This window comes from Amycolatopsis sp. cmx-4-83 (genome assembly GCF_046548815.1).
Taxonomy (GTDB): Bacteria; Actinomycetota; Actinomycetes; order Mycobacteriales; family Pseudonocardiaceae; genus Amycolatopsis; species Amycolatopsis pretoriensis_A.
Map to the genome: position 1 here is coordinate 392,168 of NZ_JAEBEF010000011.1, position 44,932 is coordinate 437,099.

General features: G+C 71.4%; 43 protein-coding genes (2 of these 43 cut by a window edge). 28 read left to right on the forward strand and 15 right to left on the reverse strand.

Annotated elements, in window-relative coordinates:
• A protein-coding gene (locus tag ACLJQM_RS33990; protein WP_410634434.1) for an anti-sigma factor family protein crosses the window boundary here: on the forward strand, positions 1 to 3 show its 3' end. The gene continues 717 nt to the left of window position 1, outside the view; only the last 3 of its 720 coding nucleotides appear in the window; its start codon lies beyond the left edge, outside the window; its stop codon occupies positions 1 to 3.
• Positions 1 to 452, forward strand: the 3' portion of a protein-coding gene (locus tag ACLJQM_RS33995) for an SRPBCC family protein (protein ID WP_360770274.1). Its footprint begins 1 nt before the window's first position; the window shows 452 of its 453 coding nt (coding positions 2–453); the start codon is cut by the window's left edge — 2 of its three bases fall inside, at positions 1 to 2; its stop codon occupies positions 450 to 452. Before ACLJQM_RS33990 ends, ACLJQM_RS33995 begins: the two co-directional genes overlap by 4 nt.
• 6 nt (positions 453 to 458) lie before the next feature.
• Here the strand turns inward: ACLJQM_RS33995 and ACLJQM_RS34000 are convergent, their stop codons facing one another.
• Positions 459 to 1,883, reverse strand: a complete 1,425-nt coding sequence (locus tag ACLJQM_RS34000; protein ID WP_410634436.1) for an MFS transporter — start codon at positions 1,881 to 1,883, stop codon at positions 459 to 461.
• Positions 1,884 to 1,988: 105 nt separating this feature from the next.
• On the opposite strand from ACLJQM_RS34000, the gene ACLJQM_RS34005 reads away from it, so the two are divergent.
• The gene (locus ACLJQM_RS34005; RefSeq protein WP_360770279.1) at positions 1,989 to 2,381 is read left to right on the forward strand and encodes a winged helix-turn-helix transcriptional regulator; all 393 of its coding nucleotides are present in this window, start codon (positions 1,989 to 1,991) and stop codon (positions 2,379 to 2,381) included.
• A 99-nt stretch (positions 2,382 to 2,480) separates the two neighbouring features.
• Here ACLJQM_RS34005 and ACLJQM_RS34010 read toward each other — a convergent pair whose 3' ends face one another.
• Positions 2,481 to 3,827: a cation:dicarboxylate symporter family transporter gene (locus ACLJQM_RS34010; protein WP_360770282.1), complete on the reverse strand. Its 1,347-nt coding sequence runs from the start codon at positions 3,825 to 3,827 to the stop codon at positions 2,481 to 2,483.
• A 150-nt stretch (positions 3,828 to 3,977) separates the two neighbouring features.
• Here ACLJQM_RS34010 and ACLJQM_RS34015 point away from each other — a divergent pair, with 150 nt between their 5' ends.
• From ACLJQM_RS34015 to ACLJQM_RS34025, 3 genes are all read left to right on the forward strand, one after another.
• Complete coding sequence (locus tag ACLJQM_RS34015) at positions 3,978 to 5,552, forward strand: ATP-binding protein (RefSeq protein ID WP_410634437.1); 1,575 nt, start codon at positions 3,978 to 3,980, stop codon at positions 5,550 to 5,552.
• On the forward strand, positions 5,549 to 6,217 hold the full coding sequence (locus ACLJQM_RS34020) for a response regulator (RefSeq protein ID WP_125312370.1): 669 nt from the start codon (positions 5,549 to 5,551) through the stop codon (positions 6,215 to 6,217). The genes ACLJQM_RS34015 and ACLJQM_RS34020 overlap by 4 nt, the downstream gene beginning before the upstream one ends.
• Before the next feature lie 502 nt (positions 6,218 to 6,719).
• On the forward strand, positions 6,720 to 8,468 hold the full coding sequence (locus ACLJQM_RS34025) for a M64 family metallopeptidase (RefSeq protein WP_410634438.1): 1,749 nt from the start codon (positions 6,720 to 6,722) through the stop codon (positions 8,466 to 8,468).
• On the opposite strand, the gene ACLJQM_RS34030 is transcribed toward ACLJQM_RS34025, so the two are convergent.
• From ACLJQM_RS34030 to ACLJQM_RS34065, 8 genes are read right to left on the reverse strand one after another with little or no spacing between them, the layout of a single operon-like run.
• Positions 8,469 to 9,842 (reverse strand): beta-N-acetylhexosaminidase, encoded by a 1,374-nt coding sequence (locus ACLJQM_RS34030; protein WP_410634440.1) that lies wholly within the window; start codon positions 9,840 to 9,842, stop codon positions 8,469 to 8,471. It lies immediately after the preceding gene.
• A gap of 1 nt (position 9,843) precedes the next feature.
• Positions 9,844 to 10,698, reverse strand: a complete 855-nt coding sequence (locus ACLJQM_RS34035) for a carbohydrate ABC transporter permease (RefSeq protein WP_410634441.1) — start codon at positions 10,696 to 10,698, stop codon at positions 9,844 to 9,846.
• A complete protein-coding gene (locus ACLJQM_RS34040; RefSeq protein WP_410634442.1) occupies positions 10,689 to 11,636 on the reverse strand; it encodes a carbohydrate ABC transporter permease in 948 nt (315 codons plus the stop codon). The genes ACLJQM_RS34035 and ACLJQM_RS34040 overlap by 10 nt, the downstream gene beginning before the upstream one ends.
• Positions 11,636 to 12,919 (reverse strand): extracellular solute-binding protein, encoded by a 1,284-nt coding sequence (locus ACLJQM_RS34045; protein WP_410634444.1) that lies wholly within the window; start codon positions 12,917 to 12,919, stop codon positions 11,636 to 11,638. Before ACLJQM_RS34045 ends, ACLJQM_RS34040 begins: the two co-directional genes overlap by 1 nt.
• 28 nt (positions 12,920 to 12,947) lie before the next feature.
• Positions 12,948 to 14,075, reverse strand: a complete 1,128-nt coding sequence (locus tag ACLJQM_RS34050; protein ID WP_410634446.1) for a lactonase family protein — start codon at positions 14,073 to 14,075, stop codon at positions 12,948 to 12,950.
• Between the two features lie 48 nt (positions 14,076 to 14,123).
• Positions 14,124 to 15,512, reverse strand: coding sequence for a GntP family permease (locus ACLJQM_RS34055; RefSeq protein ID WP_360770300.1), 1,389 nt, complete (start codon positions 15,510 to 15,512; stop codon positions 14,124 to 14,126).
• Positions 15,509 to 17,104, reverse strand: a complete 1,596-nt coding sequence (locus ACLJQM_RS34060) for an N-acyl-D-amino-acid deacylase family protein (RefSeq protein ID WP_410634448.1) — start codon at positions 17,102 to 17,104, stop codon at positions 15,509 to 15,511. Before ACLJQM_RS34060 ends, ACLJQM_RS34055 begins: the two co-directional genes overlap by 4 nt.
• Positions 17,104 to 18,411, reverse strand: coding sequence for an amino acid deaminase (locus ACLJQM_RS34065; protein ID WP_410634450.1), 1,308 nt, complete (start codon positions 18,409 to 18,411; stop codon positions 17,104 to 17,106). The genes ACLJQM_RS34060 and ACLJQM_RS34065 overlap by 1 nt, the downstream gene beginning before the upstream one ends.
• A gap of 151 nt (positions 18,412 to 18,562) precedes the next feature.
• Here ACLJQM_RS34065 and ACLJQM_RS34070 point away from each other — a divergent pair, with 151 nt between their 5' ends.
• Genes ACLJQM_RS34070 through ACLJQM_RS34080 form a run of 3 tightly spaced genes read left to right on the forward strand, consistent with a single transcriptional unit; the run spans position 18,563 to position 20,636 of the window.
• Positions 18,563 to 19,498: a sugar kinase gene (locus ACLJQM_RS34070; RefSeq protein WP_410634499.1), complete on the forward strand. Its 936-nt coding sequence runs from the start codon at positions 18,563 to 18,565 to the stop codon at positions 19,496 to 19,498.
• Positions 19,495 to 20,253 (forward strand): IclR family transcriptional regulator, encoded by a 759-nt coding sequence (locus ACLJQM_RS34075; RefSeq protein ID WP_410634452.1) that lies wholly within the window; start codon positions 19,495 to 19,497, stop codon positions 20,251 to 20,253. Before ACLJQM_RS34070 ends, ACLJQM_RS34075 begins: the two co-directional genes overlap by 4 nt.
• The gene (locus ACLJQM_RS34080; RefSeq protein WP_354819661.1) at positions 20,253 to 20,636 is read left to right on the forward strand and encodes a RidA family protein; all 384 of its coding nucleotides are present in this window, start codon (positions 20,253 to 20,255) and stop codon (positions 20,634 to 20,636) included. Before ACLJQM_RS34075 ends, ACLJQM_RS34080 begins: the two co-directional genes overlap by 1 nt.
• Before the next feature lie 37 nt (positions 20,637 to 20,673).
• Here ACLJQM_RS34080 and ACLJQM_RS34085 read toward each other — a convergent pair whose 3' ends face one another.
• The 3 genes from ACLJQM_RS34085 to ACLJQM_RS34095 form a co-directional block, all read right to left on the reverse strand.
• Positions 20,674 to 21,672 carry a 1-aminocyclopropane-1-carboxylate deaminase gene (locus ACLJQM_RS34085; protein WP_410634455.1) on the reverse strand — a complete coding sequence of 333 codons (999 nt, stop codon included), beginning with the start codon at positions 21,670 to 21,672 and terminating at the stop codon, positions 20,674 to 20,676.
• The gene (locus ACLJQM_RS34090; RefSeq protein ID WP_410634457.1) at positions 21,669 to 22,304 is read right to left on the reverse strand and encodes a GntR family transcriptional regulator; all 636 of its coding nucleotides are present in this window, start codon (positions 22,302 to 22,304) and stop codon (positions 21,669 to 21,671) included. Before ACLJQM_RS34090 ends, ACLJQM_RS34085 begins: the two co-directional genes overlap by 4 nt.
• Positions 22,305 to 22,934: 630 nt before the next feature.
• Positions 22,935 to 23,288 (reverse strand): DUF1844 domain-containing protein, encoded by a 354-nt coding sequence (locus ACLJQM_RS34095; RefSeq protein WP_247021495.1) that lies wholly within the window; start codon positions 23,286 to 23,288, stop codon positions 22,935 to 22,937.
• Between the two features lie 200 nt (positions 23,289 to 23,488).
• Here ACLJQM_RS34095 and infC point away from each other — a divergent pair, with 200 nt between their 5' ends.
• From infC to pheT, 7 genes are all read left to right on the forward strand, one after another.
• Positions 23,489 to 24,106 (forward strand): translation initiation factor IF-3, encoded by a 618-nt coding sequence (gene infC, locus ACLJQM_RS34100; RefSeq protein WP_247021497.1) that lies wholly within the window; start codon positions 23,489 to 23,491, stop codon positions 24,104 to 24,106.
• Positions 24,107 to 24,174: 68 nt separating this feature from the next.
• Positions 24,175 to 24,369, forward strand: a complete 195-nt coding sequence (rpmI, locus tag ACLJQM_RS34105; protein ID WP_086672342.1) for a 50S ribosomal protein L35 — start codon at positions 24,175 to 24,177, stop codon at positions 24,367 to 24,369.
• A gap of 68 nt (positions 24,370 to 24,437) precedes the next feature.
• Entirely contained in the window at positions 24,438 to 24,812 is a 375-nt protein-coding gene (rplT, locus tag ACLJQM_RS34110) for a 50S ribosomal protein L20 (protein ID WP_247021499.1), read from the forward strand.
• The gene (locus ACLJQM_RS34115; RefSeq protein ID WP_410634501.1) at positions 24,809 to 25,624 is read left to right on the forward strand and encodes a TrmH family RNA methyltransferase; all 816 of its coding nucleotides are present in this window, start codon (positions 24,809 to 24,811) and stop codon (positions 25,622 to 25,624) included. Before rplT ends, ACLJQM_RS34115 begins: the two co-directional genes overlap by 4 nt.
• 44 nt (positions 25,625 to 25,668) lie before the next feature.
• The gene (locus ACLJQM_RS34120; protein ID WP_410634460.1) at positions 25,669 to 26,556 is read left to right on the forward strand and encodes a DUF6159 family protein; all 888 of its coding nucleotides are present in this window, start codon (positions 25,669 to 25,671) and stop codon (positions 26,554 to 26,556) included.
• An 81-nt stretch (positions 26,557 to 26,637) separates the two neighbouring features.
• Positions 26,638 to 27,699 (forward strand): phenylalanine--tRNA ligase subunit alpha, encoded by a 1,062-nt coding sequence (gene pheS, locus ACLJQM_RS34125; RefSeq protein WP_086856942.1) that lies wholly within the window; start codon positions 26,638 to 26,640, stop codon positions 27,697 to 27,699.
• Positions 27,699 to 30,263 carry a phenylalanine--tRNA ligase subunit beta gene (pheT, locus tag ACLJQM_RS34130; protein WP_410634463.1) on the forward strand — a complete coding sequence of 855 codons (2,565 nt, stop codon included), beginning with the start codon at positions 27,699 to 27,701 and terminating at the stop codon, positions 30,261 to 30,263. The genes pheS and pheT overlap by 1 nt, the downstream gene beginning before the upstream one ends.
• Before the next feature lie 484 nt (positions 30,264 to 30,747).
• Here pheT and ACLJQM_RS34135 read toward each other — a convergent pair whose 3' ends face one another.
• The gene (locus ACLJQM_RS34135) at positions 30,748 to 31,437 is read right to left on the reverse strand and encodes a DNA alkylation repair protein (protein WP_410634465.1); all 690 of its coding nucleotides are present in this window, start codon (positions 31,435 to 31,437) and stop codon (positions 30,748 to 30,750) included.
• A gap of 193 nt (positions 31,438 to 31,630) precedes the next feature.
• Here ACLJQM_RS34135 and ACLJQM_RS34140 point away from each other — a divergent pair, with 193 nt between their 5' ends.
• Both ACLJQM_RS34140 and ACLJQM_RS34145 read left to right on the forward strand, forming a co-directional pair.
• Entirely contained in the window at positions 31,631 to 33,214 is a 1,584-nt protein-coding gene (locus tag ACLJQM_RS34140; protein ID WP_410634467.1) for an alpha/beta hydrolase, read from the forward strand.
• Positions 33,215 to 33,414: 200 nt separating this feature from the next.
• Positions 33,415 to 33,912, forward strand: a complete 498-nt coding sequence (locus ACLJQM_RS34145; protein WP_360770333.1) for a helix-turn-helix domain containing protein — start codon at positions 33,415 to 33,417, stop codon at positions 33,910 to 33,912.
• A gap of 159 nt (positions 33,913 to 34,071) precedes the next feature.
• Here ACLJQM_RS34145 and ACLJQM_RS34150 read toward each other — a convergent pair whose 3' ends face one another.
• Positions 34,072 to 35,040 carry a helix-turn-helix transcriptional regulator gene (locus ACLJQM_RS34150; protein WP_410634469.1) on the reverse strand — a complete coding sequence of 323 codons (969 nt, stop codon included), beginning with the start codon at positions 35,038 to 35,040 and terminating at the stop codon, positions 34,072 to 34,074.
• Positions 35,041 to 35,123: 83 nt separating this feature from the next.
• Between ACLJQM_RS34150 and argC the strand changes: the two genes are divergently transcribed.
• From argC to tyrS, 10 genes are read left to right on the forward strand one after another with little or no spacing between them, the layout of a single operon-like run.
• Entirely contained in the window at positions 35,124 to 36,152 is a 1,029-nt protein-coding gene (gene argC / locus ACLJQM_RS34155; protein WP_247021516.1) for an N-acetyl-gamma-glutamyl-phosphate reductase, read from the forward strand.
• Positions 36,149 to 37,309: a bifunctional glutamate N-acetyltransferase/amino-acid acetyltransferase ArgJ gene (gene argJ, locus ACLJQM_RS34160; RefSeq protein ID WP_410634472.1), complete on the forward strand. Its 1,161-nt coding sequence runs from the start codon at positions 36,149 to 36,151 to the stop codon at positions 37,307 to 37,309. The genes argC and argJ overlap by 4 nt, the downstream gene beginning before the upstream one ends.
• Positions 37,306 to 38,223 (forward strand): acetylglutamate kinase, encoded by a 918-nt coding sequence (argB, locus tag ACLJQM_RS34165; RefSeq protein WP_247021520.1) that lies wholly within the window; start codon positions 37,306 to 37,308, stop codon positions 38,221 to 38,223. The genes argJ and argB overlap by 4 nt, the downstream gene beginning before the upstream one ends.
• Positions 38,220 to 39,422, forward strand: coding sequence for an acetylornithine transaminase (locus ACLJQM_RS34170; RefSeq protein WP_410634474.1), 1,203 nt, complete (start codon positions 38,220 to 38,222; stop codon positions 39,420 to 39,422). Before argB ends, ACLJQM_RS34170 begins: the two co-directional genes overlap by 4 nt.
• On the forward strand, positions 39,422 to 40,348 hold the full coding sequence (gene argF / locus ACLJQM_RS34175) for an ornithine carbamoyltransferase (protein WP_410634476.1): 927 nt from the start codon (positions 39,422 to 39,424) through the stop codon (positions 40,346 to 40,348). Before ACLJQM_RS34170 ends, argF begins: the two co-directional genes overlap by 1 nt.
• On the forward strand, positions 40,345 to 40,857 hold the full coding sequence (locus ACLJQM_RS34180) for an arginine repressor (protein WP_247021526.1): 513 nt from the start codon (positions 40,345 to 40,347) through the stop codon (positions 40,855 to 40,857). Before argF ends, ACLJQM_RS34180 begins: the two co-directional genes overlap by 4 nt.
• The gene (locus tag ACLJQM_RS34185; protein ID WP_247021529.1) at positions 40,854 to 41,141 is read left to right on the forward strand and encodes an argininosuccinate synthase; all 288 of its coding nucleotides are present in this window, start codon (positions 40,854 to 40,856) and stop codon (positions 41,139 to 41,141) included. The genes ACLJQM_RS34180 and ACLJQM_RS34185 overlap by 4 nt, the downstream gene beginning before the upstream one ends.
• 34 nt (positions 41,142 to 41,175) lie before the next feature.
• The gene (argH, locus tag ACLJQM_RS34190) at positions 41,176 to 42,591 is read left to right on the forward strand and encodes an argininosuccinate lyase (RefSeq protein ID WP_360770349.1); all 1,416 of its coding nucleotides are present in this window, start codon (positions 41,176 to 41,178) and stop codon (positions 42,589 to 42,591) included.
• A gap of 46 nt (positions 42,592 to 42,637) precedes the next feature.
• Positions 42,638 to 43,267, forward strand: coding sequence for a DNA-3-methyladenine glycosylase (locus ACLJQM_RS34195; RefSeq protein ID WP_247021533.1), 630 nt, complete (start codon positions 42,638 to 42,640; stop codon positions 43,265 to 43,267).
• A 32-nt stretch (positions 43,268 to 43,299) separates the two neighbouring features.
• Positions 43,300 to 44,574, forward strand: a complete 1,275-nt coding sequence (tyrS, locus tag ACLJQM_RS34200) for a tyrosine--tRNA ligase (protein WP_247021535.1) — start codon at positions 43,300 to 43,302, stop codon at positions 44,572 to 44,574.
• The last annotated feature ends 358 nt before the right edge of the window (positions 44,575 to 44,932 follow it).

Here is a 44,932-nt window from a genome sequence, read left to right on the forward strand (position 1 = left end):
TGACGGCTTCGGCGGGCGCGAGCTACCGGTTCCGCAGCACGTGGCTGCTGCCGGGAAGCGGGCCCGAGCGGGTGTTCGGCGTGGTCACCGACCTCGCCGGCTACCCGCGGTGGTGGTCGGACGTCCGCGCGGTGCGCCGCGTGGACGACGACACCGCCGAACTGGTCTGCCGGTCCCGGCTGCCGTTCCGGCTCGTCGTCCGGATGCACCGCGACCACCAGGACGAGCGCACGGGCCTGATGCGGGTCAGGCTCAGCGGCGACCTCGACGGGGTACTGACCGGTGCGGTCCGCGCGGCGGGCGCGGGCACACTGCTGGAGATCACCCAGGACGTCCAGGCCCGCAAGGAGTTGCTGCGGCGCCTCGACGTGGTGGCCCGGCCGCTGTTCCGCGCGAACCACGCGCTGATGATGCGGCGGGGCCACCGCGGCCTTTCGTCCTACTTGGCCTGAGGCGGGTCAGGCGTGACCGGCGGTGCAGACCGCGGGCTCCGCGGCGGAAGCCGGCGGAGCGGGAACCGTGCGGCGGGCCAGCACCAGCGCTCCCAGCGCCACCGCGGCCACCAGGAAGCCCGCGCTCACCCCGTACGCCAGCCGGAACCCGGCCGCCAGGGCCTCGCGGTCGTCGGCGCCGCCGAGAGACGCCGTGCGGGACGCCGCCACCGAAGCCAGCACCGCCGTGCCGATCGCCGCGCCCACCTGCTGGGTCGTCGTGATCAGGCCGGACGCCACTCCCGCGTCCGACGCTGGGACGTCCGACATCGCCAGTCCCATCAGCGCCGGGATCGCCGCGCCCGCGCCGAGGCCCATCACCAGCAGCGGCGGCAGCACGCCGGTGAAGTAGTTGTTGCCGACCTGCGTCAGCAGCAGCAGGCCCGCGATCACCAGGCCCAGGCCGGACAGCAGCACCGTCCGCGGCCCGAACCGCGCCGACAGCTTGTCCGCGAAGCCCAGCGACGCCACCGCGATCACCAGCGGCACCGGCAGGAACGCGACGCCGGTGCGCAGCGCGTCGAGGCCCAGCACCTGCTGCAGGTACAACGCCGTCACGAACTGGAAGCCGAGCATGCCGGCGACCATCAGCACCATCACCAGGTTCGCGCCGGTCACCGCGCGGATCCGGAACAGCCGCAGCGGCAGCAGCGGCGTGCGCGCCTTCGCCTGCCGCACCACGAACGCGGCCAGCAGGCCGGCCGCCGCGGCCAGTGCGCCCCACGCCGCCGACGAAACCGCGTACACGCCGAGCATCACGGCGCCGGTGACCAGGACCGCGCCGAGCAGGTCCAAGCCCGCCCGGAGGCCGGTGCCGCGATCCGGGGCAACCACGCGGACGGCCAGCAGCAGCGCGGCGAAGCCGATCGGCAGGTTGACGTAGAACGTCCAGTGCCAGTTCAGCGCCTGCGTCAGCGCGCCGCCCGCGATCAGCCCGATCGACGCGCCCGCCGCCTGCGTGAAGCTGTAGACGCCGATCGCCTTCGCCCGGGCCCGCGGCTCCGGGTACATCGTCACGATCATCCCGAGCACCACGGCCGACGCGAGCGCCCCGCCGATGCCCTGGACGAACCGCGAGACGACGAGCACGCCCGCGTTCGCCGAGAGCCCGGCCACCAGGGACGCGGCGGTGAACAGCGCCAGCCCGCCGAGGAAGACGCGGCGGCGGCCGAGCAGGTCGCCGAGCCGCCCGGAGATCAGGAGCAGACCGCCGAAGGCGACCAGGTAGGCGGTGACCACCCAGGCCAGCCCGGCGGGCGTGAACCCCAGGTCGGCCTGGATGGCGGGCAGCGCCACCGCGACGATGCTGCTGTCGAGCACGACCATCAGCGAGGCGGCGCACAGCACCGCCAAGGCGAGGCCGCGCGAGCGGGTGGGGTGGTTCTCGGCCATGTCGGGCCCCTCCAGTTGAGCGTTCCCCCTGGTCGTCGCCAGGGCACTTCTTGTAACAGTGCCCATCATGTGTGACCATGGGTGACCGCGTAAGGAGGCACTTCCATGTCCCAGGGGAACATCGGTGTACCTGTCCAGGTCACGGAGATCGACCCGGAAAAACTCGATGTCTGCACCGTGCTGGAGGTCATCAACCGGATCAGCGGGAAGTGGGCGATCGGCATCCTGCTGGAGGCGATCCGCGGGCCGGTGCGGTTCACCGAGCTGGAACGCGCGGTCAACGGGATCAGCCGCCGGATGCTGACCCTGACGCTGCGCAACCTCGAGCGCGACGGCCTGCTGAAGCGCACGATCTACCCGACGGTCCCGCCGCGCGTGGAGTACGAAGCCACGCCGATGGCGAAGGAGCTGTACCAGTCGCTCAACGGCCTGCTCGGCTGGGCGGAGCGGCACCGCGACGACATCGCCGAAGCGCGCGTCGCCTACGACGCGGCCTGAAAACGTGGAAACGGGCCGCTGCGCGAGGTCGGGGAGACTCGCGCAGCGGCCCGTCGTGGCTCGTGCTCAGCGGGGGCGTGAGCACGAACGTCGGGGGTGCTACCGTACCGTGGCGTCCGCTGGCTCCGGCTCCCGCTCTTCGTCGACCATCGTGGATTCGTCGAAGGGTGCCTGCCCGGCGAACACGCGCCGGGCCTGTTCGCGGTCGAACTCCTTCGTCCAGTTTCCGATGAGGACGGTCGCGACGGCGTTGCCGGCGAAGTTCGTCAGCGCGCGGGCCTCGGACATGAACCGGTCGATGCCCAGGATGAAGCCGACGCCGTTGACCAGTTCCGGCCGGTGCGACTGCAGGCCGCTGGCCAGGGTCGCGATGCCGGAGCCGGACACGCCCGCGGCGCCCTTCGACGCGATGATCATGAAGACCAGCAGGCCGATCTGCGCGCCGATCGACAGCGGTTCGTCCTGCGCCGCGGCGATGAACAGCGTCGCCATGGTCAGGTAGATCGCGGTGCCGTCGAGGTTGAACGAGTAGCCGGTGGGCACGGTGATGCCGACGACGGACTTGTCGACGCCGAGGTGCTCCATCTTCGCGATCAGCCGCGGCAATGCCGACTCCGACGACGACGTCGAGAGGATCAGCAGGAATTCGCGGCCGAGGTAGCGCAGCAGCTTCAGGATGCTGACGCGGGCGCCCAGCCACAGCACCAGCCCGAGGACCACGAACACGAACACCAGGCAGGTCGCGTAGAACCCGATCATGATCACCGCGAGGCTCTTCAACGCGGCCCAGCCGGTTGCGCCGACCACCGCCGCGATGGCGCCGAACGCGCCGATCGGGGCGGCCCACATGATCATCGCCAGGATCCGGAAGACCAGCTTCTGCAGGTGCTCGACACCGCGCAGGATCGGGGCGCCCTTCGGGCCCAGCTTCTGCAGCGCGAACCCGACGAGCAGCGCGACGAGCAGCGTCTGCAGCACTTCGCCTTCGGTGAAGGCGGAAACGAGCGTCTTCGGGATGATGCCGAGCAGGAAGTCGACCGGGCCTTCGGCGCCACCGGCGGACTTCTGGACGCTCTTCACGTCGGCCGGGTTCAGGTGCAGGCCGGTGCCGGGGTGCAGCAGGTTGCCCACGACCAGCCCGATGGCGAGGGCGAACGTCGACATGATGATGAAGTAGAACAACGCCATCACCCCGACCTTGCCGACCTTGGCCGCCTTCGCGACCGAGCCGACGCCGATGACGATGGTGCAGAAGATGATCGGCGTGATCATCATCTTGATCAGGTTGACGAAGCCGTCGCCGAGGGGCTTGAGGCCCTTGGCGAAGCCCGGGAAGAGGAAGCCCACCAGGATCCCGAGCAGGACCGCGACGATCACGGCCAGGTACAGGTAGTGGGTCTTGTCCCGCTTGCGCGGGGTCTCCTCGGTGGTCGGTGGGGTCGGCACCGTTGCCTCCAGCTCAGGGGTGTTCCAGGTTGCGGCACACTGTAGGCGCACTTCGGTGACCCGGCTCACTTGTGTTCATTGAGTTCGCGCGCACCGTCCCGTTCGGACACCGGGGCGCGCGTGTGCTGGTATGAGGAGGTGCCCCCGACGATGCGGTCCCGCTGGAGCCTGGCCCGTCAGCTGCTCGTGCTGCAGCTGGTGGTGCTCTGCGTGCTGGCCGGCGCCGGGATCACGTTCGCCTACCTCGACGCGTCCCGCGCGGTCGACGAAAACGCGCGCGACCAGGTCCGCGCGATCGCCTCGACGGTGGCCGACGCGCCGACCGTCGTCGCCGCGGTCGGCCAGCCGGACCCGAGCGCGACGCTGCAGCCGTTCGCGCTGCGCGTGCAGGGCGACACCCACGTCGACTTCATCACGATCATGAGCCCGGCCGGGATCCGGTACACGCACCCGAATCCGGCGCTGATCGGCCAGCACTACATCGGCACCATCGAGCAGGCGCAGCGGGGCGAAGAGCTCACCGAGACCTACACTGGCTCGCTCGGCCCGTCGGTGCGCACGGTCGTGCCGGTCTTCGACGCCGGCCACCGGGTGGTGGCGCTGGTCGCGGTCGGGATCACCGTCGCGGCCATCTCGGCCGAGCTGCGCGAACGGCTGTGGCCGCTGTTCGGCGTGGCCGGCGCGGTGCTGCTGGTGGGCGCGCTCGGCGGCTGGCTGATCAGCGCCCGGCTGCGGCGCCAGACCCGCGGCGTCGCGCCGGACGAGCTGAGCAACCTGTTCGAGTACCACGAAGCCGTGCTGCACTCGGTGCGCGAAGGCGTGCTGCTGGTCGGCCGCGACGGGCGGATCGGGCTGTGCAACGACGGCGCGCGCACGCTGCTGGGCCTCGACAGCGACCCGGTCGGGCGCGAGCTGGCCGCGCTGGGCCTGCCCGCCGAACTCGCCGAAGCCTTCAGCTCTTCGGAAAACCGCGCGGAAGAACTGCACCTGACCGACGCCCGCGTCCTGCTGGTCAGCACGACCGCCGTCCGCTCGGGCGGCCGCGCGCAGGGCACCGTCGTCGTGCTGCGCGACCACACGGAACTGCAGACGCTGACCGGGGAACTGACCACCGCGCGCGGTCTCGCGGAGGCGTTGCGGTCGCAGGCGCACGAGGCGGCGAACCGGCTGCACACGGTCGTTTCCCTGGTGGAGATCGGCAAACCCGAGCAGGCGGTGGAGTTCGCGACCGCCGAGCTGGCGCTGGCGCAGGAGCTGACCGACCGGGTCGTCGGCGCCGTCGCCGAGCCGGTGCTCGCCGCGCTGCTGCTGGGAAAGGCGGCCGAGGCGAGCGAGCGCGGGGTCGAGCTGACCGTCACCCCGGACACCGTGATCGACGACCTCTCGCTCGGCGTCGCCGCCCGCGACCTGGTGACCATCCTCGGCAACCTGATCGACAACGGCCTCGACGCGGCGGTGCGCGGCAACGGGCACCCGAAGGTCGTCGTCACGGCGCGCACCGAGGAGGACGGCTTGCTGCTGCGCGTGGCCGACACCGGGCCCGGCGTCCCCGACGACGCCGACGTGTTCCGCCGCGGCTGGTCGACGAAGGCGGAGGACGGCCACGGCCTCGGCCTGGCACTGGTCGGGCAGGCGGTCCGCCGCTACGGCGGTACGGTCGACGTCGGACGGGACGGCGGCGCGGTGTTCACCGTGCGCCTCCCGCGGCAGGAGGCGGACCGGTGATCCGGGTGCTGGTGGTGGAGGACGAGCCGGTCGCGGCCGAAGCGCACCGCGTGTACGTCGAACGGCTCCCCGGCTTTTCGGTGGCCGGCGTGGTCCATTCCGGCGGCGACGCCCTGCGCTTCTGCGAGCGCGAGCCGGTCGACCTGGTGCTGCTGGACTTCTACCTCCCGGACACGCACGGCTTGGCGGTGTGCCGATCGCTGCGCGCGGCCGGCCTCCCGATCGACGTCATCGCGGTGACGTCGGCCCGCGACCTCGGCCTGGTGAAGGCGGCGGTGTCGGTCGGGGTGGTGCAGTACCTGCTCAAGCCGTTCACGTTCGCGACCCTGCGCGAGAAGCTGGAGCGCTACGCGGAGTTCCGCGACGCCTCCGGCGAGGTGACCGGCCAGGCGGAGATCGACCGCGCGCTGGGCGCGTTGCGCACGACGGAGCAGCCCCCGCTGCCGAAGGGCATGAGCGTCCAGACCCTGGAGGCGATCCAGGACGCGCTCTCCGGAGCGGCGGAGGGCCTTTCGGCAGGAGCGGCGGCGAGCGCGATCGGCGCTTCGCGCGTGACGGCCCGGCGGTACCTGGAGTACCTGGCGGACAACGGAATGGCCCACCGCGAGCCCCACTACGGCCAGGTCGGGCGCCCGGAGGTCTGGTACCGCCTGACGAGGGTGTGAGCTACCGGACGAGCGGAGGTCGAACGCGGCGGGCGCGACGGGTGTCCAGCTGTTGCGCCGATCCGCCCGGAGCAGGTAGCGCACGACTTCCGAGTCGCGAGGAACGTGAAGACCGAGTGGGGGACAGGTCCAGCTCCGCCGGCCGGGTCTGGCCGTGGCCCTGCTTCGCGACCAGCACCATGACGTCGCCTTCACCGGTGCCCGTCAGGGTGCACGTGCGGGCCGTGCCACTGACGCCGGCGATCGGGACGGCGGGCTGGGCGCAGTCTTTCGTCCGCGAGGTCGGCCACCCCGGGGAACGGGCACGCGGAGCCGACCACGCCCGGCGAACGCGGCGGTGGGGGCGCGCCGGACGTCGGCACCGGCATTCCCCCTCGAAACCCCATACCCGTCAGCCCAGTCGCGTATAACGACCTATACCGCGAGCCTCCGACTTCCGGCGGTTCCGGCGGCGCGGTCCGTGCGGTAGACCGGGAAGATCACCGACCAGGGGAGTGCCGCCATGCGGAAGTGGGCCGGGATCGTCGCAGCCGCGATCATGGTGCTGGGGATCGCCACTCCGGCACAAGCTGCCGAACCCGCCGGCAGCGTCACCGACGTCCAGGTGACCGGGCCGGTCTCGCAGCGGTTCAACCTCGTCGTCCTCGGGGACGGTTACACCGCCGCCGAACAGCCCAAGTTCTTCGCCGACGTCCAGCGGCACGTCAGCACGCTCTGGTCGCTCGAGCCGTTCAAGTCCTACCGCAGCTACTTCAACGTCTTCGCCGTCTCCATCGCCTCGCCCGAGTCCGGTGTGGACTGTGACCCCTCGCTCGACGCGCCGAAGAAGAACACCCCGCTGGACATGGGTTTCTGGGGCGGGTGCAACGCGCAGAGCGTGCAGCGCCTGCTCACCGTCGACGACGCCGCCGCGCAGCGGTACGCCGACCTCGTGCCCGGCACCGGCCCGGCGAACCGGCAGATCCTGGCGCTGGGCAACAGCAGCACCTACGGCGGCGCGGGTGGTTCGTACGCGACGGCGTCGGGCGGGAACGCCTTGTCCGCGCTCATCTCGCCGCACGAACTGGGCCACTCGCTCGGCGGCCTCGACGACGAGTACGACTACTACGCCCGCAACGTCCCGGGCGGCGCGTACGAAGGCGGCGAGCCCGACTCGGTCCACCACACCCTGCTGACCGAGAAGCAGCTGCGCGACCAGCACGCGAAGTGGTGGCGCTGGCTCGGCGAGCCGAGCGAGTCCGGCGGCTCGATCGGCCGCTTCGAAGGCGGCCTGTACACGCAGACCGGCGTGTGGCGCCCGAGCAAGCACTCGATGATGAAGACCCTCGGCTACGACTTCGACCAGGTCGGCCGCGAGCGGATGACGCAGCGGATCGCGGCGAAGGTCCCGCTCGTCAGCGGCGGCACGCCGGCCGGGACGATCGGCGCCGACCGGGTCGTGTGGCTGCGGACGATGCACCCCGTCGACCACCGCCTCGACGTCCGCTGGACCCTCGACGGCGTCGCGCTGCGGGGCCGCGAAGCGGTCGACCTCCGGCAGGCGCACGTGAAGCCGGGCAAGCACACGCTGACGGCGACGGTCACCGATCCGACGCCGTTCGTCCGCGACCCGGCCGTCCGGCCCTCGGCCACGCGCACCTGGACGGTGGACACCAGCGTGGTCACCCCGCCCGCGGGCGGCCCGGCGGTGGTCGCGTCGACCGCCACCGCGCAGCCGGTCGGCGGGCACGACGTCGTCTACGTCGAAACGGGCGAGCCGACCGGGTCGGTTCCCCAGGTCCGCTGGGCCCTCGACGGCAAGCCGGTCGCGACCGGGCCCGACTACGCGCTGAAGGAATCCCGTGGGACGCACCAGCTGACCGCGACGACCGGCGGCACGACGCTGACCTGGACGGTCGACGCGGCGGGCCCGACGACGACGGCCGAAGCACCGGCGGGCCAGGCGGTCCACGGCTCGTTCACGATGCGGCTGACGGCGTCGGACGGGATGCCGGAGTTCCGCGTCGACGGCGACGGCTGGCACAAGTACTACGGCTGGCCGACCGACCCGGACGCGCCGTACCTGTTCACCCCGCGCGGCACGGAGATCGACGGCCTGGCGTACGGCAACCTCGGCCCGGACGGCCTCACGGTGTCGCCGTTCACCGAACGCAAGCCGGGCTACGGCCGCCACCGCGTCGAGTACCGCTCGATCGACGCGGCGGGCAACACCGGCCCGACGCGCTCGTTCGAGGTGACGCTGCTGCCGTGATCAGCGGAGCCGGCCCGGCACCCCGGGCCGGGTCTGCCACGGGTGCGGTCCGGCGAGCGGCCGGTACTCGACGCCGAGCGCGTCGAGCCGGGGCAGGTGGTGGTCGCGCAGCCGCGGCAGGAATTCGGCGTAGTCCCGGGCCCCGGAGCTCCACGCGACCTCCGCGAACGCCGACAGCCGCGGGAACGCCATGTAGTCCACGCGCCGGACGGTGTCGAGGTGCTCGCTCCACACCTGCGCCTGCACGCCGCGCAGGCGCGGGCCGGTGAGGGCCGGCTCGTACGCGTAGACGTCCTCCAGCGTGTGCACCGCGCCGACCGGGATCGGCTCGTCCGGGTGCTCGGCCTGGCGGTGGTCGAGGTAGACGTGCTGCTCCGGGCACATCACGACGTCGTGGCCGGCTTCGGCCGCGCGCAGGCCCGCGGCCTCGTGCTGCCACGAGCCGATCACCATCGGGGGGAGGCCGTCGATGTCGAGGACCTCGTCCCAGCCCATCGGCGTCCGGCCGCGGGCCGTCAGGTGCTCGGCCAGCAGGCGGACGAACTCGCGGTGCTCGTCGGTCGCGCCCGGCGTCTCGTCGCCGCCCAGCGCGACCACCGACGACGGGAAGACCTCCAGCAGGTAGTCGAACACTGTCCGAAAGAAGTCCAAAGTGGACTCCGATGGCGACAGCAGCGAAGTGCTGATGCCCCAGGAGGTCCAGATCTCGTACGACGACTCGGTGCCCAGCGCCGGATACGCGGCCAGCGCCGCCCGCGCGTGGCCCGGGATGTCGATCTCGGGCACCACTGTGATGGCTCGTGCGGCCGCGTAGGCGACGATCTCCCGCAGGTCGTCGCCGGTGTAGAAGCCGCCGTGCGGACGCCCGTCCTGCGGGCCCCCGCTGCCCTGCATCGACGACGGCCGCCAGCCGCCCACCGACGTCAGCTCCGGGTACTCCGGCACCTCGAAGCGCCAGCCTTGGTCGTCGGTGAGGTGCAGGTTCAGCACGTTCAGCTTGTGCGCGGCCAGCAGGTCGACGAACCGGAGCACCTCGGCCTTGGTCCGGAAGTGCCGGGCGACGTCGAGCAGGCAGCCGCGCCAGCCGAACCGCGGGTGGTCTTCCACCACTCCGCACGGCAGGGAAAGCCCGGTTTCCAGCGAAGCGGCGCGGAACGCGTCCGGCCCGGCGAGCTGGCGCAGGGTCTGCCGTCCGTAGAACTCCCCGGCCGCGTCGGCGCACGACAGCACGACGCCGGACGGCGAGATCTCCAGCCGGTAGCCCTCCGCCGGCAGGTCGGCGCCGCGAACGTCCACAGGGGACGGCCAGGGGCACGAACCGGGAGCGGGCGTGACCGAAACCGGCCGGGGGAGCAGGGTGTCGAAGGAAGACATGTCAGCCCTTCACGGCGCCGGCCATGCCGGACACCAGCCGTCGCTGGACGAGGACGAAGAACACGAGCACCGGGATGGTCATCAACGTCGAGGACGCCATCACCGCGCCCCAGTCGGTGTCCTCCGGCTTGAAGAACACCAGGATCGCCTGCGGCAGCGTCTGGTTCTCGGTCTTGGAGATGATGAACGTCTTGGCGAACAGGAAGTCGTTCCAGGCGTGGATGAACGCGAGCACGCTCACCGCGACCAGCCCGGGCGCCACCAGGGGGAACAGGATCTGCCAGGTGAACCGCACTCGCGACGCACCATCGAGCTTCGCCGCCTCTTCGAGCTCCACCGGTACCGCGGCCACGAACCCGCGCAGCATCCAGATCGCGAACGGCAGGCTGAACGCCAGGTGCACCAGCACCAGCGAACCCAGCTCGTTGAGCCCGAACGCCGGCACCACGCCGCCGATCTGGCGCATCAGGAAGAACAGCGGGATGGTCAGCGCCTCCACCGGCACCATCTGCGCGACGAGCGTCATCACCAGCAGCAGGGTCCGGCCCTTGAACGAGAACCGCGTCAGCGCGACCGCCGAAAGGAACGACAGCAGCAGCGACAGCACCACGACGACCAGGGCCACGAGCAGGCTGTTGAGGAAGAAGCGCCCGAAGCCCGAAACCGTGAGCACGCGCGAGAAGCTGTCGAACGACGGGCTGAACGTCCACGGCTTCGGGTTCGCCGACTGGATCTCGCCCGGCGGCTTCACCGCCGAGAGCAGCATCCAGTACAGCGGGAACGCGATCAGCCCGGCGATGACGATCGTGACGGCCTCGGCGATCAGCCGGCCGGGGCGGCGAACGGCTAGAGCCATGCCGCGCTCCGGCGCTGCGACCGGACGTACAGCCCGGTGATCGACAGCAGCAACACCGTCATCACGACTCCGATCGCCGACCCGAGGCCGTATTCCTGCCCGGCGAAGGCCTGTTGGTAGGCGTAGACGTTGAGCACGAGGTTGCGCCCGGCCACGCCGCCGCCGTTGGTCATCACGTAGATCTGGGTGAACACCTTGAAGTCCCAGATGATCGACTGGACGGTCGCGATCATCAGCAGCGGCCGCACCATCGGCAGCACGATCGACCAGCTGGTGCGCCACACCGACGCGCCGTCGAGCGACGCGGCCTCGAGCACCTCGTCCGGCACGCCCTTGATCCCCGCGTACATCGTGACCAGCACGAACGGGAACGAGCACCAGACGACCTCGGCGGCGACCAGGCCGAACGCGCCCAGCGTGCCGAACGTCCACGAGTGGTGCTCGAACGGCAGTCCGAGCCCGGTCAGCACCTCGTTGACCAGGCCGAAGTCGGTGTCGAAGAGGAACAGCCAGACGTAGGAGCCCGCGATCGCCGGTGTCGACCACGCGCCCAGCGCGGCCAGGAACAGCAGCGTCCGGGGCAGCGAGCGCACGCGGCTCGCCAGCACCGCGAGCCCGGTGCCGACGACGAGCGAACCGGCGACGCAGGCCGCGGCGAACCCGACCGTCTTGCCCAGCACGGTCCAGAACTGCGCCTGGGACAGCAGGTCCGCGTAGTTCGCGAAGCCGAGGAACACCAGCGGCGCGTTGCCCGCGGCCTGCGGCTGGCCGTAGTCGTAGAACGAGATCAGGACCAGCTGGTAGATCGGGTAGGCCAGCATCGCGGCGAGCAGGATGCCCGCCGGGGCGAGGTAGAGCGCGGCGGCCCGGCCGTCCCCCTTCCGCCGCGGCTTGCGCGCGGGTGCCGTGACGGGAGGGGCGTCTTGGACGACCACCACTAGCCGAAGGCCTTGTCCATCGCGGCCGCGGCGTCGGTGAGCGCCGCCGCCGGGTCCTTGCCGCCGGTCGCGATCTGCTGCACGGCGGTGGGCAGGACGTTCTGGCTGTCGATCTTCGACCACGCCGGCGTCGCCGGGACGAACTTGGTGCCCGACTTCAGGGTTTCGACGAACGGCTTGAGGAACGGGTCGTTCGCGGCCAGCTTCTGCTGCACGGTGCTCAGCGTCGGCAGGTTCCCCATCGCGGTGTACATCTTCTCCTGGTACTTCGCTCCGCCGAGCAGCTCGATGAACTCCAGCGCCAGCCCGCGGTGCTTGCTCGCGTTGAAGACGCCCAGCAGGTTGCCGCCGGCGAACGCGGGGGCGATGCTGCCCGCCGTGGCGCCCGGCAGCGGGACGACGGCGTACTTGCCCTTCGCCACACCCTGGTCGACGGCCTTGCGGTTGAAGTCGCCGCCGATGGTCATGCCGGCCTTGCCGCCCGCGAACGCCGTGACGCTCTGCGTGCCGGTGAGGTTCGCGCACTGCGCGGGCGGGCAGACGTCGTCCTTGAGCAGGCTCGCGTACTGCGCGACGCCGGTCTTCGCCTTCTCCTCGGTCACGGCCGACTTCCACTTGCCGCCGTCGTCCTTCGCGAGCTCGCCGCCGTTGGCCCAGAGGAACGGCAGCATCGCGTAGGTGTACTTGCCGCCGACGGAGATGCCGTAGAGGTCCGGCTTGGCGGCGCGGATCCGGCGCGCGGTGTCGGTCAGCTCGGCCAGCGTCGCTGGCGGCTTCAGGCCCAGCTCGGTGAAGACGTCCGTGCGGTAGTACAACGCGCGGATGCCGGTGTACCAGGGCAGGCCGTAGGTCTTGCCGCCGGACTTCGCGGTGTCGAGCACGGTCGGGATGAGGTCCTTGCCCTCGCCCCACGACGCGAGGTCGCCGGTCAGGTCGGCGAGCGCGCCGGTGGCGGCGTAGCTGGAGACGTCGGTGTTGCCGAACTCGGCGACGTCCGGCGCGTTGTTCGGGTCGTTGAAGGCGCCGGAGAACTTGTCCGCGCGGCCTTCGACCGGCACCCACTGGACGTCGACCTCGACGCCTTGGTGCGCGGCCTTGAACTCGGTGATGGCTTCCTTGACCGCGGCCTCCTTCGGCGCGCGGTTGGCCTCGTCGAAGAGCCAGACGCGGACGGTGCCGGTCTTTTCGTCCCCGCCGCTGCCCGCGGGCGCGGACTGGGTGGGCGCGCAGCCGGCCAGCAGGGCGACCGCGGCGAAAACGGGCAGGGTGCGGCGCAGTCTCATGAGGATCCTCCAGTGCGACCTGAACAGCTCAGGCGAAATAGACGGAGTTGACGCTGCCGACGGCGAGCGAGCCGGCGACCGCACCGGGCAGGCCGGTGGCCGGGTCGCGGGGCAGCCAGGTGACGGTGCCGGAACGCTGGTTCGAGACGTAGAACCAGTTTTCTCCGGGGTCGAGGGCCACGTGCCGCGGCCAGTTACCCCCGGTCGGCACCGTGGACACGAGCTTCAGCGACGCGTCGTCGACGGCGAACGTCGCGAGGGTGTTGGGGCCGCGGACGGTGGCGTAGGCGAACTTCCCGTCCTTCGACAGGGTGATCTCGCCCGGGTACAGCTCGCCGGTGCTTCCGGCGGGCACGGCCGGGACGACGGAAAGGGCCTTCAGCGTGCCGGTTTCGGCGTCCCAGCTCGTCACCGTGACCTCCGGGCGCAGCTCCTGCAGGACGTAGGCGAACTTCCCGGTCCGGTCGAACGCGAGGTGCCGCGGCCCGGCGCCGGCGGGCAGCTTCAGCTGCTGGTGCAGGGAAAGCTTCCCGGTGGCGACGTCGAGGGAGTAGACGTACACGGAGTCGGCGCCGAGGTCGACCGACAGCACCCAGCGGCCGGTCGGGTCGTTGACGACCTGGTGGGCGTGCGCCTGCCCGGAATCGGCCTGGTGCGTCACGAGATCCGTGGCCGCGCCGAGCTTCCCGCCGGCCAGGATCGGCAGCACGACGACGCTGCCCGAGCTGTAGTTCGCGGCCAGCACGTACTTCTGGCTCGCATGCACGCTCAGGTGCGTCGGCGCGCCGCCCTTGGACGAAACCTTGTTGAGCAGCTTGGGTTTCGTGGCGTCGGCGACGCTCAGCGCCGAGACGTACCCGGCCGGGTCGCCTTCGTTGGTGACGTACAGCGTCTTGCCGTCGGCACTGCGGTCGAACCACGACGTGTCGGTGATCCCGGGGATCGTGCGGACGGGCCCGAGCGCGGCGCCCGTCCGGCTCGAGACGTCGAGGCCGTGCCCGTTCGCCCCGCTGGTGTAGCTGCCGATGTACACGGTCCCCCCGACGATGCAGCCCTTCGAAGTGGTGGCCGCGGCGGCGAACTGCGCACCGAGAACGGTCGCGGCACTCGCCCCCGCGGCGGCACCGAGGAACGTACGACGGGAAAGTCCGGTCATCGTCTTTGTCTCCCAACGGTTCGGGCGGCGGCTTTCCTCCAGTATGGTCTAGACCACGGCCATGAGCAATGCCGAAACCGCGAAACCGGAAACGGAAAGCACGGTTTCCAGTGCGGTCCACGACTTCAGCGTCTGCACCACGCTCATGTTGAAGTAGCGCGAAACGATCCAGAACCCGCCGTCGTTGACGTGCGAGGCGATGATCGACCCGGCGGAGATCGCCATGACGAGCAGGGCCAGCTGCACCTGCGAATACCCGAGCTGGGCGACGGTGGGGGCGATGATCCCGCTCGTGGTCACGATCGCGACCGTCGCCGAACCCTGCGCGATGCGCATGCCGCAGCTGATGACGTACGCCGCGAGCAGCACCGGCAGGCCCGCGTCGTGCAGCGAGTCGGCGACGGCCTTGCCGATCCCGGTGGCCGAGAGCACCGCGCCGAAGAACGCGCCCGCGCCGACGACCAGCAGGATCATCGCGACCGGCCGCAGCGACTTCGACGCCAGTTCGTTGAGGTCCTTGCCGGTGAACCCGCGCCGCAGCCCGAGCAGCCAGGACGCGAGCAGCACGGCGACGGTCAGCGCGACGGCGGGCGTGCCGATGAACGCGGCGACCCCGGCGAGCGCGGAGCCCTTCGGCAGCCAGATGCTCCCGAAGGTACCGGCGAGGATCAGCACCAGCGGCACCGCGATGATCGAGCCGACCAGCGCCAGCGACGGCACGTCTTCCTCTTCTTCGCCTTCCTCTTCGGCGACGATCATTTCGGCGGGCACCCCGACGTCGATGCGCTTGCCGATCCAGGTCGCGTAGAGCACGCCGCCGATGAGGAACGCGGGGATGCCGCAGGCCAGGCCCATGAGGATGATCCAGCCCAGCTCGACGTGCAGCAACCCGGCCGCCGCCACCGGGCCCGGGTGCGGCGGCAGGAAGGCGTGCGTGATCGACAGGCCGGCGATCAGCGGCATCGCGTAGAGCACCAGCGAGCGCTTTCCCTGCTTCGCGGCGACGTACACCAGCGGCGCCAGCACGAAGATGCCGATGTCGAAGAACACCGGGATGCCGAAGATGAACCCGGCGACACCCATCGCCAGCGGCGCCCGCTTTTCACCGAAGCCCCGCAGCAGGGCCCCGGTGAGCACCTTCGCGCCGCCGGAGCGTTCCAGGATCGACCCGAGCAGCGTGCCGAGCCCGATGATCGCCGTGATGTGCCCGAGGATGCTGCCGAAACCCTTTTCCAGCAAGGAGTCCGACGACTTCTGCGCGGTGCCGACGATCGTGCCGACCGGCAGTCCCGCGGCCAGTGCGGTGAGCAGGCCGACCACGATCAGCGCGATGAACGGCTCGATCTTGAGCTTGACGATCAGCAGCAGCAGGACGGCGATCGAGACGGCGGCGAGCGTCAGCAGGCCGCCCGTGGTGTGTTGCAGCCAGTGGATCATCGGGCTCTCCGGGGGTTGCGCAGGGAGTGTCCGGCGAGGGCGCCGGTGGGACGGCCGTCGTCGAGGGCGGCGACGCCGTTGACGTACACGTGCGTGAGGCCCGCGGCGGCCTGCCGCGGGTCGTCGAAGGTGGCGGTGTCGGTGATCGTTTCGGGGTCGAACAGCACCAGGTCGGCGGCGTACCCGGCGCGGACCAGCCCGCGGTCGGTCAGTCGCAGCCGGCGCGCGGCCCGCCCGGTCAGGTGGGCGACGCACTCGGCGAGGTCGAGCACGCCCAGTTCGCGGACGTAGCGGGCGAGGTAGCGGGGGAACGTGCCCCACGCGCGCGGGTGCGGCCGGGCGCCGACGAGGAGGCCGTCGCTGCCGCCGGTGTGCGTGCGGTGCCGCATGATCGCCTGGACGTTCTCCTCGTGCCCGACGTGCATCAGGCACGACGTCCCGAGCTTCTCGTCCAGCAGCGTGTCGAAGTACAGCTTCGCCGGTTCGGTGCCCTGGGTGCGGGCGGAGGCGGCGACGCTGTGCCCGACCAGGTGGGCGTTGTGCTCGTTGCGGACGCCGTTGATTTCGATGGCGTCCCAGTCGATCGGGACGCCGTGCGCACCGTCCGAACCGGACTCCTCGATCTCGGCGCGGATCCGCTCGCGTTCATCCACATCGGACAACCGGGCCAGGGTGGCGTCGAGCCCGCCTTCGGTGGCCCAGCTCGGCAGCAACGCGCTCAGGTAGGTCGCGCCGGGCAGGTACGGGTAGGTGTCGAGGCTGATGTCGCAGCCGTCGTCGAGCGCGTCGTCGAGGAGCTTCAGCAGGTCGGGCGCCTTGCCCTTGTTAACCGAGAAGTTCATCGTCGCGTGCGCCAGGTGCAGCGGGCAGCCGGACCGGCGCGAGACGTCGATCATCTCGGCGAACGCCTCCAGCGCGCCCTTGCCGTAGCTGCGGTGGTGCGGGCTGTAGAACCCGCCCAGCTCGCCGACCACCCGGCACAGCTCGACCAGCTCGCTCGTCTCCGCGTACATCCCCGGGGTGTAGGTCAGGCCGGACGACATCCCCATCGCGCCCTCGGCCAGGCCGGTGGCGACGAGTTCCTTCATCCGGTCCAGTTCGGCGTCGGTGGCGGGGCGGTCGGCCCAGCCGACGGCGAGCATCCGGACCGTGCCCTGCGGCACGAGGTAGGCGGCGTTGACGGCGATGCCCCGGTCGAGCCGGTCGAGGTATTCGCCGACCGAGCGCCAGTTCCAGTCGAACCCCGCCGGGTCGTCGTTCCAGCCCGCGAGCTGCTGCCGGAGCGCTTCGAGCACGGCGTCGTCGACGGGCGCGTAGGAGAGCCCGTCCTGGCCGAGCACCTCGGTCGTGACGCCCTGGGTGATCTTCGCCGGGTGCTCGGGGTTGGCCAGCAGCTGCAGGTCGGAGTGCGAATGCATGTCGATGAAGCCGGGCGCGAGCACGAGCCCGTCGGCGTCGATGTGCCGGCGTCCGGCCAGGGAGCCCGCCTCGGCGACGCTCGCGATCTTGCCGCCGGTGAGCCCGACGTCGTGGCGGGTGAGCGGGTCGCCGGTGCCGTCGGCGACCAGCGCGTTCTTGATGACGACGTCCATCAGAACCACGTCCGGACGAGGTCGACGACGGTTTCGCCGTCGGCCGCCGTCACCGGCAGCAGCGGCCACTTGTCGAACACCGTGCACGGGTGCGAGAGGCCGAGCCCGATCCAGTCGCCGACCTCGACCGGCGACCCAGGCGGCAGCGTGAGGAACGCGTGCTGGTCGTTCATCTTCGCGATGACGTGCCCGTCGAGGGGCTCGGCCGGGCCGCCGGGCGTCCGGCGCAGCTGCGGCTCGGGCATGCCCTCGTCGAAGGACGCGTCGCGCTTGCCGATGGTGAGCAGCGCGAGCTCGTCCGACGGCTTCGACGTCACCTGCGCCCAGGCCCGCAGCGCCGGGCGGAACGACTCGACGCCGTCGATGCGCGGGTGGTCGCCGAGCGGGGAGATCTCGCGGTAGAAGCCGTCGTCGTGGGTGAGGTAGGCGCCGCTGCGCAGCACCGGCAGCACGTCGAGGCCGGCCGGCCACGGCTTGGTCAGCTCGTTCGCCACCTGGTCGAAGTACGCGCTGCCGCCGGCGGTGACGATGATCTGCCCGTCGAGGAGTCCCTTGTCCGCGAAGGCGATCGCGAGGTCGCGCAGACCGTCCACATAGGAGCTGATCTTGGCGAGCGCGGCTTCGTCGGTGCCGTGCGAGAGCGCGCCCTCGTAGCCGCCGGTGCCGCGCAGCCGCAGCACCGGGCTGGCGTCGACCGCTTCGGCGACGGCCCAGGCGGTCGCGGAGTCGCGAACGCCGGTGCGGCCGCCGTCGGCACCGAGTTCGAGGAGGACGTCCACCGGCCGCTCGGTGCCTTCGAGGGCTTCGGTCATCAGCTCGACGCCGCGGACCGAGTCGACCCAGCAGACGAACTCGAAGCCCGGGTCCGCGGCCAGCTCGGCGGCCAGCCAGCGCAGGCCGGCCGGGTCGAGGAGCTGGTTGGCCAGCAGGATCCGCGAGACGCCGAAGGCGCGGTAGACCCGGAGGTGCCCGGCGTTCGCGCAGGTCACGCCCCACGCGCCGTGCTCGATCTGGCGCGCGAACAGCTGCGGTGCCATGGTCGTCTTGCCGTGCGGGGCGAGCACGACGCCGCGTGCGGCGCACCAGGCGGCCATCGTCCGCAGGTTGTGCTCGAGAGCGTCGTCGTCTAGCACGACGAAGGGCGCGAAGAACCCGTCGGCGAAGAGGTTGAGCCTGCGTTCCGCGGCTTCTTCCAGGGTCAGCCCGGTCAGGGCGGGGGCGGCGGAGCGGAACCGCCAGTCGACGCGTTCCTGGCGGAGGGCGTCGAGCGCGGCGGTGTTCATGGTGCAGGCGGCGGGTGAGTTCATCGGCGGCGACCTCTGTTGCGTATGTTGCAACGACTGTTGCGCATTTTGAGTGCCATAGGTGTAGCATCCGGGTCGCCACAGGTCAACGGGGTGAAGGGCAGGGAGACGGACAGTGACGAGCGGGCCCGAGGTGTTGTGTGTCGGCGAGTCGATGGCGCTGTTCGTGCCCGCCGAGCCCGGCCCGCCGGACGAGGTCAAGCAGTGGGTGCGCACCATCGGTGGCGCCGAATCGAACGTGGCCTGCAACCTGCCGACGCTGGGGGTGCGCAGCGGCTGGGTGAGCGCGGTCGGTGACGACCCGTTCGGCCGGGCACTGCTGCGCGAGGTCGAATCCCACGGCGTCGACGTCAGCGCGTGCACGGTCGACCCGGCGCGCCCGACCGGGCTGTACATCAAGGAAAGCGGCGCCGGCGGCAGCCCGGTGCGCTACTACCGCTCCGGCTCGGCCGCGTCCGGGATGGGCCCGTCGCTGCTGGAGCGGCTCGACCTCCGCGGCGTCCGCGTGCTCCACCTGTCCGGCATCACGCCGGCGCTGTCCGACAGCTGCCTCGCGCTCGTGCGCGCGCTGCTGGACATGCCCCGCGGCGACCGGCTGATCTCGTTCGACGTCAACTTCCGCCCCGCGCTCTGGACCGGCCGCGACCCGAGCCTGCTCGCGGAGCTGGCCGCGCGGGCCGACATCGTGCTGACCGGCGACGACGAGGCCCAGCGCGTGTGGGGGACCGGCGACCCGGCCGAACTGCGCGCCCTCCTGCCGAGCCCGCGCACGCTCGTCGTCAAGCACGGCGAGCGCGGCGCGACCCTGGTCGAAGGGGAACCGCTGTTCTCGCCGGCGCTGCGGGTCGACGTCGTCGAGCCGGTCGGCGCCGGGGACGCGTTCGCCGCCGGCTTCCTCGCCGCGACCCTGCGCGGCGCCGAGCCCTTGGCCCGCTTGCGCCAAGGTCACCTGCAGGCCGCCGCGACGCTGCTCACCCACGACGACGTCGGGGTGCCGCTGCCGCGCGAGGTGGTGGATAGCCTGCTCCAGGCGGATCCGGACGAGTGGAGTTCGGCCCGGCTGACCGGAGAGGGCGTGGTGCGCACGTGAGCCAGAGCTTGGACCGCGCGTTGACCCTGCTGGGGTCGATCGCGAAGGATGCGCGCACCCTCGACGACCTCGCCGACGAGATCGGCGTGCACAAGTCGACGGTGCTGCGGCTGCTGCGCACCCTCGAACAGCACCACTTCGTCCGCCGCGAAGGCGCCCGGTACTACCGGCTGGGCAGCGCGATGTTCGACCTGGCCAACCAGGCGCTCGACTCGATCGACGTCCGGCGCAGCGCCCAGCCCGCGCTCGCCGCGCTCAACGCGCGCACCGGCCACACCGTGCACCTGGCCAGCTACGACGACGGCGAAGTCGTCTACATCGACAAGTACGAGGGCCGCCACTCGGTGCGGATGTACTCGCGCGTCGGCAAGCGCGCGCCGCTGCACTGCACGGCGGTGGGGAAGGTGCTGGTCGCCGCGATGCCCGCGGCCCGGCGCGAGGAGATCGCGCGGTCGATCGAGTACCGGGTGCTGACCCCGAACACGATCACCACGCCGTCGGACTTCCTGGCGGAGCTGGAGCGCGTGGCGCACCTCGGTTACGCCGTCGACAACGCCGAGCACGAAGACTTCATCCACTGCGTCGCCGCCCCGGTCCGCGGCGCCGACGGCGAGGTGCTCGCCGCGGCGTCGATGTCGGTGCCGAAGGTGCTGCTCGACTACGAAGGCCTGCTCGCCCTGGTCCCGGACCTGCGGGCGGCGACGCACGAAGCTTCCGTCCACAGTGGATGGACGGGGAACGGAAAGGGGCACTGATGAGCAAGACGGCAGTTTCCACCGAGAACGCGCCGAAGCCGCCGGCGAAGTTCTCGCAGGCCGTCCGCAAGGGGAACCTGCTGCAGGTCGCCGGCCAGGTCGCGTTCGACCCGGCCACCAACGAGATCGTCGGCGACGACGTCGTGGGCCAGACCCGGCAGACGTTCAAGAACATCGAGGCCGTGCTGGCGGAGGCGGGCTCGAGCCTGGCCGACGCGATCATGGTCCGCGTGTACCTGACCGACACGGCGCACTTCGCGCCGTTCAACGAGGTGTACAACGAGCTGATCGGTGACGCCCCGCACGCCGCGCGCACGACGGTGTACGTCGGCCTCCCGGGCGAGCTGCTCGTCGAGATCGACGTGCTCTGCGTGCTGGACTGAGCCTTCGGTGGGCCGGGATCGCTCCCGGCCCACCGGTTCAGCCGAGGACGCTCGTGTAGCCGTTGAGCGCGGGCTGCCCGCCGAGGTGGGCGTAGAGGACGTTGGAGTCGCTCCCGATCTCGCCGCGGCCGACGAGGTCGATGAGTCCCGCCATGGACTTGCCCTCGTACACCGGGTCGGTGATCATGCCTTCCAGCCGGGCGCACGTCTCGATCGCGTCCACAGTGGACCTGTCGGGGATGCCGTAGATCCCGGCGTGGTAGCGGTCGTCCAGCTCGACGTCGGCGATCTGGCCGGCGCCGATCAGGTCCGCGGTGTTCCGCGCGATCCGGGTGATCTGCTCGCGGGTCTCGGCCGGCTTCGCCGAGCCGTCGATGCCGAGGATCCGCCGCGGCTTGCCGCTCAGCGCCGTCCCCGCGACCATCCCACCCTGCGTGCTGCCGGTGACCGAGCAGACGATCACCGTGTCGAAGAAGACGCCGAGTTCTTCTTCTTGTTTCTCGAGTTCGACGATCCAGTTCGCGAAGCCCAGCCCGCCGAGCCGGTGGTCCGAGGCACCCGCCGGGATGGCGTACGGCTTCCCGCCGTGCTCTTCGATCTCGGCGACCGCGTCTTCCCACGCCTCCTTGAAGCCGATGCCGAAGCCGGCCTGGACGAGCCGGACGTCCGCGCCGAGGATGCGCGAGAGCTGGATGTTGCCGACCTTGTCGTACAGCGGGTCGTGCCAGTCGACCCAGCTTTCCTGCACCAGCACGGCCTTGAGCCCGGCCCGCGCCGCGGCGGCCGCGACCTGCCGCGTGTGGTTGGACTGGACGCCGCCGATCGAGACGAGGGTGTCGGCGCCTTCCTTCAGGGCGTCCGCGACGAGGTATTCGAGCTTGCGGGTCTTGTTGCCACCGTAGGCGAGACCGGAGTTCACGTCCTCACGCTTCGCCCAGACCTTCGCGCCGCCGAGGTGGGCGGTGAGGCGTTCGAGCGGGTGCACCGGCGACGGGCCGAACAGCAGCGGGTAGCGGGGGAAGTCGGCGAGGGTCATCGGTCCTCCAGCAGATCGGTCCAGATGGTCGAGATCACGGAAACGGCGGTGGCGGGGTCGCGGGCTTCGAGCGCGTCGATGAGCTTCGTGTGGCGCAGGACGGAGTTCCAGGCGAGCGCCGAGCTGAACCGCGCGTGTTCGAGCCGGCGCAGCAGGGGGGTGTAGCGGTCGAGGGTCGCGGCGACGGCGGCGTTGCCGGCCAGCCGAACGGGGATGTCGTGGAGTTCGTCGTCCGCCTTGACCGCCGCTTTGACGTCACCGGCCTCGATGGCTTTCGCGAAGCGATCGTTGGCGGCGCGCATGGCGGCGACGTCTTCCGGACGGCACTTCGCGGCGGCCTGCCGGACGGCAAACTCGTGCAGCACCCGGACGATCTCCCTCGCGTCGAGGACGTCGGGGGACATGACCTCGGAGACGCGGGTGTAGCTCTGCGGCTTCGAGTCGACGAGACCTTCTTCGGCCAGGCGGCGGAGGGCTTCGCGGACGGGCGCCTTGGAGAGCCCGAGCTGCTCGGCGAGGTCGCCGTCGCGCAGGGGGGCGCCGGGTGGGAGGGACCCGTCCACGATGGCTTGCCGGATGTGGTCGTACGCCTCGTCGCGCAGGAGTGGGCGGGTGACCTTCGGAAGACTCACATCTAACATGTTAGATGTCAGAGGCGCGGCGGGGAAGACCTGGTCGGGTGAACTGCGAGCCGTCTTACTTCTTCAGGTCGCTGCGGACGCGCCAGTGGCGTTGTTCCGCTTCGGCGTTCGCGGGCGCCCGGCGGCGCGACCAGCTGGAAGGTTACGGACCCGCGTCGCGGACGGTGATCCCGACTCCGTGGGGGAGGAAAGTGGCGCCCGCTCAGTCCGCGGGCGGGTCCGGCTCGTACGGCGAGCATGGCCGGCGTGGCGCAGCCGAGGCTGGAGGCGGAGTCCGGGGCCCCTTTTCGCCGCGGGCGGGTCCGGCCCGTACTTCAGGGGTTGGTGCGGCGAGGCCTCGAGTGTGCCCGGCGGCGAGCAGGGCCGGCGCGGTTCGGCTGGAGGCGGGGTCCGGCGCCTCTTCTCGCTGCGGGCGGGTCCGGCCTGTGCTTCGGGGGTTGGTGCGGCAAGACCTCAAGCGGGGGCCCTGGCTGCGGGTAGAGCGCGAGGCCCCTTTCGTCCGCGGGCGGGTCCGGGCCGTGACCCCGGGCCGCGCCGGAAACGCCCGACCGGGCCCGGCGACGGCCGGCGTGCCCACGCCGTAGCGCCCGGCCGGCGCACCGCACCGGCCGGGCCGTCGGCTCAGTAAACGGGGCCGGTGTACTTTTCCCCAGGACCCTGACCAGGGGGATCGGGCACGACCGAAGCCTCCCGGAAGGCCTTCTGCAGCGACTGCAGACCGTCCCGCAACGGGCCGGCGTGCAGGCCCAGGTACTCGGCGGACGCCGTCACCAGCCCGGCGAGCGCGGTGATCAGCCGGCGGGCCTCGTCGAGGTCGCGGTGCGGGGAGGTCTCCGGGTCGGCGTCGGCGAGGCCGAGCCGCTCGGCGCCGGCCGACAGCAGCATCACGGCCGCGCGGCTGATCACCTCCACGCTCGGGATCTCCTCGAGCTGCCGTTCGGAATAGGGGGGCTGTTCGGGGGGTTGTTCTGACACGTCTGGTACCCTTCCACGAGCGACCAGCCCCTGAGCGATCGGGGGCGGCAAGTGGAGCCCCGCTCCCACCCGCGTCACCGTTCAGGTGGCCGGGTCCGGTCTCGCCCGGACGTCAGTCCAGGGTGAAGAAGTGTCCTCCGGGGCACGATCGGAAACAGAGTGGGCCCCGCGCACCGAAAGGTGACCGGGGCCTTCGCTATGTGGGCACCAGGTCGAACGAGAACAGGAAACATTCCTCGGACCAAGGAGGCCCCATCAGCTCCGAGACACGCATCAACGACCGAATCCGGGTGCCGGAGGTCCGACTCGTCGGACCCGCCGGTGAACAGGTCGGCATCGTCCGGATAGAGGATGCGCTGCGCCTGGCGCAGGAGAACGATCTCGACCTCGTCGAGGTCGCGCCGCAGGCCCGCCCGCCGGTGTGCAAGCTCATGGACTTCGGCAAGTTCAAGTACGAGAGCGCGCAGAAGGCCCGCGAGTCGCGGCGCAACCAGCAGCTGACCGTCATCAAGGAACAGAAGCTGCGCCCCAAGATCGACCAGCACGACTACGAGACCAAGAAGGGTCACGTGTCGCGCTTCCTGGCGGCCGGCAACAAGGTCAAGGTCACGATCATGTTCCGCGGTCGCGAGCAGTCCCGGCCGGAGCTCGGCTACCGGCTGCTGCAGAAGCTCGCCGAAGACGTCACGGAGCTCGGCTTCGTCGAGTCGTCGGCCAAGCAGGACGGTCGCAACATGATCATGGTGCTGGCCCCGCACAAGAACGTGAAGCCGAAGGCGAAGGCCGAGGCGGTCCCCGAGCCGACTCCCGACGCGTAGGCGCCGACCAGCACGAGTCAGCGGCTCACCGGAATCTCCGGTGAGCCGCCGCACGAAAGAGGACTGAAATGCCGAAGATGAAGACCCACAGCGGTACGTCCAAGCGGATCCGCGTCACGGGCACGGGCAAGCTGCGCCGCCAGAAGGCCGGGCGCCGCCACCTCATGGAGAAGAAGTCGAACCGCCTCACCCGCCGGCTCGAGGGCACGACCGAGCTGGCGAAGACCGAGGCCGGCCGCGTCAAGCGCCTGCTCGGCATCTGATCCCGCAGAACTTGCTGTAACCACCCGGGGCGTTTCCCCTCGCCCCCTGAGATCGACAGGATGGACCCGTGGCACGCGTCAAGCGGGCGGTCAACGCCCAGAAGAAGCGTCGCGCAACTCTCGAACTGGCCAGCGGCTACCGCGGCCAGCGTTCGCGGCTGTACCGCAAGGCCAAGGAGCAGACGCTTCACTCGCTCAACTACGCCTACCGGGACCGCCGTGCCCGCAAGGGTGACTTCCGCCGCCTGTGGGTCACCCGCATCAACGCGGCCGCCCGCGAGAACGGCGTGACCTACAACCGGTTCATCCAGGGCATCAAGGCCGCGGGTGTCGAGGTCGACCGCAAGATCCTCGCGGACCTCGCCGTCAACGACGCCGCCGCCTTCACCGCGCTGGCCGAGCTCGCCAAGGCCAACGTGAACACCGAAGCGAAGTCGGCCTGACCGGCAGCTTTCCCCGGCCCGGGGCGGATCCGTTCACCGAACGGACCCCCCGGGTCGTTGCTGCGCGCAAGCTGACGCGGCGCGCGGAACGCGACAAGACCGGCCGCTTCCTGGCCGAAGGCGCCAACGCCGTCGAGGCCGCGCTCGAGCACGGCACCGTGCACGAGCTGTTCGTCACCGCCCGCGCGGCGGAGCAGCACGCGGACCTCCTCGAGACGGCCCGCGCGGCCGGCGTCGGGGTCTCGCCGATCACCGACCGCGCCGCCGACGGGCTGTCGGAAACCGTGACGCCCCAGGGCATCGTGGCCGTCTGCGTGCTGCTCGACCGTCCGCTCGAAGCGGCCGTGACGCCGGGCGCCCGGCTCGTCGTGGTGCTCGTGGACGTCGCCGACCCCGGCAACGCGGGCACGGTCATCCGCGTCGCCGACGCCGCGGGCGCCGACGCGGTCGTCCTGGCCGGCGACACCGTCGACCCGCACAACGGCAAGTGCGTCCGCGCCGCCGCCGGCAGCCTCTTCCACCTGCCGATCACGCGGGTCCGGGACGTGCCCGCCGCGCTGGCCGCCTGCTCGGCCGCGGGCCTGCGGACGTTCGCCGCCCACGGCTACGCCGACGCCGAACTCGATCGGGTGGATCTCACCGCCCCGACCGCCTGGGTCTTCGGCAACGAGGCCCACGGCCTGCCCGCCGACGTCCTCGAGCGCACCGACCTCGCGGTCCGGATCCCGCTGTACGGCAAGGCGGAGAGCCTCAACCTCGCCACCGCGGCGGCGGTCTGCGTCTACACGAGTGCGCTGGCGGCACACCGCTGACCAGCCGCTAGGCTCCGCCCGACCAGATCGTTCCGGGGGGATCCATGGGCAAGCTCGCTCGTTCGTACGCGTTGTTCACCGCTTCGGTGCGGGTGTTGCGCGCCCACCGGGGCCTGGCCTGGTTCCCGGTGCTGGCCGGCCTCGCCGGGCTGTTCGTCGCCGGGGTGTTCCTGACACCGGCGTTCTTCCTCTCCCACGTCGAGATCGCCGACGGCGGCCGCCCCACGGCCGGGTCGTGGGTGCTGCTCGCCGCGTTCTACGTCGCTTCGGCGTTCGTCGCGATCTTCTTCAACGCGGCGCTGATCTCCCAGGCCGACGTCGCGCTCCGCGGCGGCGTCCCGGCGGTCGGGGCGGGCTTGGCCGCGGCCGCGCGCCGGTGGCCGGCGCTGCTCGGCTGGGCCGCCGTCTCCGCGACGGTCAGCCTGGTCCTGCGCGCGATCGAGGAGCGGCTCGGCTTCCTCGGCCAGTTCGTCGCCGGCCTGATCGGCCTGGCCTGGCGGCTCACGACGTTCCTCGTGCTGCCCGTCGTCGTGCTCGAGGGCGCGGGGGTGAAGGCCGGCGTCCGGCGGTCGGTGGAGCTGTTCCGCCGGACGTGGGGCGAGAACGTCGCCGGCGGCATCGGGATCGGCCTGATCGGCTTCATCCTGAGCCTGGCGGGCTACGCCGTGCTCGTGCTGGCCGGCTTCCTGCTCGGCGGCGGCCCGGCCACCGTCTTCGTCTGCCTCGGCCTCGCGCTCGTCTGGTCGGTGCTGGTGGCCGTCTTCACCTCGACGTTGTCCGGCATCTACCAGACCGCGCTGTACCGCTACGCCGCCGAGGGCGTGGTGGCCGGCGAGTTCGCGGACGCCGACTTCGCGGGGGTTTCCCCGCGCGGTGAGCGGGTGGCCGCGCGGCCACGGGGCGACCGGGGGCGCGCGGACCCGATCCCATAGACTTTTCCCGCCTTTGACCTCTCGTGCGCCGCGTGTCCGGCGGCGCCCGAACGAACCAGTCCCAGCGGACGCCGAGGAGTTATGTCCGGAGCCAAGGAGAAGGAAGCCCAGGGCGCGGTTTTGGCCCCCGAAACGCTGCAGGAGGCGGTCAAGGCCGCCGAAGCGGCGTTCGCCGCCGCGACCGGGCTCGAGGCGCTGGCCGAGGTCAAGCCCGCGCACCTCGGTGACCAGGCCCCGGTGGGCCTGGCCCGCCGCGAGATCGGCGCCCTGCCCAAGCAGGAGAAGGCCGAGGCGGGCAAGCGCGTCAACGAGGCCCGGCAGGCCGTCCAGGCGGCCTTCGACGCCCGCCGCGCCGAGCTCCAGGTGGAGCGCGACGAGCGTGTCCTGCGCGAAGAAGCCGTCGACGTCACGCTGCCGTGGGACCGCGTCCCGCGTGGTGCCCGCCACCCGATCAGCACGATCTCCGAGCGCGTCGCCGACGCGTTCGTCGCGATGGGCTACGAGGTCGCCGAGGGTCCGGAGCTCGAAGCCGAGTGGTTCAACTTCGACGCGCTGAACTTCGGCAAGGACCACCCGGCCCGCCAGCTGCAGGACACGTTCTACGTCGGCGAGGAGGACTCCGGCCTGGTGCTGCGCACGCACACCTCGCCGGTGCAGGCCCGCACGCTGCTGCACCGCGACCTGCCGGTGTACGTCGTCTGCCCGGGCCGCACGTACCGGACCGACGAACTCGACTCGACGCACACCCCGGTGTTCACCCAGGTCGAAGGCCTCGCGGTGGACAAGGGCATCACCATGGCGCACCTCAAGGGCACCCTGGACGCCTTCGCCCGCGCGATGTTCGGCGAGAGCTCCAAGACCCGCCTGCGCCCGCACTTCTTCCCGTTCACCGAGCCGTCCGCCGAGGTGGACGTCTGGTTCGAGGAGAAGAAGGGCGGCCCCGGCTGGGTCGAGTGGGGCGGCTGCGGCATGGTCAACCCGAACGTGCTGCGCGCCTGCGGTGTCGACCCGGACGTGTACTCCGGCTTCGCCTTCGGCATGGGCATCGAGCGCACCCTGCAGTTCCGCAACGGGATCCCGGACATGCGCGACATGGTGGAGGGCGACGTCCGCTTCACCCTTCCCTTCGGAACGGAGGCGTAGTGCGAGTTCCAGTCAGCTGGCTGACCGAACACCTCGATCTCACCGAGGAGATCACGCCGCAGGACCTCGCCGACGCCTTCGTGCGGATCGGCGTCGAGGTCGACGACCTGAGCGAGCTCGGCCCGGTGACCGGGCCGCTGGTCGTCGGCCGGGTGGCCGAGATCGAAGAGCTCACCGAGTTCAAGAAGCCGGTCCGGTTCTGCCGCGTCGACGTCGGTGAGCCCGCCGACGAGGACGAGGCGCTCGAAGACGAGGAAGACGAAGACGAGGAAGACGAAGCCGGCGAGTTTGACGAGGGCCCGCACGGCATCAAGACCCGCGGCATCGTCTGTGGCGCCCGCAACTTCACCGAGGGCGACCTGGTCGTCGTCGCGCTGCCGGGCAGCGTCCTGCCCGGCGACTTCGCCATCGCGTCCCGCAAGACCTACGGCCGCGTCAGCGACGGCATGATCTGCTCGGCCCGCGAGCTCGGCCTCGGCGACGACCACACCGGCATCCTCGTGCTGCCCTCGGGCACGGCGAGCCCGGGTGACGACGCCCAGGAGCTCCTCGGCCTGAACGACACGGTCATCGAGCTGGCCCCGACCCCGGACCGCGGCTACGCGCTCTCGATCCGCGGCCTCGCACGCGAGCTGTCGAACGCGCTGGACGTCCCCTTCGGCGACCCGGCGCTGCTGGAGGTCCCGGCGGCCGAGGGCGACGCCTGGCCGGTCCGCGTCGAAGACCCGGAAGGCTGCCCGCGGTTCGTGCTGCGCCGGGTCACCGGCCTGGACGCGACCGCGCCGACCCCGTGGTGGATGCGCCGACGGCTGATGCTGGCCGGCATCCGGTCGATTTCGCTGGCCGTCGACGTCACCAACTACGTGATGCTCGAGCTCGGCCACCCGCTGCACGCGTTCGCCACCAAGGCCATCCAGGGCGACCTGGTGGTCCGGCGCGCGAAGCCGGGCGAGAAGCTGACCACTTTGGACGACGTCGAGCGCGCGCTCGACCCGGACGACATCGTCATCGCCGACGACAGCGGCGTCATTTCGCTGGCGGGCACGATGGGTGGTGCGAGCACGGAGATCACGACGGAAAGCACCGACGTGCTCCTCGAGGCGGCGCACTGGAACCCGGCCGCGATCAGCCGCACCGCGCGGCGGCACAAGCTGTTCTCCGAGGCCGCCAAGCGCTTCGAGCGGTTCACCGACCCGCAGCTGTGCCCGGCCGCCGTCGAGCTGGCCGCTCGCCTGCTGCGCCAGTACGGTGACGCGTCGATCCGCCCCGGTCGCACCGACGAGGGCTCGGTCGAGCCGAACCCGCCGGTCGTCATGCCGATCAACCTGCCGGACAAGGTCGCGGGCGTGAACTACCAGCGCGGCGTCACGGTCCGCCGCCTCACCCAGATCGGCTGCAAGGTCGCGGTGAGCACGGGCGACGACGGCACCGGCCTGGTCACGGCGGTCCCCCCGAGCTGGCGCGGCGACCTGCGCCAGCCCGCGGACCTCGTCGAAGAGGTCCTGCGGCTGGAGGGCTACGACAGCATCCCGTCGACGCTGCCTGCCGCCCCGGCGGGCCGCGGCCTGACCGACGCCCAGCGGCGCGTCCGGAGCGTTTCCCGTGCGCTCGCCGAGGCGGGCTACATCGAGGTGCGCCCGTTCCCGTTCGTCGGCGACTCGGTGTGGGACGCCTTCGGCCTGCCGGAAGACGACGTCCGCCGCAACGCGGTCGTGGTCCGCAACCCGCTGGAGGCCGACCGCAACCGGCTGGCCACCACGCTGCTGCCGGGCCTGCTGGACACGCTGCAGCGCAACGTGTCCCGCGGGATGAAGGACGTCTCGCTGTACCACATCGGCCAGGTCGTGCTGCCCGCGCCGAACCCGCTGAAGGTCCCGGACCTCGGCGTCGACCAGCGCCCGAGCGACGAGGAGCTGGCCCTCCTCGAAGCCGCGGTCCCGCAGCAGCCCCTGCACGTCGCGGTGGTCCTCGCCGGCCACCGCCACCGCGCGGGCTGGTGGGGTGCCGGCGAGCCGGCGAGCTGGGCCGACGCGGTCCAGGCCGCCCGCACGATCGCGGAGGCCGCGGGCGTCGAGCTGACGGTCCAGGCAACGGACCTCCCGCCGTGGCACCCGGGCCGCTGCGCCCAGCTGCGCGTCGGCGACTGGCCGATCGGCCACGCCGGCGAGCTGCACCCGAAGGTGGTCGAGGCCCTCGGCCTGCCGCCGCGGACGGTCGCGATGGAGCTGGACCTCGACGCCATCCCGCTCCCGGACGACCGCCCCGCCCCGAGCGTGTCGGGTTACCCGCCGGTGCTCCTCGACGTCGCCCTGGTGGCGAAGTCGGACGTGCCGTCGGCGGACCTCGCGGCGGTGCTGCGCGAGGGAGCGGGCGAGCTCCTCGAGGACATCACGCTGTTCGACGTGTACGCGGGCGAGCAGGTCGGCGAGGGCAAGCGCTCCCTGGCGTACAAGCTCCGCTTCCGGGCAGCCGACCGCACTCTGACGGTCGACGAGGCCACGAAGGCCCGCGACGCGGCGGTGGCCGCGGCCGGCGAGCGCTTCGAGGCGGCTCTGCGCGCCTGACGGAACGCACGACGCTGAAGGAGAGGGGCCGGGCAACCGGCCCTTCTTCGCGTTCCGGCCCAGTCGCGCCCGGGTGTGGCTTGCGTGCTCGCGTTCCGCCGCGGTCGCGCGTGCGTCGGCTGCTTGGGTGCCCGCATCCAGGCGCGTGGTCGCCGGGCCGCGTCCTGCGGCGATCGCCTCGGGCTGCCGGCCGTGCCAACGCGTTCTGGCTCGTGAGGAGCGGTCGCGTGTGGGCGTGGCTTGCGTGCTCACGTTCCGGCGCGGCCGCGCGTGTCGGCTGCTTGGGTGCCCGCATCCAGGCGTGTGGTCGCGGGGCCGCGTCCTGCGGCGATCGCCTCGGGCTGCCAGCCGTGCCAACGCGTTCTGGCTTGCGAGGAGCGGTCGTGCGTGGGCGTGGCTTGCGTGCTCACGTTCCGCCGCGGTCGCGCGTGTGTCGGCAGCCCGTTGCTTCGCGTTCTGGTCGCGTGGGATCCGCCCTTCCCGGTCAGCCGATGTGCTTGAGTGCCTCCCTCCTCGACAGTCCGGACAGTCCCGGGTGATCGTCCACGAAGGACCGCACCCAGTTCGGCGCCGTCTTCGCGTACTCCCGCAGCGCCCAGCCGATTCCCTTGCGCAGGAAGAACTCCGGCTCGGCGATCGCCGGCTCGATCGCCCGGGTCAGCAGGTCCGTGTCCGTCTCCTCCTTCGCACCGACCTGGCAGATGATCGCCGTCCGGCGGCGCCAGAGGTCGGGGTCGGCCGCCCACCTCAGCAGCACCGGCGTCAGCCGGGGGCGGTCGGCACGCAGGATCGGGCCGATCCGGCGGATCGCGAGCTCGTCCACATGGTCCCACCAGGCCCCGCTGACGATCATTTCCTCGTACATCGGCACCAGTTCCGCGTCCTGCCAGCCGCGGTACGCCCGATAGCCGGAAAGATCGATGGCCGCGTAGCGCTCTTCGCGGAATTCGGCGGTCCGCCACAACTCCAGGACGGTCGCTGAATATGTCACTCGATCGGGCAGTATGTGGTCGGCGAGCACCCGCTTGATCAGCACGCTGCGCTGCGGTTTCGCGACCCCGCGGAACGGCATCGCCGACTTCATGTACGCCTGCATCGCGGGCGCTTTCGCCGGGTCGGCCAGCTCCGCCAGCCCGGTGCGGATCGCCTTGACCAGCCGATCGTCCACGTTCATCCGTCCTCCCTGCGCCTTCCGGCGACCCGCAGCGTACTTCCGGCCACCGACAGTTCCGGGACTCGGCGACGGGCGCAGGTCCCGACGAAAGGCGGATGGCGGAAGTCGCGTCGGTCGACGAGATTGTCCAAGGTTGCCGGTAGTTTCGTCGAAATACGGCGAACTCTGTCGAATGCGGACGAAAAGGACGACTGTGAAAAGAATCGTTGCCGCCGTCGCCGCCGCGGGGCTCGCGGCCGGGCTGATGGCCGCCGCGCCCGCCGCCTCGGCGGATCCCGGGGTGCAGTTCACCCCCGCGCCGATCGCCTGGGGGCCCTGCGCGTCGGCGAGCCTCAAGGCCAACGGCGCCGAGTGCGGCTTCCTCGAGGTGCCGATGGACTACGCGAAGCCGGGCGGGACGAAGGTCTCCGTCGCGGTGTCGCGGATCAAGCACAAGACCGCGCAGTCCCAGGGCGTCATGCTGGTGAACCCGGGTGGCCCGGGCGGCTCCGGCCTCGGCCTCTCGGTGCTCGGCAAGTACGTGCCGAACCACGCGGGTGACAACTACGACTGGATCGGCTTCGACCCGCGGGGCGTCGGGTCCAGCAAGCCGTCGATCAGCTGCGACGGGAACTACTTCAGCTACAACCGGCCGGCGTATGTGCCGTCCACGCCGCAGCTGGAGAAGACGTGGCTCGCCCGCTCGAAGGGGTACGCCGACGCGTGCCGCAAGAACGGCGAGATCCTCGACCACATCAAGACGACCGACGTCGCGCAGGACATGGACAGCCTGCGCAAGGCGCTGGGCGAGAAGCAGATCAACTACTACGGCTTCTCCTACGGCACCTACCTCGGCCAGGTGTACAGCACGCTGTACCCGAAGAACGTCCGCCGGATGGTGCTCGACGGCAACGTCGACCCGCGCAAGGTCTGGTACGAGGCCAACCTCGACCAGGACGTCGCGTTCGGCAAGAACATCAAGATCTACTTCGACTGGCTGGCGTCCTACGACAACGTCTACCACCTCGGCAAGACCGGTGGCGCCGTCGAGAAGCTCTGGTACGACACGCAGCGCAAGCTCACCAAGAACCCCGCGGGCGGGGTCATCGGCGGCGACGAGTGGACCGACGTCTTCCTGCAGGCCGGCTACTACGTCTTCGGCTGGGTCGACATGGCCAAGGCTTTCGACGGCTACGTGCACAAGGGTGACTGGCAGACGCTCAAGGCGCTCTACGACAACTCGAACCCGCCGGGCGACGACAACGGCTTCGCCGTCTACCTCGGCGTGCAGTGCACCGACGTGCAGTGGCCGACCAACTGGAACAAGTGGCGCGCCGACAACTGGATCACCTACTTCAAGGCCCCGTTCGAGACCTGGGGCAACGCGTGGTTCAACGCGCCTTGCGTGTTCTGGCCGGCGAAGGCGGGCAAGCCGGTGAACATCGACGGCAGCAAGGTGTCCGGTGCGCTGCTGATCAGCGAAGAGCTCGACGCCGCCACGCCGTACGCCGGCAGTCTCGAGGTCCGCAAGCGGTTCCCGAAGTCGAGCCTGATCAGCGCGCCGGGCGGCACCACGCACGCCGGTTCGCTGTCCGGGGTGTCCTGTGTGGACGACAGGATCGCCGACTACCTGGCCACCGGCGCCCTGCCGAAGCGCCAGCCCGGCAACCACTCGGACGTCCAGTGCAGCCCGGTCCCGCCGCCGGTGCCCGACGGTGCCGCCGCGCAGAAGTCGGACAGCTCCGCGAAGGCCGCCCAGGAGAAGCAGAGCACGCTGGCCCAGCTGCTGCACTTCTGAGCGCAAGTCCCACCCGGTGCCCCGGTCCGGCTCGTCCGGACCGGGGCACCGTCTTGTCCGCCGGTGTCTCATCGTCGCCTCCTCGTGACGCGGTGTGGTCGCCTGCGACGCTAGAGGAGGGGTCCGACAATTTCGGAGCGAAGTCGGCCGCGAGCAGCGCGTGGCCGAAAATTGTCGGGGGTGCGCGCTAGCTTCGGGGCATGTCGATCATCGAAGAGCGCCGGACCGAGATCCGGGCACAGGAAACCACCTACCAGATCGTGGTCGCGACCAGGACGGACCTCGACCGCGCCGAACCGACCCCCAAGGTCATGATCACGCTCGAAGCCGGCGGCCCCGGCGGCGAACCGGTCGCTGAGGGCAGCCTCGACCTGGACGTCGCGGTGGCGGCCACGGTCGCCGACCTGGTCGCCGAGGAGTTGCTCTCCGCGACCGGCGCGGCCCGGCCCCCGCGGCGAAGATCCGCCGGCCGCCCCGCCCAGCAAGGCCGCCCGTGGAACGAGGAGATGGACGCGGAACTGGAAAGCCGCTGGATCGCGGGCGAGAGCGTCGCCGAAATCGCGACGTCGTTCGAGCGCACCCCCGGTGGCATCCGCGCCCGGCTGCCCCGCGTCGGCTGCGACCCGGAGAACCCGGGCTGCTACCTCCCCGTGCCGCCGAGCAGGCGCACGGACCTGGACGGAGGTGAGCCGAGCTGACCAGCGGCGGCGGGCCGGTCCGTGGTGGGCCGGCCCACCGCCCCGAGCGGGGGAGGAAATCCCGTGCACAGACCATCGAAGAACAGGCGGACCGCGCCGGCGGTCATCGCCTGCCGCGCCCGGCCGTCGTCCCCTCGCGGCCGCGCGACATCCTGCCCTTCAACGCGGCAGAGGCTCACCGGCCGCCGCGTGGGCGCGGGCGCCCAGCACCTTCAGGTGCCCGACCAGTTCCGCCGGTTCCTCGACCGTGAACTCACATCCCAGGCCCAGCAGCCGGAACGCGAGCCAGTCCAGCGTGTCCGCGTGGGTCCGCCACCGGCACCGGCCGTCGCCGAGGTCGGTCAGTTCGCCGGCCGCCAAGCCGAGCCGGGCCGCGATCTGCGCCGCCGGCTCGGCCAACACGGCCACCGCGCGGTACGTCGGCGCGAGGTCGTAGAGCCGGTCGAGGACGTAGGCCGCGAGGTCCGCCGCCGGTGGCTTGCGCGGGGTGGTGCGGCCGCCGGTCGCCTGGGCGTCGCGGACGCGGTCGGCGCGGAAGACGCGCCAGTCCGCCCGGTCGAGGTCGTAGGCGACCAGGTACCAGCGGCGCCCCGCCGCGACCAGCCGGAGCGGCTCGGCCCGGCGCCGGGTCTCGGCCCCGTCGTTCGCCCGGTAGCGGAAGCGGACCGTCTCGTGGTTGGTGATCGCACCGGCGAACACGGTCAGCTGCGCGGGGTCGACGACGGGCCCGGTGGCCGGCACGGCGACCGTCGCCGTGCCGAGCGTGCCCACCCGGCGGCGCAACCGGGCGGGCAGCACCTGCTCCAGCTTGGCCAGCGCCCGCACCGACGCCTCCTCGATCCCGGAAACGGACTGCCCCGCGGCGGTCCGCAGTCCCACGGCGATCGCGACGGCTTCGTCGTCGTCGAGCACCAGTGGCGGCATCGCGGTGCCGGCGACCAGCCGGTACCCGCCCGCGACGCCACGGCTGGCCTCGACCGGGTAGCCGAGCTCGCGCAGCCGGTCGATGTCGCGGCGGATCGTGCGCGGGCTGACCCCGAGCCGGCCGGCGAGTTCGCTGCCCGGCCATTCCCGTGGCGTCTGGAGCAGCGAGAGCAGGCCGAGCAGCCGGGCCGGGGTGTCCGTCATGCGCTCAGCATCCCAAGGTGGCGGGCACCACTTCCCGGTAAGCCTGTTTGTTTAGCCTTGCAGGGGCGTGCATAATCATGCGTATGACGGTGAACATCGCGGTGGCCGGAGCCAGCGGGTACGCGGGCGGCGAGCTGCTGCGCCTGCTCCTGACCCATCCCGAGGTGCGGATCGGCGCGCTCACGGCCGCCAGCAGCGCGGGCACCAGACTCGGCGTCCACCAGCCGCACCTCGTCCCGCTCGCCGACCGCGTCCTCGCCGAGACGACGCCGGAAACCCTCGCCGGCCACGACGTCGTCTTCCTGGCGCTGCCCCACGGTCACTCCGCCGAGATCGCGGCGCAGCTCGGCCCGGACGTCCTGGTCGTCGACCTCGGCGCCGACCACCGCCTGGCCGACCCGGCCGACTGGCAGCGCTGGTACGGCGGCGAGCACGCCGGCCAGTGGCCGTACGGCCTGCCGGAACTGCCCGGCGCCCGCGAGCGGCTCACCGGCACCAAGCGCGTCGCCGTGCCCGGCTGCTTCCCGACCGGCGGCTCGCTGGCCCTCGCGCCCGCCTTCACCGACGGGCTGATCGAGCCGGACGTCACGGTCGTCGCGGTCACCGGCACCTCCGGCGCGGGCAAGAGCCTGAAGCCGAACCTGCTCGGCTCCGAGGTGATGGGCTCGGCGAGCGCGTACGGCGTCGGCGGCGCCCACCGCCACACCCCGGAGTTCGCGCAGAACCTCTCGGCCGTCGCGGGGGAGCGGGTCACCGTGTCCTTCACCCCGGTCCTCGCGCCGATGCCCCGCGGCATCCTCACCACGGCGAGCGCGCCGCTGAAGGGTGACGTCGGCGAAGCCGCGGTCCGCGAGGCCTACGAGAAGGCCTACGACGCCGAACCGTTCGTCCAGCTGCTGCCCGCCGGCGCCTGGCCGACCACCGCGTCGACGCTCGGCTCGAACAACGTCCAGCTGCAGGTCGCGGTCGACACCGGCGCCCGGCGGCTGGTCGTCGTCGCCGCGATCGACAACCTGACCAAGGGCACCGCGGGCGGTGCCGTCCAGTCGATGAACCTGGCCCTCGGCCTCCCGGAAACCACCGGGCTTCCCACCGTAGGAGTGGCACCGTGACCGTCACCGGCCCCCAGGGCTTCCGCGCCGCCGGCGTCGCCGCCGGGATCAAGGCTTCCGGCGCGCTCGACCTCACGCTGGTCGTCAACGACGGCCCGCTGGACGTCGCGGCCGGCGTGTTCACCCGCAACGTCATCAAGGCCGCACCGGTGCTGTGGTCGCAGGAAGTGCTCAAGCAGCAGCGGCTCAAGGCCGTCGTGCTCAACTCGGGCGGCGCCAACGCGGCCACCGGGCCCGGCGGCTTCCAGGACACCCACGCCACCGCCGAAAAGGTCGCCGAAGTCCTGCAGGCCGGCGCGATCGAGGTGGCCGTCTGCTCGACCGGTCTGATCGGCGAACGGCTGCCGATGCCCGCCGTCCTGTCCGGCGTGGAATCCGCGTTCAAGGCACTCGACGCGAGCGCCGAAGCGAGCCTGAACGCCGCCACCGGCGTGATGACCACCGACTCGAAACCGAAGCAGGCCTTCGCGAAGCACGACGGCGGCTGGAGCGTCGGCGGCTTCGCCAAGGGTGCCGGCATGCTCGCGCCGAACCTCGCCACCATGCTCTCGGTCCTGACCACCGATGCCGTGGTGGACAAGGAAACCCTCGACCGGGCCCTGCGCGCGGCGACCCGGGTGACCTTCGACCGGCTCGACGTCGACGGCGGCACGTCCACCAACGACACCGTGCTGGTGCTGGCGTCCGGCGCGAGCGGGGTCGAGCCCACCGAGCTGGAGCTCACCGAGTTGCTCACCAAGGTCGGCCTCGACCTCGTGCTGCAGCTGCGCGCGGACTCCGAGGGCGCGACGAAGGACGTCAACATCACCGTCCAGGGCGCGGACTCCGAGACCGACGCGATCGCGGTCGCCCGCACGATCGCCGAGGACAACCTGGTCAAGACCGCGCTCTTCGGCTCCGACCCGAACTGGGGCCGGATCGCCATGGCGCTGGGCCGCGTCCCGGCCCGGATCGACCCGGAGACGGTGTCGATCACGATCAACAGCGTCACCCTGTTCGCGCAGGGCATGCCGGCCGCTGACCGGACGGCGGCGGACCTCACCGCGCGGGAGATCGAAATCGTCGTCGACCTCGGCGTCGGCACCGAAGCGGCCACCATCTACACCACGGATCTTTCGCACGGTTACGTCGAAGAGAACAGCGCGTACTCCTCATGAACCAGGAGGCTCTGATTTCCGCGGACGAGAGGTTGGCGACGGCGGCCGAGAAGGCCGGGGTCCTCATCGAAGCACTGCCCTGGCTGCAACGCTTCCACGGCGCCACCGTGGTGGTGAAGTACGGCGGCAACGCCATGATCGACGACCAGCTGAAGGCGGCCTTCGCCGAGGACATGGTGTTCCTGCGGCTGGCCGGCCTGCGCCCGGTCGTCGTCCACGGCGGCGGGCCGCAGATCACCGCGATGCTCACCCGCCTCGGCGTCGAAGGCGAGTTCAAGGGCGGCCTCCGGGTCACCACGCCGGAAACGATGGACATCGTCCGGATGGTGCTCACCGGCCAGGTCAGCCGCGAGCTCGTCGGGCTGATCAATGCGCACGGGCCGTACGCGGTCGGCATCTCCGGCGAAGACGCGCGGCTGTTCACCGCCGAGCGCAAACAGGCCACTGTGGACGGTGAGCAGGTCGACATCGGGCTCGTCGGCGAGGTCGCCGAGGTCAACCCGGACGCGGTGCTCGACATCGTCAACGCCGGGCGCATCCCGGTGGTCTCCACGGTGGCCCCGGACGTCGACGGCGTCGTGCACAACGTCAACGCCGACACCGCGGCGGGCGCGCTCGCGGCGGCGCTGGGTGCCGAAAAGCTGGTGGTGCTCACCGACGTCGAAGGCCTGTACGCGAACTGGCCCGACCGGTCGTCGCTGATCGACCGCATCCGCGTCGACCACCTCGAACCGATGCTGCCCGGCCTGGCCAGCGGCATGATCCCGAAGATGGAGGCGTGCGTGCGCGCCATCCGCGGCGGCGTGCGCCGAGCGCACGTGATCGACGGCAGGCTTGCCCACTCGGTGCTGCTCGAGGTCTTCACCTCGCGGGGCATCGGCACCATGGTCTTCCCCGAAACGGAGCTCCCGTGACCGACATCGAGTCCAACGCCGACGGCCGGCAGCACTGGCAGTCCGCCCTGATGGACAACTACGGCACCCCGGCGCTGACGCTCGTCCGCGGCGAAGGCGCGAAGGTGTGGGACGCCGACGGCAAGGAGTACGTCGACCTGCTCGGCGGCATCGCCGTCAACGCGCTCGGTCACGCCCACCCGGCGGTCGTCGAAGCCGTCACCGCCCAGATCAAGCAGCTCGGCCACACCTCGAACCTGTACGTCAACCCGGTCACCGTCGAACTCGCCGAAGCGCTGCTCGACGTCGCCGGCCTCGCGGGCAACGGCCGGGTGCTGTTCGTGAACTCCGGCGCCGAGGCCAACGAAGCCGCGTTGAAGATCAGCCGGCTGACCGGGCGCACCAAGGTGATCGCCGCCGAAGGCGCGTTCCACGGCCGGACCATGGGCGCATTGACGCTCACCGGCCAGCCCGGCAAGCGCGACCCGTTCAAGCCGCTGGTGCCCGGGGTGGAGCACGTCCCGTACGGCGACGTCGCGGCGCTCAAGGCGGCGGTGGACACCGACACCGCGGCCGTCTTCCTGGAACCGGTGCTGGGCGAGGCCGGCGTCTTCCCGGCGCCGGACGGCTACCTGCAGGCCGCCCGCGAGATCACCAAGGCCACCGGCACGCTGCTGGTGCTCGACGAGGTGCAGACCGGCGTCGGCCGGCTCGGCACCTGGTTCGGCTACCAGCAGGCCGGCGTCGTCCCGGACGTGCTCACGCTGGCCAAGGGCCTCGGCGGCGGGCTGCCGCTGGGCGCGGTCATCGGCGTCGGCGCGGCGGCCGACCTGCTCAAGCCGGGCCACCACGGCACCACCTTCGGCGGCAACCCCGTGTGCTGCGCGGCCGGCCTGGCCGTGCTGAAGACCATCGCGTCCGACGGCCTCCTCGACCACGTTTCGGCGCTGGGCAAGGACATCGCGGCGGGCGTCGAGGCGCTGGGCCACCCGCTGGTCGCCGGGGTGCGCGGAGCCGGCCTGCTGCTCGGCATCGCGCTGAAGCAGCCCGTCTCGGCGGGGGTCGCGAAGGCCCTCCAGGACGCCGGTTACCTCGTCAACCCGATCGCCCCGGAGACCGTCCGGCTCGCGCCGCCGCTCGTGCTCGACGGCGAGCAGGTCGAAGGGTTCCTCGCCGCACTCCCGAACGCGCTCGACTCCACCACGAAGGACTCCGACTGATGCTCCGCCACTTCCTCCGCGACGACGACGTCAGTCCGGCCGAACAGAAGGCCATCCTGGACATCGCCGACGGGCTGAAGGCCGACCCGCTCGGCACCAAGACGCTCGCCGGCAAGTCGATCACGGCGATCTTCGAGAAGAACTCGACGCGCACCCGGTTCTCGTTCGAGGTCGGCATCAGCCAGCTGGGCGGGCACCCGGTGATCGTCGACGGCCGGTCGATGCAGCTCGGCCGGGAGGAGACCATCGAAGACACTTCGCGGGTGCTGTCCCGCTACGTCGACGGGATCGTGTGGCGGACCTTCGCGCAGAAGCGCATCGAGGCGATGGCCTCGGCGGCGTCGATCCCGGTGGTCAACGCGCTCACCGACGAGTTCCACCCGTGCCAGGCGCTCACCGACCTGATGACGATCCGGGAGCGCAAGGGCGAGCTCGCCGGGCTGACCCTCGTCTACCTCGGCGACGGCGCCAACAACATGGCGCACTCGCTGCTGCTCGCCGGGGTCACCGCCGGCATGCACGTCCGCGTGGTCTCGCCGCTCGGCTTCCAGCCCGACCAGCAGGTCATGCTCGACGCCAAGAAGCGCGGCGAGGAGACCGGCGGGACGGCCACCGTCTTCACCGACCCGTACGCGGCGGTCGCCGGCGCGGACGTGCTCGTCACCGACACGTGGACGTCGATGGGGCAGGAGAACGACGGTCTCGACCGGGTGGGCCCGTTCCGCGCGCTCCAGGTCAACGCCGAGCTGCTGAAGAAGGCGGCGGACGACGCGATCGTGCTGCACTGCCTGCCGGCCCACCGCGGCTGGGAGATCACCGACGAGGTGCTCGACGGCCCGGCCAGCGCGGTGTGGGACGAAGCCGAGAACCGCCTGCACGCGCAGAAGGCCCTGCTGGTCTGGCTCTTCGAAGAGAGCCGACGATGACCAGCAGCCGGGTGGGGCGGCAGGCGCGGATCACCGAACTGGTGTCGACCATGACCATCCGCAGCCAGACGGAGCTGGCCAAGCTGCTGGCCGCCGAAGGCATCGAGGTCACGCAGGCGACGCTGTCGCGCGATCTCGACGAGCTCGGCGCGGTCAAGCTGCGCGGTCCGGACTCGGGAGCGCCGGTCTACGTGATCCCCGAGGACGGCAGCCCCGTCCGCGGGGTCCAGGGCGGGACGTCGCGGCTTTCCCGGCTGCTGGCCGAGCTCATGGTCTCGGCGGACTCGTCCGGCAACCTGATGGTGCTGCGGACGCCGCCGGGCGCGGCGCAGTTCCTCGCCAGCGCGATCGACCGGGCGGCCCTGGAGGAGGTCGTCGGCTCGATCGCGGGGGACGACACCGTCGCCGTGATCGCCCGGGAACCGTTGACGGGCAAGGAACTGGCGGAGCGCTTCGCGGCGCTCGCCCAGCGCTCGGCGCACGAGCAAGGAGACGACGGACCACCATGATCCCGATCGGCGACATCTTCCCGGCCGAGGGCGAGTTCCTCGCGCCGGACGAGGTCGTGATCACCTTCGACCGCGGAGTCCCGGTGGCGGTCGACGGCGAGACCGTCTCGGTCGCCGAAGCGCGCCGGATGCTGAGCGCGCGCGGCGAAGCGCAGCGGATCGGCCGCGGCGAGGCGTGCGCCGCGCTCGACCGGCGGGCCGGCCGCGGATGCGCGAGGCTGGCCGACGCCGTCTCGGGCGAAGTCCGCCTGGTCCTGCACGACGGCCGGATCACGGTCGCCTGAACACCCGAACGAACGACGAGGAGAAGCGAGAACAGTGAGCGGGAACGAGCAGCCGGTGCAGCTCTGGGGCGGCCGGTTCGCCAGCGGTCCGGCGGAGGCCATGGCCGCGCTGAGCGCGTCGACGCACTTCGACTGGCGCCTGGCGCCCTACGACATCGCCGGTTCCCGCGCGCACGCCCGCGTGCTGCGCAAGGCGGGCCTGCTCACCGACGACGAGCTGACGGGCATGCTGACCGCGCTGGACGCGCTCGCCCAGGACGTCGCGTCGGGGGAGTTCACGCCGACGATCGCGGACGAGGACGTGCACACCGCGCTCGAACGCGGCCTGCTCGAGCGGGCGGGCACCGAGCTCGGCGGCAAGCTGCGGGCCGGCCGGTCGCGCAACGACCAGGTGGCCACACTGTTCCGGATGTGGCTGCGCGACGCCGCCCGCCGGGTCGTCGCCGGCACCCTGGAGGTCGTCGACGCGCTGGTCTCGCAGGCCAAGCGCCACCCGGACGCGATCCTGCCCGGCCGCACGCACCTGCAGCACGCCCAGCCGGTGCTGCTCGCGCACCACTTGATGGCCCACGGCCAGGCGCTGCTCCGCGACGTCTCGCGCCTGCAGGACTGGGACGCCCGCACGGCCGAGTCGCCGTACGGCTCGGGTGCGCTCGCCGGCTCGTCGCTGGGGCTCGACCCCGAGGCCGTCGCCGAGGAGCTGGGCTTCGCGACCAGCGTCGAGAACTCGATCGACGGCACGGCCTCGCGGGACTTCGTCGCCGAATTCGCCTTCGCCGTCGCCATGCTCTCGGTGAACCTGTCCCGGATCGCCGAAGAGGTGATCATCTGGAACACGGCCGAGTTCGGCTACGTGACACTGGACGACGCCTGGGCCACCGGCAGCTCGATCATGCCGCAGAAGAAGAACCCGGACGTCGCCGAGCTGACCCGCGGCAAGGCGGGCCGGCTGATCGGCAACCTCACCGGCCTGCTGGCCACGCTGAAGGCGCAGCCGCTGGCCTACAACCGCGACCTGCAGGAGGACAAGGAGCCGGTGTTCGATTCGGTCGAGCAGCTCGAGCTCCTGTTCCCGGCGATCGCGGGCATGCTCGCCACGCTGACCTTCCACACCGACCGGCTCGCCGAGCTCGCCCCGGCCGGGTTCACGCTGGCCACCGACATCGCCGAGTGGCTGGTGCGCCAGGGTGTGCCGTTCCGCGTCGCGCACGAAGCGGCGGGCGAAAGCGTTCGCGTCGCCGAAACCCGCGGCGTCGGCTTGGACGAGCTGACCGACGAGGAGTTCGAGAAGATCAACCCGGCGCTCACCCCCGAGGTGCGCGCGGTCCTCACCGTCGAAGGCTCGGTGAAGTCCCGCAACGCCCGGGGCGGGACGGCGCCGGAACGCGTGGCCGAGCAGCGCGACCGGCTGGAAGAGCGCGTCACCGCGGCCCGTCAGTGGCTCAACTAGCCCGCTGGCTACGCTCGGCCGGGTCACCAGGACGAGGGGAGCGGCGTTGAACGACCGGCTGTTCACGCGCGAGGAGCTGGCACTCGATCCCGTCGACCTGGCCCGGCTGCTGCTCGGCTCGGTCCTGGAGGCCGACGGTCCCGATGGCACCGTCGGCGTCCGGCTGGTCGAGGTGGAGGCCTACCGCGGCGAGGACGACCCGGCGTCGCACTGCTACCGCGGTCAGACCCCGCGCAACGCCGTGATGTGGGGGCCCGCGGGTCACCTGTACGTGTACTTCGTCTACGGGATGCACTTCTGCGCGAACATCGTCGGCTCCCACGACGGCGTGGCGGGCGCGGTGCTGCTGCGGGCGGGCGAGGTCGTCACCGGCCTCGACGTCGTCCGCAAGCGGCGCCCGGCCGCGCGGGGGACCGGCGAACTGGCCAAGGGCCCGGCCATCCTGACGTCGGTGCTCCGCGTCGACCGAGAGCAGAACGGCGTCGACCTGACCGATCCGGCGTCACCCGTCCGGATCTACCAGGGCGAACGCGTGCCGGACGAGCTGATCCGCACCGGCCCCCGCGTCGGCGTCGCGATGGCGATGGAGACGCCGTGGCGGTTCTGGGTCGACGGGTCACCGGCCGTGTCCACCTACCGGCGCGGCGGGAAGCGGCGGGTCCGACCCGCCAGTTAGTCGGTTGACCTGGTGCGGGAGGATCTACAGGCGTGAGCGAACACATCCTCGACGAGCTGTCCTGGCGCGGCCTGATCGCGCAGTCCACCGACATCGACGCCCTCCGGCGCGAGCTCGACCAGGGTCCCGTCACGCTCTATTGCGGGTTCGACCCGACCGCGCCCAGCCTGCACGCCGGCAACCTGGTCCCGCTGCTCATGCTCAAGCGCTTCCAGCGCGCGGGGCACCGGCCCATCGTGCTGGCCGGCGGCGCGACCGGGATGATCGGCGACCCGCGCGACACCGGTGAGCGCACGCTGAACACGCTCGACGTCGTCGCCGAGTGGGCCGGGCGCATCCGCGGCCAGCTCGAGCGGTTCGTCGACTTCGACGACTCGCCGACCGGCGCGATCGTCGAGAACAACCTGAACTGGACCGGGCAGCAGAGCGCCCTGGAGTTCCTGCGCGACGTCGGGAAGCACTTCTCGATCAACGTCATGCTCAACCGGGAGACGGTGAAGCGGCGGCTCGAGGGCGACGGCATGTCGTACACCGAGTTCAGCTACCTGCTCCTGCAGTCGCAGGACTACCTGCAGCTGCACCGCCAGTACGGCTGCAAGCTGCAGGTCGGCGGGTCCGACCAGTGGGGCAATCTCGTCGGCGGGGTCGACCTGATCCGCCGGACCGACGGGGCGAGCGCGCACGCGCTGACCGCGCCGCTGGTCACCGACGCCGAGGGCCGCAAGTTCGGCAAGTCGACCGGCGGCGGGAATCTCTGGCTCGACCCGGAGATGACCTCGCCCTACGCCTGGTACCAGTACTTCGTGAACGTGGGCGACGCCGACGTCATCCGCTACCTGCGGATGTTCTCCTTCCTCGAGCAGGAGGAGATCGCTTCGCTGGCCGAGGACACCGAACAGCGCCCCCACCTGCGCGCCGCGCAGAAGCGGCTGGCGGAGGAGTTCACCGTTCTCGTGCACGGCGAGGAGCAGACCCGGCAGGTCATCGCCGCGAGCCAGGCCCTGTTCGGCCGCGGCGAGCTCGGCGACCTGGACGAACGCACCCTCGACGCCGCGATGGCCGAGGTGCCGAACGGCAAGGTCGACCCGTCGGGCGAGCCGACGATCGTCGACCTGTTGCTCGCCGGGGGACTGGTGGACAGCAAGGGCGCCGCGCGCCGCACGCTCAAGGAGGGCGGCGCGTACGTCAACAACGTGAAGATCGCGGACGAGGAGTGGAAGCCGGCGCCGGGCGACGCCCTGCACGGCAAGTGGCTCGTGGTCCGCAAGGGCAAGCGCAACGTCGCCGGCGTCGCGCTCGGCGGCTGAACGCCCTCCGGAGGCCCGGAACAAGGGCCTGACCTGCGGGAACGCGGTTAAGGGACCCCCCTGTTTCGGGGCCTCTGACGGGGTGTAAAGTTCTCCAAGTCGCCAGGGAAACCGGGTGGCCACCGGGACACGAACCAAGCTCTCGCGGAAAGCGATTGAGTGGGTGTCCCACCAAAAACTGCTAGGAATACTCGCTTCGAGTAAGGCCGCTTGACGGCGGTGCGACTCGGGGTGTGTTGCTTGAGAACTCAACAGTGTGCTAGTGAACTAAGCCAGTAGAGCTTATGTATTGAACCTCGTATGAGGTTCCTTTGAGAGCATTAAATTGCCTCGATTAAACTGTTCATTGTTGGAGAGT

Bases quoted from the DNA above. Each gene is read 5' to 3' on its own strand.
- ACLJQM_RS34000 (WP_410634436.1), bottom strand. From the start codon at position 1,883: ATGGCCGAGAACCACCCCACCCGCTCGCGCGGCCTCGCCTTGGCGGTG.
- ACLJQM_RS34005 (WP_360770279.1), top strand. From the start codon at position 1,989: ATGTCCCAGGGGAACATCGGTGTACCTGTCCAGGTCACGGAGATCGAC.
- ACLJQM_RS34015 (WP_410634437.1), top strand. From the start codon at position 3,978: ATGCGGTCCCGCTGGAGCCTGGCCCGTCAGCTGCTCGTGCTGCAGCTG.
- ACLJQM_RS34025 (WP_410634438.1), top strand. From the start codon at position 6,720: ATGCGGAAGTGGGCCGGGATCGTCGCAGCCGCGATCATGGTGCTGGGG.
- ACLJQM_RS34030 (WP_410634440.1), bottom strand. From the start codon at position 9,842: ATGTCTTCCTTCGACACCCTGCTCCCCCGGCCGGTTTCGGTCACGCCC.
- ACLJQM_RS34035 (WP_410634441.1), bottom strand. From the start codon at position 10,698: ATGGCTCTAGCCGTTCGCCGCCCCGGCCGGCTGATCGCCGAGGCCGTC.
- ACLJQM_RS34045 (WP_410634444.1), bottom strand. From the start codon at position 12,919: ATGAGACTGCGCCGCACCCTGCCCGTTTTCGCCGCGGTCGCCCTGCTG.
- ACLJQM_RS34050 (WP_410634446.1), bottom strand. From the start codon at position 14,075: ATGACCGGACTTTCCCGTCGTACGTTCCTCGGTGCCGCCGCGGGGGCG.
- ACLJQM_RS34055 (WP_360770300.1), bottom strand. From the start codon at position 15,512: ATGATCCACTGGCTGCAACACACCACGGGCGGCCTGCTGACGCTCGCC.
- ACLJQM_RS34060 (WP_410634448.1), bottom strand. From the start codon at position 17,104: ATGGACGTCGTCATCAAGAACGCGCTGGTCGCCGACGGCACCGGCGAC.
- ACLJQM_RS34065 (WP_410634450.1), bottom strand. From the start codon at position 18,411: ATGAACTCACCCGCCGCCTGCACCATGAACACCGCCGCGCTCGACGCC.
- ACLJQM_RS34070 (WP_410634499.1), top strand. From the start codon at position 18,563: ATGGCGCTGTTCGTGCCCGCCGAGCCCGGCCCGCCGGACGAGGTCAAG.
- ACLJQM_RS34080 (WP_354819661.1), top strand. From the start codon at position 20,253: ATGAGCAAGACGGCAGTTTCCACCGAGAACGCGCCGAAGCCGCCGGCG.
- ACLJQM_RS34085 (WP_410634455.1), bottom strand. From the start codon at position 21,672: ATGACCCTCGCCGACTTCCCCCGCTACCCGCTGCTGTTCGGCCCGTCG.
- rpmI (WP_086672342.1), top strand. From the start codon at position 24,175: ATGCCGAAGATGAAGACCCACAGCGGTACGTCCAAGCGGATCCGCGTC.
- ACLJQM_RS34120 (WP_410634460.1), top strand. From the start codon at position 25,669: ATGGGCAAGCTCGCTCGTTCGTACGCGTTGTTCACCGCTTCGGTGCGG.
- pheS (WP_086856942.1), top strand. From the start codon at position 26,638: ATGTCCGGAGCCAAGGAGAAGGAAGCCCAGGGCGCGGTTTTGGCCCCC.
- ACLJQM_RS34135 (WP_410634465.1), bottom strand. From the start codon at position 31,437: ATGAACGTGGACGATCGGCTGGTCAAGGCGATCCGCACCGGGCTGGCG.
- ACLJQM_RS34145 (WP_360770333.1), top strand. From the start codon at position 33,415: ATGTCGATCATCGAAGAGCGCCGGACCGAGATCCGGGCACAGGAAACC.
- ACLJQM_RS34150 (WP_410634469.1), bottom strand. From the start codon at position 35,040: ATGACGGACACCCCGGCCCGGCTGCTCGGCCTGCTCTCGCTGCTCCAG.
- argC (WP_247021516.1), top strand. From the start codon at position 35,124: ATGACGGTGAACATCGCGGTGGCCGGAGCCAGCGGGTACGCGGGCGGC.
- argB (WP_247021520.1), top strand. From the start codon at position 37,306: ATGAACCAGGAGGCTCTGATTTCCGCGGACGAGAGGTTGGCGACGGCG.
- argF (WP_410634476.1), top strand. From the start codon at position 39,422: ATGCTCCGCCACTTCCTCCGCGACGACGACGTCAGTCCGGCCGAACAG.
- ACLJQM_RS34180 (WP_247021526.1), top strand. From the start codon at position 40,345: ATGACCAGCAGCCGGGTGGGGCGGCAGGCGCGGATCACCGAACTGGTG.
- ACLJQM_RS34185 (WP_247021529.1), top strand. From the start codon at position 40,854: ATGATCCCGATCGGCGACATCTTCCCGGCCGAGGGCGAGTTCCTCGCG.